This is a genomic window from Sphingobacterium sp. UDSM-2020, from assembly GCF_016132525.1.
GTDB lineage: Bacteria > Bacteroidota > Bacteroidia > Sphingobacteriales > Sphingobacteriaceae > Sphingobacterium > Sphingobacterium anhuiense.
Map to the genome: position 1 here is coordinate 5,194,854 of NZ_CP066166.1, position 57,671 is coordinate 5,252,524.

At 36.3% G+C, this 57,671-nt stretch carries 45 protein-coding genes (1 of these 45 only partly in view); 26 read left to right on the forward strand and 19 right to left on the reverse strand.

Going from position 1 to position 57,671, the window contains the following annotated elements; translation table 11 throughout:
* Window positions 1–169 precede the first annotated feature (169 nt).
* The 4 genes from JAZ75_RS21935 to JAZ75_RS21950 all read right to left on the reverse strand — a co-directional run bounded on the left by JAZ75_RS21935 (window position 170) and on the right by JAZ75_RS21950 (window position 5,000).
* Window positions 170–1,186: a hypothetical protein gene (locus JAZ75_RS21935; RefSeq protein ID WP_208698551.1), complete on the reverse strand. Its 1,017-nt coding sequence runs from the start codon at window positions 1,184–1,186 to the stop codon at window positions 170–172.
* A gap of 93 nt (window positions 1,187–1,279) precedes the next feature.
* A complete protein-coding gene (locus JAZ75_RS21940) occupies window positions 1,280–2,236 on the reverse strand; it encodes a hypothetical protein (protein WP_208698553.1) in 957 nt (318 codons plus the stop codon).
* 162 nt (window positions 2,237–2,398) lie between these two features.
* Window positions 2,399–3,031, reverse strand: a complete 633-nt coding sequence (locus JAZ75_RS21945) for a response regulator (RefSeq protein WP_132842343.1) — start codon at window positions 3,029–3,031, stop codon at window positions 2,399–2,401.
* Complete coding sequence (locus tag JAZ75_RS21950; RefSeq protein ID WP_208698555.1) at window positions 3,024–5,000, reverse strand: sensor histidine kinase; 1,977 nt, start codon at window positions 4,998–5,000, stop codon at window positions 3,024–3,026. The genes JAZ75_RS21945 and JAZ75_RS21950 overlap by 8 nt, the downstream gene beginning before the upstream one ends.
* A gap of 165 nt (window positions 5,001–5,165) precedes the next feature.
* On the opposite strand from JAZ75_RS21950, the gene JAZ75_RS21955 reads away from it, so the two are divergent.
* Window positions 5,166–5,642, forward strand: coding sequence for a hypothetical protein (locus tag JAZ75_RS21955; RefSeq protein ID WP_021189107.1), 477 nt, complete (start codon window positions 5,166–5,168; stop codon window positions 5,640–5,642).
* 69 nt (window positions 5,643–5,711) lie between these two features.
* Here the strand turns inward: JAZ75_RS21955 and JAZ75_RS21960 are convergent, their stop codons facing one another.
* The 3 genes from JAZ75_RS21960 to JAZ75_RS21970 all read right to left on the reverse strand — a co-directional run bounded on the left by JAZ75_RS21960 (window position 5,712) and on the right by JAZ75_RS21970 (window position 8,045).
* Complete coding sequence (locus tag JAZ75_RS21960) at window positions 5,712–6,593, reverse strand: DMT family transporter (RefSeq protein ID WP_208698557.1); 882 nt, start codon at window positions 6,591–6,593, stop codon at window positions 5,712–5,714.
* The gene (locus JAZ75_RS21965) at window positions 6,580–7,401 is read right to left on the reverse strand and encodes an alpha/beta hydrolase (protein ID WP_208698559.1); all 822 of its coding nucleotides are present in this window, start codon (window positions 7,399–7,401) and stop codon (window positions 6,580–6,582) included. Before JAZ75_RS21965 ends, JAZ75_RS21960 begins: the two co-directional genes overlap by 14 nt.
* 71 nt (window positions 7,402–7,472) lie before the next feature.
* Complete coding sequence (locus tag JAZ75_RS21970; protein ID WP_132772994.1) at window positions 7,473–8,045, reverse strand: Crp/Fnr family transcriptional regulator; 573 nt, start codon at window positions 8,043–8,045, stop codon at window positions 7,473–7,475.
* 207 nt (window positions 8,046–8,252) lie between these two features.
* Here JAZ75_RS21970 and JAZ75_RS21975 point away from each other — a divergent pair, with 207 nt between their 5' ends.
* From JAZ75_RS21975 to JAZ75_RS22005, 7 genes are all read left to right on the forward strand, one after another.
* The gene (locus JAZ75_RS21975; RefSeq protein ID WP_208698561.1) at window positions 8,253–8,651 is read left to right on the forward strand and encodes a DUF2809 domain-containing protein; all 399 of its coding nucleotides are present in this window, start codon (window positions 8,253–8,255) and stop codon (window positions 8,649–8,651) included.
* Window positions 8,652–9,065: 414 nt separating this feature from the next.
* Window positions 9,066–12,026 (forward strand): SusC/RagA family TonB-linked outer membrane protein, encoded by a 2,961-nt coding sequence (locus JAZ75_RS21980; RefSeq protein ID WP_208698563.1) that lies wholly within the window; start codon window positions 9,066–9,068, stop codon window positions 12,024–12,026.
* Window positions 12,027–12,036: 10 nt separating this feature from the next.
* Window positions 12,037–13,719, forward strand: a complete 1,683-nt coding sequence (locus JAZ75_RS21985) for a RagB/SusD family nutrient uptake outer membrane protein (RefSeq protein ID WP_208698565.1) — start codon at window positions 12,037–12,039, stop codon at window positions 13,717–13,719.
* Window positions 13,720–13,972: 253 nt separating this feature from the next.
* On the forward strand, window positions 13,973–14,464 hold the full coding sequence (locus JAZ75_RS21990; RefSeq protein ID WP_208698567.1) for a GNAT family N-acetyltransferase: 492 nt from the start codon (window positions 13,973–13,975) through the stop codon (window positions 14,462–14,464).
* A 98-nt stretch (window positions 14,465–14,562) separates the two neighbouring features.
* On the forward strand, window positions 14,563–14,898 hold the full coding sequence (locus tag JAZ75_RS21995) for a hypothetical protein (RefSeq protein ID WP_208698569.1): 336 nt from the start codon (window positions 14,563–14,565) through the stop codon (window positions 14,896–14,898).
* Between the two features lie 80 nt (window positions 14,899–14,978).
* Window positions 14,979–19,292 carry a CusA/CzcA family heavy metal efflux RND transporter gene (locus tag JAZ75_RS22000; protein ID WP_208698571.1) on the forward strand — a complete coding sequence of 1,438 codons (4,314 nt, stop codon included), beginning with the start codon at window positions 14,979–14,981 and terminating at the stop codon, window positions 19,290–19,292.
* A 5-nt stretch (window positions 19,293–19,297) separates the two neighbouring features.
* Window positions 19,298–20,461, forward strand: a complete 1,164-nt coding sequence (locus JAZ75_RS22005; protein WP_208698573.1) for an efflux RND transporter periplasmic adaptor subunit — start codon at window positions 19,298–19,300, stop codon at window positions 20,459–20,461.
* Window positions 20,462–20,628: 167 nt separating this feature from the next.
* Here the strand turns inward: JAZ75_RS22005 and JAZ75_RS22010 are convergent, their stop codons facing one another.
* From JAZ75_RS22010 to JAZ75_RS22025, 4 genes are read right to left on the reverse strand one after another with little or no spacing between them, the layout of a single operon-like run.
* Window positions 20,629–22,062, reverse strand: coding sequence for a c-type cytochrome domain-containing protein (locus tag JAZ75_RS22010; protein ID WP_232789296.1), 1,434 nt, complete (start codon window positions 22,060–22,062; stop codon window positions 20,629–20,631).
* Window positions 22,059–22,940: a sugar phosphate isomerase/epimerase family protein gene (locus JAZ75_RS22015; RefSeq protein WP_232789297.1), complete on the reverse strand. Its 882-nt coding sequence runs from the start codon at window positions 22,938–22,940 to the stop codon at window positions 22,059–22,061. The genes JAZ75_RS22010 and JAZ75_RS22015 overlap by 4 nt, the downstream gene beginning before the upstream one ends.
* A 12-nt stretch (window positions 22,941–22,952) precedes the next feature.
* On the reverse strand, window positions 22,953–24,446 hold the full coding sequence (locus JAZ75_RS22020) for a DUF1501 domain-containing protein (protein ID WP_132773005.1): 1,494 nt from the start codon (window positions 24,444–24,446) through the stop codon (window positions 22,953–22,955).
* A 5-nt stretch (window positions 24,447–24,451) separates the two neighbouring features.
* Window positions 24,452–27,208: a DUF1553 domain-containing protein gene (locus tag JAZ75_RS22025; protein WP_208698575.1), complete on the reverse strand. Its 2,757-nt coding sequence runs from the start codon at window positions 27,206–27,208 to the stop codon at window positions 24,452–24,454.
* 584 nt (window positions 27,209–27,792) lie between these two features.
* On the opposite strand from JAZ75_RS22025, the gene JAZ75_RS22030 reads away from it, so the two are divergent.
* Window positions 27,793–28,701 (forward strand): AraC family transcriptional regulator, encoded by a 909-nt coding sequence (locus JAZ75_RS22030; protein WP_183912150.1) that lies wholly within the window; start codon window positions 27,793–27,795, stop codon window positions 28,699–28,701.
* A 163-nt stretch (window positions 28,702–28,864) separates the two neighbouring features.
* On the forward strand, window positions 28,865–30,685 hold the full coding sequence (locus JAZ75_RS22035) for an alpha-L-fucosidase (protein ID WP_208698577.1): 1,821 nt from the start codon (window positions 28,865–28,867) through the stop codon (window positions 30,683–30,685).
* A gap of 121 nt (window positions 30,686–30,806) precedes the next feature.
* Here JAZ75_RS22035 and JAZ75_RS22040 read toward each other — a convergent pair whose 3' ends face one another.
* The 3 genes from JAZ75_RS22040 to JAZ75_RS22050 all read right to left on the reverse strand — a co-directional run bounded on the left by JAZ75_RS22040 (window position 30,807) and on the right by JAZ75_RS22050 (window position 36,652).
* Window positions 30,807–31,727, reverse strand: a complete 921-nt coding sequence (locus tag JAZ75_RS22040; RefSeq protein WP_132773011.1) for a dihydrodipicolinate synthase family protein — start codon at window positions 31,725–31,727, stop codon at window positions 30,807–30,809.
* A 62-nt stretch (window positions 31,728–31,789) separates the two neighbouring features.
* Window positions 31,790–33,355: a RagB/SusD family nutrient uptake outer membrane protein gene (locus tag JAZ75_RS22045; RefSeq protein ID WP_132842315.1), complete on the reverse strand. Its 1,566-nt coding sequence runs from the start codon at window positions 33,353–33,355 to the stop codon at window positions 31,790–31,792.
* Between the two features lie 9 nt (window positions 33,356–33,364).
* Entirely contained in the window at window positions 33,365–36,652 is a 3,288-nt protein-coding gene (locus JAZ75_RS22050; RefSeq protein WP_208698579.1) for a SusC/RagA family TonB-linked outer membrane protein, read from the reverse strand.
* A 138-nt stretch (window positions 36,653–36,790) separates the two neighbouring features.
* On the opposite strand from JAZ75_RS22050, the gene JAZ75_RS22055 reads away from it, so the two are divergent.
* Both JAZ75_RS22055 and JAZ75_RS22060 read left to right on the forward strand, forming a co-directional pair.
* Window positions 36,791–37,522 (forward strand): FadR/GntR family transcriptional regulator, encoded by a 732-nt coding sequence (locus JAZ75_RS22055; protein WP_021189128.1) that lies wholly within the window; start codon window positions 36,791–36,793, stop codon window positions 37,520–37,522.
* A gap of 197 nt (window positions 37,523–37,719) precedes the next feature.
* Window positions 37,720–38,613 (forward strand): DMT family transporter, encoded by an 894-nt coding sequence (locus JAZ75_RS22060; RefSeq protein ID WP_208698581.1) that lies wholly within the window; start codon window positions 37,720–37,722, stop codon window positions 38,611–38,613.
* Window positions 38,614–38,658: 45 nt separating this feature from the next.
* On the opposite strand, the gene JAZ75_RS22065 is transcribed toward JAZ75_RS22060, so the two are convergent.
* Entirely contained in the window at window positions 38,659–38,988 is a 330-nt protein-coding gene (locus JAZ75_RS22065) for a DUF3276 family protein (RefSeq protein ID WP_132773015.1), read from the reverse strand.
* Between the two features lie 284 nt (window positions 38,989–39,272).
* On the opposite strand from JAZ75_RS22065, the gene JAZ75_RS22070 reads away from it, so the two are divergent.
* The 5 genes from JAZ75_RS22070 (at window position 39,273) to JAZ75_RS22090 (ending at window position 44,584) form a co-directional block, all read left to right on the forward strand.
* Window positions 39,273–40,175, forward strand: a complete 903-nt coding sequence (locus JAZ75_RS22070) for a LiaF transmembrane domain-containing protein (protein WP_132773016.1) — start codon at window positions 39,273–39,275, stop codon at window positions 40,173–40,175.
* A gap of 2 nt (window positions 40,176–40,177) precedes the next feature.
* Window positions 40,178–41,221, forward strand: a complete 1,044-nt coding sequence (locus JAZ75_RS22075) for a sensor histidine kinase (protein ID WP_021189131.1) — start codon at window positions 40,178–40,180, stop codon at window positions 41,219–41,221.
* Window positions 41,214–41,954 (forward strand): LytR/AlgR family response regulator transcription factor, encoded by a 741-nt coding sequence (locus tag JAZ75_RS22080; RefSeq protein WP_132842306.1) that lies wholly within the window; start codon window positions 41,214–41,216, stop codon window positions 41,952–41,954. The genes JAZ75_RS22075 and JAZ75_RS22080 overlap by 8 nt, the downstream gene beginning before the upstream one ends.
* Window positions 41,955–41,990: 36 nt before the next feature.
* A complete protein-coding gene (locus JAZ75_RS22085) occupies window positions 41,991–43,421 on the forward strand; it encodes a serine hydrolase domain-containing protein (protein WP_208698583.1) in 1,431 nt (476 codons plus the stop codon).
* A 179-nt stretch (window positions 43,422–43,600) separates the two neighbouring features.
* Window positions 43,601–44,584 (forward strand): 2-hydroxyacid dehydrogenase, encoded by a 984-nt coding sequence (locus JAZ75_RS22090; RefSeq protein WP_208698585.1) that lies wholly within the window; start codon window positions 43,601–43,603, stop codon window positions 44,582–44,584.
* 123 nt (window positions 44,585–44,707) lie between these two features.
* Here JAZ75_RS22090 and JAZ75_RS22095 read toward each other — a convergent pair whose 3' ends face one another.
* The gene (locus JAZ75_RS22095; protein ID WP_208698587.1) at window positions 44,708–45,559 is read right to left on the reverse strand and encodes a mechanosensitive ion channel family protein; all 852 of its coding nucleotides are present in this window, start codon (window positions 45,557–45,559) and stop codon (window positions 44,708–44,710) included.
* Between the two features lie 136 nt (window positions 45,560–45,695).
* Between JAZ75_RS22095 and JAZ75_RS22100 the strand changes: the two genes are divergently transcribed.
* The 8 genes from JAZ75_RS22100 to JAZ75_RS22135 all read left to right on the forward strand — a co-directional run bounded on the left by JAZ75_RS22100 (window position 45,696) and on the right by JAZ75_RS22135 (window position 53,778).
* Complete coding sequence (locus tag JAZ75_RS22100) at window positions 45,696–46,565, forward strand: helix-turn-helix domain-containing protein (RefSeq protein ID WP_208698590.1); 870 nt, start codon at window positions 45,696–45,698, stop codon at window positions 46,563–46,565.
* Between the two features lie 2 nt (window positions 46,566–46,567).
* Complete coding sequence (locus JAZ75_RS22105; RefSeq protein ID WP_208698592.1) at window positions 46,568–47,002, forward strand: DUF983 domain-containing protein; 435 nt, start codon at window positions 46,568–46,570, stop codon at window positions 47,000–47,002.
* 25 nt (window positions 47,003–47,027) lie between these two features.
* Window positions 47,028–48,212, forward strand: coding sequence for a cysteine desulfurase family protein (locus tag JAZ75_RS22110; RefSeq protein WP_208698594.1), 1,185 nt, complete (start codon window positions 47,028–47,030; stop codon window positions 48,210–48,212).
* Between the two features lie 90 nt (window positions 48,213–48,302).
* The gene (locus tag JAZ75_RS22115) at window positions 48,303–48,629 is read left to right on the forward strand and encodes a HesB/IscA family protein (RefSeq protein ID WP_021189141.1); all 327 of its coding nucleotides are present in this window, start codon (window positions 48,303–48,305) and stop codon (window positions 48,627–48,629) included.
* Between the two features lie 284 nt (window positions 48,630–48,913).
* Window positions 48,914–49,921 carry an aspartate--ammonia ligase gene (asnA, locus tag JAZ75_RS22120; protein WP_021189142.1) on the forward strand — a complete coding sequence of 336 codons (1,008 nt, stop codon included), beginning with the start codon at window positions 48,914–48,916 and terminating at the stop codon, window positions 49,919–49,921.
* 76 nt (window positions 49,922–49,997) lie between these two features.
* Window positions 49,998–51,302, forward strand: coding sequence for a DEAD/DEAH box helicase (locus JAZ75_RS22125; protein ID WP_208698596.1), 1,305 nt, complete (start codon window positions 49,998–50,000; stop codon window positions 51,300–51,302).
* A 141-nt stretch (window positions 51,303–51,443) separates the two neighbouring features.
* Window positions 51,444–53,303, forward strand: coding sequence for a CocE/NonD family hydrolase (locus tag JAZ75_RS22130; RefSeq protein ID WP_208698598.1), 1,860 nt, complete (start codon window positions 51,444–51,446; stop codon window positions 53,301–53,303).
* Between the two features lie 7 nt (window positions 53,304–53,310).
* Complete coding sequence (locus tag JAZ75_RS22135; protein WP_132773033.1) at window positions 53,311–53,778, forward strand: hypothetical protein; 468 nt, start codon at window positions 53,311–53,313, stop codon at window positions 53,776–53,778.
* 6 nt (window positions 53,779–53,784) lie between these two features.
* Here the strand turns inward: JAZ75_RS22135 and JAZ75_RS22140 are convergent, their stop codons facing one another.
* Genes JAZ75_RS22140 through JAZ75_RS22150 form a run of 3 tightly spaced genes read right to left on the reverse strand, consistent with a single transcriptional unit; the run spans window position 53,785 to window position 56,566 of the window.
* Window positions 53,785–54,570 (reverse strand): enoyl-CoA hydratase/isomerase family protein, encoded by a 786-nt coding sequence (locus JAZ75_RS22140; RefSeq protein ID WP_168126959.1) that lies wholly within the window; start codon window positions 54,568–54,570, stop codon window positions 53,785–53,787.
* A 12-nt stretch (window positions 54,571–54,582) separates the two neighbouring features.
* Window positions 54,583–55,428 carry a hydroxymethylglutaryl-CoA lyase gene (locus JAZ75_RS22145; protein ID WP_208698600.1) on the reverse strand — a complete coding sequence of 282 codons (846 nt, stop codon included), beginning with the start codon at window positions 55,426–55,428 and terminating at the stop codon, window positions 54,583–54,585.
* The gene (locus JAZ75_RS22150) at window positions 55,421–56,566 is read right to left on the reverse strand and encodes an acyl-CoA dehydrogenase family protein (protein ID WP_021189893.1); all 1,146 of its coding nucleotides are present in this window, start codon (window positions 56,564–56,566) and stop codon (window positions 55,421–55,423) included. The genes JAZ75_RS22145 and JAZ75_RS22150 overlap by 8 nt, the downstream gene beginning before the upstream one ends.
* A gap of 151 nt (window positions 56,567–56,717) precedes the next feature.
* Here JAZ75_RS22150 and JAZ75_RS22155 point away from each other — a divergent pair, with 151 nt between their 5' ends.
* On the forward strand, window positions 56,718–57,671 hold the 5' portion of the coding sequence (locus JAZ75_RS22155; RefSeq protein ID WP_208698602.1) for an acyl-CoA carboxylase subunit beta. The gene runs 654 nt beyond the window's last position; only the first 954 of its 1,608 coding nucleotides appear in the window; its start codon is at window positions 56,718–56,720; the stop codon falls past the right edge of the window.

Genomic DNA, 57,671 nt, shown 5'->3' on the forward strand with positions numbered 1-57,671 from the left:
GCACAAAAATTAGCTATTTGGTTTCCCGGAAGAATGGTGTTAGATTTGCAATAAGCAAAATGGTTCAATTACCACCCAGCGGGGTGGTAATTGAACCATTGACACAGTTTATTTTACACTCCCACCAGAATATTCAGTGGCCTTATAGACATTACTATTTACTGATTATTTACCACTTCACCAACTTACCGATCCGATAAGTCAATACTCCAGTTGTTGGATTATAGCTATCTGTCGACAGAACCGGCATTGGCATTGCAATCTGATCCTGATCCGGATGATGTGTTCTGTTATGATGAGTTTTTATTTCCTTTGGAATAAACTCTTTATCATTTATCCTCAAATTACTTAAAGTCATATCAATGACTGGGATATCCTTATATCGGAGATACCCCTCTCCTAGTTTACGATCCTTACTGGCAAAATCAAACGCTTTATGATACTGCTCTGTAAAGTATATGATACTTTTGCCCATCACTAACTTCTTGCCAGGAAAAGCCATGGAACCTATGGTATCAATTTTCTTAGTTTCCAAATTTTCAACCGTGTAGGTCACCCACGTATGTTCCATATCGCCCCAGGCGAAATATAGATCTTTAGGATTATAGTGTTCTGGAATTGCTTTTCCAGAAACATAATCTGCTTTTGAAAGTTTTAGGCGATATTTTCCCTTATTCCAATTAAGTTTATTTCGAACACTGATGAAATCACCTTCGCCATCACTACTATTGTAATATCCTTTGGAGCGAGTAGCTTCCTTACTTCGTTCATACCAACGCGAAAAAATCCCACCTCTGCCGATCTGCTGATAGGAATTATCTTTCACACTAAAACCATCAGAATGGGTTTGGATGCCCCCATATATAGGCATACCATTTAAGCTGATGTTGAAAGGTGAAATATAAAACGCATAATCATCAGGAATGTCATTCAATATTTCTACATCGATACTGAAAGATTGAAAGTCACTAACAGCGCTATCTAAAGTAACGAAAGAGTTTGTAAAATGAAGAGGTGCTAGAATCACACTATCGGGATAGACTCTAGAATTTCTCATCTTTTTCTCCGTTTCCTTATGAAGATCGCTGTTTTCATATTTTTTCTTAAGCTCTTCTTTAGTCTGCGCCAATAGACATGTACTTGAAAGAGAAAGAAGCAATAAAATAGAATGTATTGAATATCGCATTGGGTTATAATTTTAAGACCTAAATTACACTTATTTTTAAATATTCAAATTTAATCACAGCAAATCTTAAAAGAAAAAAAAGTAAGGTTAAAATTATGATGTAGGCAGATTAACACGAACACCATTTTTCCAATAACATGGCTTATAATTTACAGGAACGTCTCCAGTTGAACCTGTTACATAAACATCTTCACCGTTAATAAAAATTCCTGAAGCTTGAGCATTATCTTCTAATTCGTGAAGAACACCGTTTTTCCAATAACAAGCAGTATGACCAGTACTGTTTGATTGATGTTTATTAATTAATCCAACAGCATAGATATCATTGTTCGATTGTGTAATCTGCAGAACTTCACCATAACGTTCATCCAATACAACAAGTTCTTTATTTTTCCAATAGACCGGAAAACCACAATTACCACCTATATAAACTGTATTTGCACTACCTTGAAAAATTGTTGTTACTTCTTTAAATATTCCTTTGCTCGGCAACGGTAATTCTTCTGGCGCAGATACACCATTCCAATAAAAAGGTTTACTTATAGCTAATGAGCTTCCTCCGAAATTTCCAGAAACCTTTCCATACATACCTGCAAACAATGGTTTATCATTATACATAGTCATAGTACGTAGGACCCCCACACTATCACTATTCATTTTTACCTTCACATTGTTCTTATAATAATACATAACGGTATCTAACAGGAAGCTACCTTGGTCCATCTGATAGGATTCCTTTGCTCCTGACTTATTTTTATATTCAAAATTTATTCTTGATTTATCATCAATAGCTTTACGATAAAAAGTTCCATTCGGAATATTTTTAATAAATGTAGTCGCATCTATCTTTAGACCATCTAACCAATAGACTGTACTAACTTCACCAACAAAGGATCGATAGCCACTAATTGCAACGTGGCCATCAGTCGCGATAATGGATAGACCATTACTTAAGAGCTCCTGTTTGACATCCGATTTTTTACAAGAAAAAAATAGAAATATAATTGAAAATATAGCTAAAAGGCGACTAGGATATATGCGACTCATCATCAATGGAATTTATGTTTACTAAAATTGATTAGTTGTATTGTCAAAGTTAAAAAAAATATAAAGATCAAGCATATATTAATAGTACTTTTTACAGGCTAAATATAGTTGTCGTTTGGTTAGATGAAATGAGTTAAGGATAAGAAATTGTTGAAATAATATAGATTAGATCAATTTATTCTCTGTTGCAACCCTTACTAATTCGATCATATTTTTTGCCTGAAATTTTTTTAGGAGATTTCTGCGGTGAGTTTCTACCGTAATGATGGAAATGAATAACTTCTCAGCTATTTCTGCTGATGTTAGTCCGTCAGCTACAGATTTTAGAATCTGCTGTTCTCTCTTTGTCAGTCGTGGTATTTCGAAAGTATTGAGGGAAGGCCTTAACATAATCTGCTGTACTTCTTTACTTAAAGCAATCTCACCGCCCAATGCTTTTTCGATGCACGCAACGATTTCTTCTGAATCAGCATTTTTTAAGATATAACCATTACCACCATTTTCTAAAAACCGGAAAATAATACTGCGCTCAGCCTGATTGCTTATACCAAGTACAATGGAATGTGGTGATTTTTGTTTAATATTTTTACAAAAATCCAATCCATTACCATCACTTAAAATAATATCCAATAATACAATATCGACTGTATTTTCCTGAATAAAATCCAATATAGCGGCACCTTTTGTAAATGAAAACACTTGAAATTTATGTTCATTTTGAAGTAAAGATCTTAGTCCCTCCACAATCATCGGGTGATCATCAACTATTGCCAGATTTAACGTATTTTTACTAGACATAACATTCGACATTTATTGTAGTCCCTTCCCCTTTTGCAGAAGTAATATCTACCGTTCCATTAATCAATTGTACACGGTTTTCAATGTTCTTTAATCCTAATCCTTTTGTAATTTGATTTTTATCAAATCCAACGCCATCGTCTTCAATGGTAAGATTCAAAAGATTGTCATTCTGACTGATCTGAACAATTACATTATTTGCCTGTGCATACTTGATGACATTGCTTATACTTTCTTGGGTAATGCGATAAAGAGCAAGCTGAGTTTCAAAAGGAATATTTTCCGATAAATCAAAAGCTTCGAATTGAATGCGTAATTTTTTATAACTCATGGATTCACAAAGCTCTGATAATGCAGTTTCAAGACCTAGATTTTTTAAGGTCTCAGGCATCAAATTTCTAGAAATACGACGCATTTCCGAAATAGACCTATCTAGCTTTTGGACGATATCATTTGTTTCATTAATATTTCCTATCCAATCCTTTGAAATGGACATTCTGATGTTGGCCAGCATTCCTCCCATACTATCATGTAGATCCTGGGCAATACGCTGACGTTCCTGCTCTTCTCCTTGTAAAAGAGCGTGTGTTGCATCATATTTCCTTTTGTTCTCAATACGTAACAACTGTTGCTGATGACTCAAGCTGATTTGTTCATTCAATTTCCTCTGTTTCGAATAATTGAGATAGGCTAAGAATGCAATAACCAAACTCAAACCAAGCGCAATGCCCAATAATATAGTACGCAGATTCTTATTTCTAGCTAAGAGTTCATTTTCCTTTTTTTCCTGTTCTAAACGATTTATGGTTTGTTGCTTTACTGAAGTTTGATGTGAGATTTCCAACGCGTTCATTTTCTCCAGTAATTTTTTTTGTTGCAGGCTATCGCTTAATGCGCTTGACTTTTTTAACCATTGATAAGCTTGTTTATAGTCGCCCATTAATTCATTAACCGTAGCCAATTGGGTTATTATTATCTTACGATTGATACCTTCTTTTGTCAAGATATCCTCATCTAAAATCCCCTCCATTAAGGCTTTAGCTTTCGTATAATCTTTTTGCATCAGATAAACATTATACATCCTAAATTTTAACATCTGCAACATCTTTCCTTGCTTTTTTATTTTTGCCAATGCAATACCCTTACTTAGATTTTCCAAAGCTGGAGTAAATTCCAGTTTTGTTGTATGATACATGGCTACCTGATAATAATAATTAGCCGCATGCTGTGTATTGGGATATTTTTTAATAAGTGCTGTTGCCTTGTCCAGATAGATTTTTGCAGTTTTGCTGTCAGGTTTATAACAGTAATTACTAACAAGATTGAGATAAGTAATAAGATGAGCTGTATTTTGTTCAGGTATACTAAGGAGTTGCTCCAATGCCTTTTTTTGATATTCTTCAGCAGTATTAAGCTGTCCAACAGACATAAAAGTTAAGCCTAATTGGGTATAGCAATAAGCTAAAAGTTCTGTATTTCCACTTTTTTCACTCAAGGGTATACATTTCTCAGTCAAAGTCTTGACCAAAAAATCATAACCTTTGTCCTCCATTTGCATGTATGCGTAGTTATACCAAGATTTGATCAAGGTACCTTTATTCTTTGATTCTTTTTCAAGTATAGATATCGCATCATTGTACAATTGTTTAGCCTTAGTTTTATCACCTTGACTTGTTTCATACACTGCCTGGTAATAATTTAAAAGTCCGGAGCTTAAAATATTTTTATTCTTAGCGTGTAATACTGCATCCAATGCCTGCTTGCTTTTTAAAGCGTCTGTTGGCGCCCAATATTCTGAAAGCAGTAAATAATTGTAGAGGCGTGTACTATCGCTATTACCACGATTGATCTGATCATTAATTTGCCTTACATAAGCCTCTTCATCCAACGGGATAAGCTGTTGTGCTTTCGCATAATATGCAAAAATAAAAATCGAAAATATGATTGATAAAAAGTATCGCTTTAACATGGGTTTAGTAATTAAATGACAAATATCTGCATAAAAAGAGTTGATCTTTTATTTGCAAAAAAAATCATGGTAAACCATTAGAAATTAAATCATGGTTTAAGGTTATTGTTCAAATAACCCAATCTATGGAAATTTGCTATCACAAAATAAATAAAATTAGTAATTATGAAAAAAGTAAATGTAAAAATAGCACTTTTAGGGATTTTGTCAGCGCTGACATTTAGCATGTTGACGATAGGCTGTAGTAAAGATGATGATAATACAATACCAGAACAAAAGGGAAGTCACTATAAAATCACAGTAACCCTTAACAATGTAAATGCTGACCAGGATTTTGTTTCGATTGCTGTGGCAGGAGGAAATCCAGGCGGAAAAACAGATGTCTGGAAAGTTAATGGTGTCGTGAAAACAGGTGAATCGGCTATTGGATTAGGCGATACTGATTTCACTGGTGCTACTAAAACATACGTTATTGAAACGACAGAACCGATTCGCGCATTTTCAGGCGGTGTACAAATAATCAATTATGGCGCACCTTTATCTGTGGACTATAAAATAGAAGTAGATGGTAAAGTTAAAGTTACTGAAAATCCTACACTAACGGGAGATGGTGCAAACTTAACGAAACAATATTCGTTCTAAGATTCTTACCTATTTATATTATTTATAATAGATTTTATTTAAAATCTCGTGATATAACAAGAAAAGCCTCTATCGAGGCTTTTCTTGTTTATTGATTAATACAATAGCAAACAGAATGAATATAATTCCACCCCACTGTATTGTATGAACTGACTCATTTAATATGATTACTGCCGATAATATCGATACAGGAATCTCCAAGCTGGCAAAGATATTACCAAGTGAAATTCCAACTTGCGGAATACCTTTGGTGAAAAGAAGTGGTGGCAGAATAGTTCCAAAAATCGCAATCATAATTCCCCAATATAAACTGACCGCACTCATTTGTTCGACAATATGAATATTCCAGAATAAAACAACTAAGATTAATCCACCAAGGACAAGATACTTACTTCGTAAATGACTGGGTACATCTAAAGCTACGGAACTTGAAGCAAAGAGTGACAAAGTGTATGAGGCTCCGGCTCCTAATCCCAATAGAAGACCTTTTACGCTGATATTAAGTTCAGTTTCAAAAATATTTGTCGCAAGCACTGTACCAATTAAAACAATGATTACACCGATTATTTTAGCTGTAGTGGGTCGTTTTTTGTGGACGACAATCTCCACAATGAGACTAATCCAGATAGACTGCATGAGAAGAATAATTCCTACGGATACAGGAATATACTGGATCGAAAGATAGTATAATGTGGTTGTGAGTCCAAGTGATGTTCCCCAAAATACCAATCTTGACTTTGATCTGAACGATACAATAACCTTCTTCTCCCCTCTTCTTTTTTTCCAGATCAGGTCGAGGAATAATAGAAATATAAATCCAATAAAAAATTGCCAAAATGTTAGGGCACTTGTCCCTATACCTAAACCATTCGCATATTTAACGATAGTCGCCAATAATCCGTAGCTAATGGCGCCTGCAAGTACATAAATAACTGCTTTAAAGTTTTTCATAGTAAAAGTAGTTATTAAATAAAGCCAATTGATTGGAAAGCGATCTGCTCCAGTAAGCGGTATCGTGACGACCATTTGATTCCTGGTAAATATGATCTACATTAGCCTTTATCAGCTGATTATGAAAGTCACGATTCATTCCGATCATCTGCTCGTCTTGAATACCGCAGTCCAAAATGTAAAACTGATCTGCAGTTTGCATTTTTGCGACCTTACTGGATGTCAGAAATGCTGGATCTAACTGTTCGTATTGACCTAATGCTTGATCAACTTGGTATCCATGATAAGCTTCTCCAAATCGAGTAAAATCCAATGCTCCACATGAACTGCCTACTAATGAGAATGATTTTGAATAAGTAACACCAATATTTATAGCGCCATACCCTCCCATACTCCAACCGAGAATCCCTCTACTTTCTCTATGAGCAAAGACTGGATAATGTGCATCTACATAGTTTACTAATTCATCTCCTATAAAAGTTTGATATTGTGATCCTATGTCGATGGGACTATCGACATACCAGCTGTTAAAATTAGCATCAGGTAAAACATAAATAGTTTGGTAAAGTTCCGACTTTGCGAAAAGATCTGGAATATCTTGCTGATGAGTTCTTTCGGAATTGCCACTATAACCGTGCAAAATATAAACAGATTTATAGCTTTTCCCCGCTATTATATGAGGTGTGATAATGACCACTGGAATTTTCTTGTTCATTTTCGCACTATAAACATGTTCATGGACTATGTGTTGTCCAAAAACAGGAAGTATTAATGTAAAAATAAAGCACATCATTGCAATTTTTTTCATCTTCTTATTGTTTTAATTCAAGACAAAAGTCAAGTTTCAAAAGATGAAAAACGTTTACATATGTTGAAGGATTAAAAATTTAATTCTTTTCGTATTCGACTGAGTTGTGTTGGCGTAATGCCAAGATAGGAGGCAATATGATGTTGCTTAAGTCTTTTAAACAATTTCTGATTTTCATAAAGCTTGATATAACGTATTTTTGCTGTATCCCATTTCAGGTCGATTTCCAAAGGCTCTTTTTTTACAACCCAATTTTTCTCTAAATAATGAATATGAAACAATGCAAGATCGTGATATTTGATCAGCAATTCACGAAAAACTTGAGCAGGATACATAATTACTTCACAATCTTCAAGCGCTATGATGTGGAATAAACTTGGCTTATGTTCAATAATTGCGGCTGTGGAAGCCACAAAGCTATTCTCTTCAAAGAAAAGTTTGAAAATTGTATTACCACTCTCATTAATAGTATAGTAACCCAGCAATCCTTTACGAACATAATAATAATAACGTGCCATATCTCCCGCTCTTAAAATTAAATCATTCTTTTTAAAAGAGTGTATTTTGCAGATTGCCTTCAGAGCATCTGCTGTTTCTTCAGATAGTGAATAATAGGCATTTATCTGTTTCAAAAAATCATCCATGTCGAGTTGAATTACTATCCGCTAAATTAGGTAATGAAAAATTAATATTAGACTATATTCTGTATGCATTAATAATCACTTGGCATAAATTACCACCAGCTTCCCGAAATATTTAGTTATTTTCGCTAGATCGCTATTTATAAAACATCAGCTTTAAAAGAATATATTTTAAAAGTGTTTTATGAAATTTTGAAATGTTGCTAATACATGATAAAAAACAGTAAAAATAAAAGAACAACCTACGTTGGTTTAGTAGCTATCACAATAATACTTGGTTTGGTTTCTAGAAGAATTGATTTTGTTCCTGCAATAACAGGCGACGTGTTATACGCTATAATGGTATATTGGATCTTTCGTTTTCTATTTTTTACGCGTCCACTCCCATTTTCAATTATACTCACTCTAGTTTTCTGCTTTTCGATAGAATGCATGCAATTAATACAAACTCCCTTCTTTATTTATATCAGAAACAACCCAGTTCTTCGTCTTGTTTTTGGGCAAGGTTTTCTCTGGTCAGATCTATTCGGTTATATCGCGGGTACCGGTATTGCCTATCTATTGGATAAAAATAGATTTTTCAAAATGGATACCTCAAGGAAAATTTAATCAAAGAATTGCACAATCACAGTTGCCTAACACCTCAACTATTAATATCATCTGTTAAAAAACGGTTTTTGAAAAAAAACTTCAACAGTAAACATTCGATTTTAGCTACTTGTTCTCCAATACTTCAACTGCTAATGATGAACGCTCCACTCCTTTCCAATATCACTAATTAATTTTCATAAAAAGAAAATTAATCATCAAATTGTCTCAGAATAATATCAAAATGTCTCAACATAAGGTTTAAGGTTTAAAAATTTCTCAATTTAATGTCTATAACCAAACCAAGTATGATAATTATTATGTGCTTAATAAGCTATTATTATTGCGATGCCGCATTACATCAACTTCTGATCGATCCAACATATTATAATCACTAATAATAACCCTAAATATCTCTTACAAACCTTTTAGCTTATGAAATTTAAAATTAACAATTTTAAAGTAGCTACCAAATTATTACTGTTTAGTACCAATTTCTACGCGATTACATCTCATGCATCGCCCATGACCAACTACAGTAATGAAGTACAGGCAGTACTTAACGGTAGTATCACTGATGAATCAGGCAATCCTTTGGCAGGAGCCACTGTTCATGTAAAAGGTACTTCTAACAGTACCGCCTCGGACCAGAATGGATCTTTCAAATTGAATAATGTCAAAAAAAATGACGTGATCTCAATCAAGATGATTGGATTTACAACACAAGAAGTTCGGTACAATGGCGAAAGCAACCTAAAGATTCAGCTGATATCGGTAGCACAAAGCTTAGAGGAAGCTGTTGTAGTCGGTTATGGAACGATCGATAAAAAAGAGCTCACAAGTGCTGTATCTACTATCAAACAAAAAGACATGATCGCAGGTGCAGTCTCGCCCTTACTTTCGATACAGGGAAAAGTTCCAGGACTAAGTATTATCTCGACCAATGGGACTGATCCCAATGCCGGAATTTCCTTACAACTTCGAGGCGTTAATTCAGTAAATGCATCACAAGGTCCTTTAGTTGTGATTGATGGTGTACCGGGAGGTGATATCAACTCGGTTGCTAAAGAAGACATTGAATCAATTAACGTACTTCGAGACGCTTCAGCCGCTGCAATATATGGAACCAGAGCTTCCGGAGGAGTTATTCTAATTACAACAAAAAGACCACAAATCGGAAAAGCACAAGTTAATTTTACGTCAGAATATTTCCTCGAAACAGTCCGAAAAAAACCAGAAGTCCTTTCTGCTGATAAATTTATCGAATATGGCCTTGGTAATGACCTTGGACACAAAACAGATTGGTATGATGAAGTGACAAATAACAATCCATTTAGCCATAGACAAGTGGTCAACATCAGTGGTGGATCTGAAAACGCCAATGTATACACTACTTTTACAAAACGAGATGCTACCGGTATGGCCATTACCTCTAAAAGGGAAGAAATCGGTGGACGTATCAATTCTTCCTTTAAATTTTTTGACGGGTTTGCTGAATTAAACACCAATGTTAGCTACAATGAAGCAAAAGCTTTTGGAAGCAATAATGATATTTTCAATATGGCAATGGTACTCAATCCAACAGAAACTCCTTATGATGTAAATGATGTTAGCGGATTTAATGTACTTGTGGGTGGATATGATTATTGGAATCCTGTTGCTGAAGTCAAACTTCGGTCAGATTTAAAACAATTTAAATATCTCTTAGCCAATAGTACATTAAAACTTAATTTAACAGAACATTTAACCACTAGCGCAACAATTGGAGTAAAAAACAATTCAGAGCATGGTTCATATTATCGATCTGCCCAACATCGATTATCAAGACAGGATGGTGTAGATGGAAACGCCTCACAATATTATAATAAATATAATGACAGAGTATTTGAATGGACATTTAATTACAACAATCGATGGGATAACCATACTGTCAACGCAGTAGCAGGTTACAGTTATCAAGATTTTAATGGGCAAGGATTTTCAGCCAATAACTCAGATTTCCCTGTAGATGGCATTAAAGAAAATGATATGGGAACAGGAAGTTATTTAGTCGAAGGAAGAGCTGGTATGGGTTCATGGCGCAATCCTTGGGTAAAATTAGCAGCTTTTTTTGGACGTGTCAATTATTCTTATTTGGATCGGTATATTCTTACTGCGACAGCACGTTATGAAGGCTCAAGTAAGTTTGCTCCAAAGAATAGATGGGGTTTCTTTCCTGGTCTGTCTGCAGGATGGCGCGTATCTCAAGAGCCATTTTTAAGAGATGTTACTTTAATCAACGATTTAAAATTACGGGCAGGATATGGTGAAACCGGAAATGAAGGTTTTGATGCTAAAGTAGCAAGTCGCATGTACAGTGCTGATACCTGGTTCTTACAAGATGGAAATTGGTTCAGGACATATGGAGTCATGCACAATCAAAACCCTGACATCAAGTGGGAAGTAAAAAAAGAGTATAATCTGGGTTTAGATTTTTCAATTCTAGAAAATAAACTGAACGGAAGAATTGACTTCTATAAACGTAAAATAGATGATCTTATTTATGATATCAGCGTCTCCCAGCCACCGGCAATTCATGACAAAACAACGATGAATGTTGGAAGCATGCAAAATACAGGTTACGAATTTGAATTAAATTTCAAAGCAGTCTCTAATGAGAACTTTACTTATAGCACTGGTATTATTGCTTCTCATAATAAAAGCACGCTCAATACACTTTGGGGCAGCCAAACATTTACAGATCGAAAAGATTTTCCGGCACCAGGTTCTCCAGGATCTGCAGTAAGACTATTCCCCGGAGAAGAAATCGGTCGGTTTTATCTATGGAAATTTGCAGGCTTTACAGATGATGGTTATTGGCAATTATACGATAAAGATGGAAATACATTTGATGTTCGGGAACGTAGTAAAACGGTTGGTGATAAAGCCTTCGTTGGAAATGCCATCCCTAAGCTGCAATTATCATGGAACAACCAGTTCACTTATAAAAACTGGGATGCAAGTATCTATATGCGCAGCTGGATTGGCCATGATGTCTTTAACATGATCAATATGTACTATAGCTTACCAAATGTGAAAGGCCAGAATGTCCTGGCAGAAGCCTACGATAAACACAAAAATATCAAAGGTGAAAAAGAATTGAGTGATTACTGGCTTGAAAAAGGAACATTCTTAAAAGTCGACGCACTTAATATCGGTTACTCTTTCAATGCAAATCTGATCAAACCTATAAAATCACTCCGTATTTATGCTACCGCTAGAGATCTATTTGTATTCACAAATTATACCGGGTTAGATCCCGAAGTAAACATCAATGGACTTGAACCTGGTTTTGAAGAAAGAAATGTCTATCCAAAAACACGAACTTTTATGATGGGTTTACAAGTAAATTTTTAAAAATAAGATTATGAAAAAATACATATCGATACTAACACTATCTGCAGGGCTACTCTTTCAGGCTTGTACCAAATTAGATCAGGAATTTTATAGCTCTGTAACTCCTGAAACATTTTACAAAAGTGAGAAAGATATCAAAGCGGCCCTTTTTAGACCTTTTACCCATGCTAAGTGGTACATCGGAGAAGATCGCTGGAGATTACAGGAATATACTGCAGACAACTTTGCGATCACAACTAAGGGCAGGCATTGGTATAATGGCGGAGAAAATGAACGCTATCATTATCACAAATGGACTGCAGACGACGGTTGGATTTGGGGAACATGGCGTGGAACCCTGATGGGGGTTGCCCTTGCTCTGGATACCAAAAATGATCTTTCTAAATTGGATTATACAAAATTTGCTTTAAGTGCGGACCAGCAACAAGCTGATATGGCTCAGCTCGATGCTTTAATCTCATATTTCTATTTGAGAGGACTGGACTATTTTGGCGGAATGCCCATTTTTGAATCACTAGAGCAAGAATCACTTCCTCGAAATACCGACCAAGAGCTGTTTTTACATATTGAAAAATTATTGAAAGCAGCACTTAATAATTTACCTGCAAAAAAACCTGGTGACAAAGAAGAAGGGGCAATTCGAAAAGCGGCTGTTGCGGCAATGCTTGCTCAATTGTATTTTAATGCAGAAGCCTATATTGGTAAGCCGATGTATGAGGAAAGTAGACAATTAAGTCAAGCGCTAATCAATAAAGAATATGGTGATTATCAACTGGATCCAACATGGAATGGTGTTCATGGGTTTAAAAACAACAATTCTCCTGAAATTATATGGTCTATGCCTTCTGAATTTAAAATGCTAGAGTACAATTGGTTTTATGCAGATTTCTACCATTACAATACAAGAGAGTATTTTAGCCAAGATATGGGCGGGAATAATGGTGCTCACCTCACTCCTTCTAGAAAACCAGATGGTACACTTTATAGTAGTGATTTTAAACTAGGATCGCCATTTGAAACTTTTAGCGCAGGGGACTTTCGAAAGAGCCCTTATCGTTATTTAGGCACTGAAAACTATGAAGGTATGTTCATCGTGGGGCCACATCTATCTCCAGATGGAAAAGCCATTCTTGGCGGTGAAGAATATAATAAACAGCCTTTAAATTTTGTAGATCAGGTGGCACGATTCTCAGAAGTAGGTCAGGGAAAGAAATATAGCTCTGTCGCGCAACTCCCGTCAAAAATGTCGGAGGGTGAGGAAAACACCGGAATTCGTTTGGTAAAAGTTCCCATTCCAAATTTAGCCAATAATACATTAAGATGGGGTGCTGATATGCCTGTAATCCGATTGGCCGAAATCTATTATATGTTAGCCGAATGTGAGTTCCGTGTCGGAGATAAAACTAAAGCTGTTTCCCTAATCAATGATGTTAGAAAAAGAAATTTTACAGAAAACATCGATTTAAATCCGGTCACCACCGCTAATATAGATAAATATCGTTTTTTAGATGAATGGAGTATTGAATTTATAGGAGAAGGGCGAAGAAGAACCGATCTCATCAGATGGAAAGCCTTCACAACAGAAAATTGGTGGGATCACTCGCCTTCTAATAGCAGTCATCTGAATCGTTTTCCTATTCCAAATCAAGCCATTGCAGGAAATAACATGCTGGAACAAAACCCCGGATATTAATTTAATTAACTTTAAGTCATTGATTTCGGATTTGCCCCAAAAAGTTTCTAACTTTTTGGGGCAATTTTAATAAGTAAAATACATGAAAATGCATTATCAATTTAGTATTTTTTTATTAAATAACATAACTTAAATCTTGTATAGAGCAACTTAAAGAAAGTAAAAAATCATTGTTCTGGGGTAGATCTTATAATGGAGTTAAAACTTCCAGCTAATAGCACTAATTTTAAAAACCTTTATATTTTCACATCTTATGACCACCCAGCTAACTTTTAAAAAATATACCGAAGAAGACTTTTCAGACTATCTTAATCTTGTTAAAGAAGATGACCTGATGCAATACATCACCGGAAAAGGTCTATCTGAAACAGATGCTAAGAGAAGGTTTGCATTTATCTTAGATTTAGGCAAACAGCATGATTCTCTTGGTTATTACCAAGTATTGAATACAGCTACTGGTCAAATCATTGGTGATTGCAAACTAGTCTTCTACAAAAGAAATATCCATATTTTTGAAATTGGTTATTTACTGCGAAAAGAGCATTGGAAAAAAGGTCTAGGAACTAAAATTTGTGAATATTTGTTATCCCAAGCGTCAACCATCAATAGAAAAAATGATGTAATTGCTGTCATTCACCCAGAAAATATCGCTTCAAGAAAACTACTCGAAAAATTTAATTTTAAAAGCTATTTTAAAGGAAATGAAGATGGTACTACAATCGAAAAGCTGATGCTAAAGAGATAAGCGAGATTAAACTGATTTATATGACAATCTGCTTTTATTAATAAAGTTTTCTATTTACTTTTGAAACACATATGAAAAAAAGTATAGGTATAATATTTATGACCATCTACATGTTTGCTACTACGCAACTTGTGGAAGTAATTAAAATGCCTATTCTTATCGAACACTTTGCTTCTTATAAAGGTAGTTTTGTCGATTTCATAGTTCGTCATTATGGAGGACATGAAAAAGATGCAGATTGGGAAACAGATATGAAATTGCCTTTTATGCAATCTTCAGATATTATGTTTGCCGTTACCGTCATTCCTGACTTAATTGCCTCTGAAAATATTCTTTTCACATCGGAGTATACTATCACTCCTATTCGCAGATTTACGCCCCATCTCTGCTCTAACTACTTATCCGAAATATTCCAGCCTCCACGTTTTTGTTAATAGATTAATATATCATGTTTCGCTGTTCACAACTGTTGAACGGTGATTTTCTATATGCCAAATCTTTTTAACAATTTATCATGCTTAATAAAATCATTGAGTTTTCCGTACGGAATAAACTCATCATTGCCCTATTTACATTGGGGCTACTGGTTTTGGGGATCTTTGAATTGCGTAAGCTACCGATCGATGCTCAACCCGATATAACAAACAATCAAGTACAAGTAATTACTGTTGCCCCTTCTTATGGAGCGGCGGATATCGAACGACTGGTAACTTTCCCTATCGAACAATCAACCAGTAACATCAGTGGAATAACGGAAATAAGAAGTTTTTCTAGGTTCGGACTTTCACTTGTAACTATCGTCTTTAACGATGATACCGATGTATATTGGGCTAGACAACAAGTTTCTGAACGACTCAACTCTGTTAAGGAAATGATTCCTGATGGTATTGGAACGCCAGAACTTGGTCCTATCTCAACTGGACTAGGAGAAATATTTCAATATGTAGTCAAACCAAAACCAGGTTACGAAAATAAATATACAGCAACTGAATTGCGGACCTTACAAGATTGGACTATTCGCAGGCAACTATTGGGAACCAAAGGCGTTGCGGAAGTGAGTAGTTTTGGAGGTAAACTGAAACAATATGAAATTGCTTTAGATCCTAGCCGCTTAAGATCCTTAAAACTTTCTATTCAGGATGTTTTTGATGCCTTGGATAAGAATAATCAAAACACCGGTGGAGCTTATATTGAGAAGAAAGAAACCGTATTATTTATCCGTAGCGAAGGTCTCATTGAAGACGAAAAGGATATTGAAAGAATAGCAGTTTCAAAAACAAAAGACAACACTCCTATCCTATTAAAAGATGTTGCTACAATTCGTATCGGTCATGCAATACGTTATGGTGCCATGACGTTCAACGATCAAGGAGAAGTTTCCGGAGCGATTATTTTAATGCTAAAAGGTGAAAATGCCAATGAAGTCGTTAAAAATATTAAAACAAGATTATCTGAAATTGAAAAATCACTGCCCGAAGGAGTTGAAATAGAGCCTTTTTTGGATCGAGCCAAAATGGTTACCAATACCATCAGTACGGTCAAAACAAATCTGGTTGAAGGCGCACTAATAGTTGTTTTTATCTTAGTTATATTTTTGGGTAATCTACGAGCAGGATTATTGGTGGCATCTGTCATCCCCCTTTCTATGCTATTTGCCATTATCATGATGAATCTATTTGGTGTTGGTGGTAACTTAATGAGCTTGGGAGCGCTAGATTTTGGCCTTATTGTCGATGGCGCAGTTATTATTGTGGAAGCTGTATTGCATCAATTAATACATAATAAGCGTTTGCCAGGTTCTATGTTACGCCAAAATGAAATGGATCTACAAGTAACAAGCTCGGCGTCTAAAATGGTAAATAGTGCTGTTTTCGGTCAGATAATCATATTAATAGTTTATCTCCCTATATTTTCACTAGAGGGTATCGAAGGTAAAATGTTCAAACCAATGGCACAAACAGTAGCTTTTGCTTTGGTTGGAGCTTTTATTCTATCGTTAACTTATATCCCTATGATGACTTCACTCGTAATCAGTAAAAAGAAGCCGACAAAGAAAAACTTCTCGGATAGAGCAATGGAAAAACTAGAGTTAGGTCATCAAAGATTACTGATTAAAGCATTAAAATGGAATAAACTTATCATTGCGGTTGTACTGATATTATTCACATCGGCAGTTATTCTTTTAACACGTATGGGTGGCGAATTTGTACCTTCTTTAGAAGAAGGAGATTTTGCAGTTGAAATGCGCATTCTTCAAGGAAGCAGTATAGATAAAACGGTAGAAGTAACAACAAAAGCAGCGCATATTCTTAAAAATAAATTTCCTGAAATAGAAAAAATAGTAACAAAAATCGGTAGTGCTGAAATCCCGACAGAACCTATGCCGATGGATGCTGGCGATATGATCATTGTTTTAAAACCCAAAAAGTTGTGGACATCTGCTACTTCATTTCCGGAATTATCAGCGAAAATGAGTGCCGAGTTACAACAAATACCTGGCCTAACAACTGGATTTCAATTTCCTGTCCAAATGCGTTTTAACGAATTAATGACTGGAGCAAGGCAGGATGTTGTTTGTAAAATATTTGGGGAAGACCTCGATTCACTAGCTCAATATGCGAATACACTTGGAACTATCATAAATAAAGTGAAAGGTGCGCAGGATCTATATATTGAACCAGTAGTTGGCGCTCCTCAGGTGGTTGTCGAGTATAACCGCGACGCACTGGCTCGCTACGGAATTCAAATCGAAACTGCCAACCGTATTTTAAATGCCTCTTTTGCAGGTCAGCATGCTGGCTTGATCTATGAAGGAGAGAAACGTTTTGATATGGTGGTAAAACTTAGGGATGACAAACGCCAAAATTTAGAAGATATTCGAAATTTATTAATTCCAACAGAAACGGAGCAACAAATCCCGTTACATCAATTGGCAAATGTCGAACTGAAAAGTAGTCCAAATCAGATACAAAGAGAAGACACAAAGCGACGTATTATCGTGGGATTCAACATCAGAGGAAGAGATGTACAGACGATAGTGGAAGAACTTCAGACCAAGGTTGGGCAAGAAATGAAAATGGAGACTGGCTATACCATCGCATATGGTGGAACATTTGAAAATCTCAATAAAGCCAAGGCCAAACTAGGGGTAGCAGTTCCAGTTTCTTTACTTTTGATCTTCCTTTTATTATACTTCGCATTTCGATCATTTAAACAAAGTTTATTGATCTACACGGCGATACCACTATCTGCCATTGGTGGTATTTATTTCTTAGTACTACGTGGAATGCCGTTCAGTATCAGTGCGGGAGTTGGATTTATTGCACTTTTCGGTGTGGCTGTTTTGAACGGAATCGTTTTGATTGCCGAGTTTAATCGTCTAAAACAGCATGGTATACGCAACAATACACGTATCGTCATGATGGGTTCACGTGTAAGACTCCGCCCAGTACTAATGACAGCTTTTGTCGCTTCGCTGGGATTTCTACCAATGGCCCTTAGTAGCGGTGCTGGGGCAGAAGTTCAGCGGCCTTTAGCAACAGTCGTGATTGGAGGTTTATTATTAGCAACAGCCCTAACACTCTTTGTTTTACCAATTTTATATGTACTTATCGACCGAATAAAAATCCCAAAAATGAAACGGAAATATACCATCATCTTAATTCTGCTATTGTCATGTGGATATGCTGATGCACAAAATCACATCAACTTGGAGGATGCTATTAAAATGGCGACGAACAATAATCTAGAAATAAAGCAACAGGCATTAGAACTCGATTATCGATCTAAAATGAAAAATAGTGCTATAGATATTCCACAAATGGAGATCTCGACCGAGTGGGGTCAGCTTCAAAGTTCAAAAATGGACAATAAAGTTGGATTTATACAACGATTTGACTTTCCTACAGTATATAGCCGTAAAAAACAAGTGTTAGATGCATCCTATAAGCAACAAGAAATTTATCAAAATTGGACCACAGCCCTAGTGACTAAATCTGTTAAAGAACTTTACTATTCCATATTACTCTTACAAGAGAAAGATGCCATTTTAGCATATTCGGACAGTTTGTATGTAAGCTTCGCAGATAAGGCAAATTTAAAATTTCAATTAGGTGATGCCAATATTATGGAGACCACTGTTGCAGATCTACAACGCGAGCAGATCATATTACAGCGCAAAGAATTAAAGATGGAATTAGAGCAGGCAATTCTGCAATTTCAGTTTATTCTGCAAACAAAAGAGCCTATTCTTCCTCAAAGAGAATCCATAAAATTTCAACTGCGACATGAAAAACAATCCATTCTGGAGGAGCACCCTGAATTAAAAGCATTTGCACTACAGACTAAAACAAAGCGGGCAGAAACAAAATTAGAGTCTAGTAAATTACTCCCTACTCTCAATGCTGGCTGGTACAACCAGTCTATGAAGGAAATAAGTGGAAATCGATTTAATGTAGTTCAATTGGGCATTGGGCTACCTATATTCACAAAAGGTCAGAGAAACTTAGTAAAAGCTGCTAAAGTCCAAGAGATCGTAGCTCAAGGAAATTATGACTTAAAACTAAAAGAAAATAGCAATAAGAAAAAACTATGGCAACAACAGTTTGCCAACAGACAAGAGATTGTGCAACGTTTTGAACAAAATCAATTAAATAAAGCGACAGCATTATTGAATACAGCGATGCAACAATATAATGCTGGAGGAATCAACTATTTAGATTGGGTGATCCTTATTAATCAATCTTTAGAAATTAAAAGTCAATACTTAAATGCTATAGAAAAGTTGAATGAAAGCACTATCGAATTGGATTACCTATCTATTAATTAAACAAAATGACGAACATTAAAAATTATATTAAAACGGGCTTCATACTCATATCGATTGGCTCAGTTTCATTCTCCTGCTCAAACGGAGAAGCGAAAGAAGAAAATAAAATCTCTAAACCAGTAAAAAATATTAGTACAGAAATAGTAAAGCTAACGCCAGATCAAGAGCAACACTTATCCATTTCCCTCTCTTCTATATCAGAGCAGATAATGGATAAAACTATAAAATTAAATGGAAAAATGATGGTATCGCCCAATTTTATTCATAGCATCTCCAGCTTATATGGTGGTCATATCAAAAACATCCAAGCTATGCCTGGTATGTCATTTAAAAAAGGACAAATATTAGCAACATTAGAAGATCCGCAATTTATACAGTTGCAAGAGGATTATTTGAGTAATTTAGCTTTATTAAAGACTGCAACACTTAACTATGAAAGACAATTGGAACTAAATAAGAACAAAGTTGCCAGTGACAAAATTTTTGAAGAAGCAACGTTAGAATACAAAAAACTAACTATATCCAATAAGTCCCTAGCAGAAAAAATAAAACTTATCGGCATCAATCCCAACACGCTACAAGTCGACCAAATAAAAAGTCAAATAAATATCGTGGCTCCTTTCAATGGACGAGTTAGTGAAGTTCTAGTTAATAAAGGCCAATATGTCTCACCCACAGATAAATTATTTGAATTACTAGATCCAAATGGTTTACTAGCAAATTTTAAAGTATTTGAAAGTGATCTTGCTCATATCCAGGCAGGACAAGAAATAAGAATAAGCACAAATGCTTCACAGGATAAAAAATATGAGGCAAAAGTAATTACGATAAACCCACAAGTATCTGAGGATGGGTCTACCGACATTTTCGCACGCATCCAAAATTTGGATTCCGGGCTTATTTCTGGCTTATTCATTAACGGAATGATCAGCATTCAAAAACAGCCTACTCAAGTACTACCTACTGCCTGTATCGTTTCTTTTGAAAATAAAGAATACGTTTGGGAACAATTAGTAAAAGGACAATTTAGACTGATCCCTGTAAAAACAGGAACACAGTATAACAATTTCGCAGAAGTTAGTTCTTTAGAGGATCTCCGAGGAAAGTCGTTTGTCGAAAAAGGAGCATACGATCTATTGATGGCACTAAAGAATAAAGCAGAAGAATAGTTAAAGAAAATAATAGTTGAAATCATAAATGCAATTAAAAAAGGAGTAGAAATCTATTTTTTCTACTCCTTTTTTAAGTTTTTTTATTTATACATTTCTAATACAAAACATTTACCATTATAAGCAGCTGTTTATTTTTTAAGATGCTCATAATTGAATTATTGTTATTAGTATCGAACGGTATCAGAAGCTAGAAATGGTAACTGATAAGATCCTGTGTCGATCAGAACTTGTTTTGATATCTTCCTTAAATTTTCAACACTTGCCAACGTCGCTTTTGTCTGATAGGCATAGATTTGTTTCAATTTTGGCATTTTATTGAGCTTTTCTAACCCTTTATCAGTAACTGGCACTGCAAATAAATTTAGATAGGATAAAGCTGGATGTCCATTCAGATGTTCAAGTCCTAAATCTGTAATTTTTGTATTTTCTAAATGTAACTTCATTAAGTTTGGGAATTCGGCCATCATCTTGAGGCTTTGATCAGTTATAGCGGTATTTCCTAATTTCAACTGCACAATGTTATCCTTGATCTTTAAAAGATCTTTTAAGTCTTGATCCTTAAATTCAGGATAGTTAATTGCGTTGATGGTTACATATTCACTATTACCTGCAATAGGCAAAACTTTAATTCCTTTTGCTTGTAACTGCTGTACAAAATCAGCCGGTAGCTTTTTTGCCTCCGGTAATTCTTCAAATGGAGAAGTCGGTTCACTTCCCTTTTCTAATTTCCCTAAAATTTCTTTTATTTCTGCTGTCTGCGCCAAGTCACTTGATTTTTTAGCAAAATCAGCACCTTCTTTCACCCACCATCCGATCAACTTAATTTGTTCTGCAGTAATTGGCTTACGGCCTTTTGGAGGCATTCTTTTCTTATGACCCTCTGGCAATATCAATCGCGCATATAATTCACTTTTTTCTAAATCATTTGCGACAAGTACTGTCCCGCCATCACCACCTTTCAATAAATGAGCTTGATCGTGAAGAGCAAAACCACCTTCTTGCTTTTTCTCCCCATGACAACTTTGACATCGCTGTTTAAGAATGGGCTGAATAATTCCGGAATATACCTGCGCTTGTTGCACATTAGTCAGTAAAACAGATTCTTCAGATGCATCCTCTATCCCGACAACAGTTTTAATCGCTGTAGGAAGCGCATCTTTAAAATACCCTTTCCCATGTGTTAAAGTACCTCCAAAGTGACCAGTAATGCCAATAAGAATAAACATCAAAAATAATAATGTAACACGCTTAGATTTAAACTTTTCAATGAATGAATTACGAACACCTTCCTTATATAAAAAATATAAAAAAAGACTAATAGCAGCAACTGCAAGTCCTAACCACTGATGGAAATTCAAAGTATCTTGCTCATAACCGCCTTGTAAAGACAACAGATACCCTGTAAAACAAGCGAATATAGCCGCCACACTACCAAACAATAAGGATAATGATATTGCTGGGCCTATATTCTTATAATTTTCCTTTCTTGAGAAAAGTGCCAATACACAGGCAATAACTAACATTCCAATAGGAAGATGTACCATAACTGGGTGCCATCTTCCTGTAAAATTCATTAACTCTTCAAAAAACAACATCATGATTTATAGCGTGTCTTTAAAAGATTTAACATAAAGACATTGATACTCCATTGATCAGCTACAGGCTGTTGTGTATAAGGTAAAGTCGGTAAATATCCAGAGGGACCAAATTCAGTTGTTATGGTTAGGACTTTTGCTTTACTTTCTTTGTGAATACGTACAATTTCATCCCACCATGCCAAATGCTGATCCAAAATAGATTTCCATTCTGGAGCTGCGGGATCATTAACCTGTGGTCCTTGCGGATGACCAACACGGGCGTGTATATGTCCAGTTTTTAAAAGCGCCAATTGAACGGCTTCTTTCTGATCTGATAACATAGACTCATGAACATTACACCAATGTGATATATCTAATGTTAAACGCAAATGCGGAATCTCTTCTAAATATTTTTTTGTAATATGTGCGGCAAAGCTAAATCGGCCGCGGTGTGTTTCATGTCTAACTGGGATACCCGTTTTTTTAGAAATGGCTTCTGCTGCATCAATCAAAGCTTTATTTTGTTCAAACGTGTAATACTCTTTTCCAGTATGACAATTAATATAATCTGGTTTTTTTTGCGCGGCATCCTCAACATTTTTTATAAAAGAAGCAAGATACTGATCAAAATTGGCACCGCCACCTCCACTTAATAAACCCAAAGAAAGGTTATGTTTTTTTAAAGCATTAAACATGGCTGTACGCTCTTCCCCTGCCGCTGGAAGCCAGGTCTCTAAACCATCAAATCCAGCCTGACTTACTCGAGCACAGTAGCTGTCCCATGACTCTGACATACCCCAATTGGTACAATAGAACTTTATTTTTAAATTATTATTCACTTGAGCTTGATTTGGTAGAGCCCATAAAATAAAAAGCATAATGCTGTATATATATTTCATTCCAATTATTTATTAAACAACTGCACTAATCAGGTTACCTTCAACATCCGTTAAACGGAATGGTCTGCCCTGAAATTCATAAGTAAATTTTTCATGATCGAAACCGAGCAAATGAAGCATTGTCGCATGTACATCATGAACGGACGATCTTCCGCTTACACCCGTAAACCCGATTTCATCAGTCTCTCCATAGGTCACCCCTTTCTTGACACCGCCTCCTGCCATCCAGATCGTATAGGCATCAGTATGATGATCACGTCCTAAAAAGGGCATATCGCTGTTATCTCTATTTTCCTGCATTGGAGTTCGTCCAAATTCTCCTCCCCACACTACAAGCGTTTCGTCCAGCAATCCACGTTGCTTAAGATCCATAATCAATGCGGTCATAGGTCTGTCAATTTCCCTACATTTATTACGGAAACCATAATCGATAGAATCGGAGGCATTAGTTCCATGGCTATCCCATCCCCAATCAAACAACTGTACATAACGGACTCCTTGTTCAACCAGTTTTCGTGCTAATAAACAATTATTCGCAAAAGACTCTTTACCCGGTTCTGTACCATATAATTCATGAATATGCGCCGGTTCTTGACTGATGTCCATAACCTCTGGAACCGCGACCTGCATTTTGTAAGCCATCTCATATTGGGCTATTCGAGATAATGTTTCAGGATCCTTATAGGTATTATATTCGTCCTTGTTGACTTCATTAATCGCATCGATAGCATGTCTCTTTAAGTCTCTGCTCATGCCTTCCGGATCGGCAAGATATAGAACAGGATCACCTTTCGAACGGCATTGCACACCCTGATATACTGAAGGTAAAAATCCTGATCCCCAAACACTTTTTCCGGCATCGGGAGTCTTTCCACCTGAAGTCAATACTACGAAACCTGGCAAGTTGCTATTTTCTGATCCTAAACCATAAGTTACCCAAGATCCGATACTAGGCCTACCCAATCTTGCACTACCAGTTTGCATAAACATCTGTGCAGGACCATGATTAAACTGGTCTGTATGTACAGCCTTTAAAAAGCTGACATCGTCCACAACTTTACTAAAATGCGGTAGATGATCGGAAACCCAAGCTCCACTTTGCCCATACTGTTTGAAAGTCGCTTGAGGACCTAGCATTTTAGGAGTACCTCTGATAAATGCAAAAGTTTTACCTGCTAATAGTGACTCAGGACAGGGTTGATTATGTAATGTCTGCAACACTGGCTTATAGTCAAAAAGTTCCAATTGTGAAGGAGCTCCTGCCATATGCAAGTAAATGACACTTTTTGCTTTTCCAGGAAAATGAGGTGATTTTGGTACAAGTGGATTTAATGCATTTAAATCTATAGCTCCAGATCCACTGGAGTTCCCTCCACAACTTGCCAAAAAACTTGCTAATGCTATGCTTCCAACACCTGCCACACAATCTTTCAAAAAATGTCTACGCGTTACCGCCTGCAATTTCTGCTGTTGCAATTCACGAAATAATTTATCGAGATCTTTCATGTCGTTTAAGATTTTGTAAGAAATTCATCCAGATTTAATAAAGCATTGGCTACCACCATGTAGGCAGCCTTTGATGTTAAAGATGGATCTTTTAAATCACTCGCATTAACAGCCATGAATTTAGCTGCCTCTGCCGGTTTTTTATTAAAATTTTGTAATGCTTCTTTATATAATTTTTCCAGTGCAACCACTTTTTCTGCACTCGGATTTTTTAACATCAGTTTCTTATAACCATAAGAAATTATTTTTTTAGAATCTCCTGCTCCTTCTTTCTGCATGAGTGTCGATAGATGTTTAGCTGCCTCCAGATAAACGGGATCATTTAATGTGGTTAGTGCTTGTAATGGAGTATTTGTTCTGATCCGATCAACCAAACAGACCTCTCGACTCGATGCATCAAAAGAAATAAATGAAGGATAAGGACTTGTCCGTTTTAAAAATGTATATAACCCCCTTCTAAATTGGTCTTCACCTGTACTTGTTGCCCACGACTCACCACTATATACCGTCATCCATACACCATCCGGCTGATAGGGCATCACCGAAGGTCCATACATTTTAGAACTTAGAAGACCACTTACGGCTAATGTCTGATCCCGAATCTGCTCTGCCGAAAGTCTGAATCGTGGTCCTCTCGCTAGAAATATATTAGCCGGATCTTTCTCCGCATCTCCTTGATTTAAACTCGATGATTGCTTATAGGTGGAAGACATAACAATATCCTTAATAAGCGCTTTCATACTCCACTTTTTATTTTGCATGAGATCTAGCGCTAAGTAATCCAATAAATCAATATGCATAGATGGTGTACTCTGCGTCCCCATATCTCCTAGTGGTTCCATCAACCCGCGTCCAAATAATTGCGCCCAAATTCGATTTACCAAAGTACGTGCTGTCAAAGGATTATCTTTACTTACAATCCATTTAGCAAAGCCCAATCTATTGTTAGGAGCTCCCTTTGGAAAAGGATTTAATGTTTCAGGAACTGCAGGTTGCACCTCTTTACCTAGCGCTAATCTATTTCCTCGCTCAAAAACATGTGTTTTACGATGCATTTCTGCAGGATTTTCAATCATCACAGGTACACTTTCAGGATTTGTATTAATCAGTTGCATAAAGTTATTTTGCATTCGCTGGGACTCCGGGTCTGCAGATACTGGAAACCCTTCGCGCAATGCGAACCACTCAATCATACAAATCGGCTGATCTTTTGCTGCTGTTGCATTCTTAAATATTAAATAAAGGTCATGAACTCCGGTATCTTCCTTCAGATCTGCTTGAATAACTTGTCTTCCAGAAGTACTAGGCAATTGGACTGTCGTCAGTAACGGGCCTGTTTTACTACCCTTTCTGACTTCTATGGCACCTCCATTTAATGATGTCCAATAATTAATATAAAATTGCTTTTTACCCTGCAAGGTGATGTGTTTCAATCGAGCACTTCCTCCTGAACGTATTCCGAGCCATTTAGTATCATACAAAGCGCCATTTTCAACCTGATCACTATAATGTGCATGAATTTTTGGTTCCAATGTATGCAAGAATAAGTCTGTAGAACGAATCAGCTTTTGATTCCCTTTCTGGGTCAACCAAGATTTGATACTATCCACTCTGCTTTCATCTTCGGCCTTATAGAACCGCAACCTTGGATGATCACCTTGGGTATCTTCATCTCGTGTATTATTAAAAAAAGCAACAGATTTATAATACTCTTCAAATTTAAATGGATCGTAAGTATGGCTGTGACACTGTACACACTCAAAAGTTGTACTTAGCCAAACCTGGTAAGTTGTATTGACCCGATCTAGAACAGAGGCCACACGAAACTCTTCACTGTCGGTCCCCCCTTCATCATTATTCATTGTATTTCTGTGAAAAGCTGTTGCAATAAGCTGATCTTTAGTTGGATCAGGCAATAAGTCACCCGCTAATTGCTGTACCGTAAATTCGTCGAAAGGCATATCCTTATTAAAAGCTTTAATGAGCCAATCGCGATAAGGCCATATTTGTCTTGACCCATCCTTTTCATAACCTTTAGTATCCGCATATCGGGCTAAGTCCAGCCACCAACTAGCCCATTTTTCACCATACTGTTGTGAAGCTAGTAAACTATCAACTCTTAACTCGTAAGCATTTCCCCTCGTATCATTTACAAATGATTGCAATTCGGTTAAACTTGGTGGAATACCGACCACATCTAGATACAGTCGTCTCAATAAGGTCTCCTTATCTGCCTCCTTTGAAAAAGACAGGTCTTTCTCTTTCATTTTATCCTGAACGAAATAATCGATATTATTGGATATACCCGATGGATTCATTCCAAATAAACCAGCAAAAGAAAATGGTTTAGGTACTTCCACTTTTTCAGGTAACGTATAAGCCCAGTGCTTGCCCCATTTCGCCCCCTCGTTGATCCATCTTTTCAAGATGTCGATTTCATCATCACTCAATCGTGGTGCATTGTATGGCATTCTTAACTCGGGATCATCAATGGTCAACCGTTTAATAAATTCACTATGATCTGCATCGCCTGCGATTATAGCCGGCTTACCAGACTCTGCCTTAGCAAATGCCTCATTTTCGAAAAGCAAACTAAAACCTCCATTTTTCTTTACGCCACCATGGCAAGTAATGCAATGCTTATTAAGGATAGGTTTCACTTCAGCACTAAAATCAACAGGATCTTCCTTCTTAAAGGTAAACAATCCGACGACCACAATGGCACTCAATAAGAGGGATACGACGACGACTTTCTTTTTCATGTTTAATACGATTTATAACTTCTAAGCTTTTATTTTAAATCGCAGTACAGCGATTTTAAACAAAGCAAATTAGTTGTATTCGCTTATTAGGTTTATAAAATAATACAAAGGTTTTATAATGTATCTTGCTAACAGCAGTTCTTCTTCATTTATAAAAAATAAAATTAAGGATCTTCAACCTCATAAAATACAACCTCATTAACAAATAATGACAGTATATTGACGTTAATACCTTTTTTGTGTAATTTATTTGTTTCTTTCAGCGTCATAGTAAACCTATGTTTAATTTATGATGCTCTTTATAACTTGAAATGCTATGGCTATCATGGAGACTTTTTCCCTTTAAAACTAGCGACCATTTACAATATCAAAAATTTTACTATTCAAGATTTGATCACCTCGCTTATGGGGAGTCGCTCATAGATCACATTGTTCTAATGCTTATTAGTATAAATCAACATCAGCAGTTCATCTTTTACAACTATATATCCCTAAAAAGCGATCGATGATCACAAAAGATCAAAAATTGTTTTATTATACCGAAATTTATATATTCGTAGGTTACAAGCCAATTATCTAGACGAATGAAAGCTAAATTAATAGAAATCAGTCCACTTCCGAAGAAAACAATACATATCAAACATGTGGACGAAGCTTTTTTTAGTAATCCTTTGCACTTTCATGAACTATGCGAACTAGTCCTTATCGAAGAAAGTTACGGCAAACGTATTGTTGGTAATCATATTGACTCATTTAGTGCAGGAGATATGGTATTAATCGGGCCTAACATTCCACATATTTGGCATAATGATGATGCTTTTTTAAAGCCAGACTACCATGAGCGTGCTAAAGCTCTTGTTATTTACTTTCCAGCTGACTTTCTTATTCAATTGACCGATGATCAATCGACAATTCAAGCCATGCAAAAATTTATTGATAAGACTAAAGATGGTTTACGTTTTTATGGGAATACATTAAAAAATGCAATGACACTCATGCGGGATCTAGTCCATAAAGATTCTTTTTCAAAAATAACCGGTTTCCTAAATCTTATAGCATTATTGCATCAAAGTACCGAATATGATCATTTATCATCAGGGACATATAAACCTGTTTACAGCGAAAAGGATAATAAACGGATAAACATCATTTATGTTTACGTAATGCAAAACTTTAGAGAAACCGTTTCATTGCAGGAAGCGGCTAGCCTCTTAAATATGAACTCAAATGCTTTCTGCAGGTTCTTCAAAAAACACACCCAAAAATCGTTTTCTAAATTCGTAAATGAAACACGCATAGGACATGCCTGCAAATTGCTGGAAGATAAGAATCTGAATATTTCAGAAGTATGCTATGCTAGCGGTTATCAAAATTTAACAAACTTCAATAAGTTTTTTAAAGAAATTATGAATAAAAATCCGAGAACCTATCGAAAAGAAATGGAGGTTGGTAGATTCAGCACACCAATAAAACCTATTTCTTCCAATGATTAGTATTATTCACAACGAATAAAATGTCCTAAATAATTATGGTAACATTCATATTCCAAAGTTTTCAAATAAAAAATAATTCGCTTTCTTTGGAACTGATAAAGAATAAAAGTTAAAGGGTATTCTATAGTAGATATATAATATCAACATAAACCATAAAAACTAAATGAAAATAATTAAGAAAATTGCTCTTTTAGGATTATTATCGACAGCAGTATTATCGAGTAATGCGCAATCTATTCCATACGAAGGAGTATCCGGATGGGAGGAAACAAAAGACAGTCGGATGACGTGGTTCAGAGAAGCCCGATTTGGACTTTTCATCCATTGGGGACTTTACAGTGCCGCTGGAGGTAGCTGGGAAGGAAAACAATATCCACAACATTATGCCGAATGGATTCAAGCATGGGCAAAAGTACCGAGCAAGCCATATGCCGAAGTTTTAAAACCAAAATTCACAGCTTCAAAATTTGATGCCTCTGCTTGGGCATCCCTTGCAGAAGAAGCAGGCATGAAGTATGTTATTATAACCTCACGTCACCACGAAGGATTCTCAATTTTTAATAGTCAACAACCTTATTCATTAAAAAATGACATCACAGGAGGTACTAATATTTCACCTAAAGGACGTGATCTTTACGGAGAAGTCGTTAAAGCTTTTCGTGCTAAAGGTCTAAAAGCGGGTGCTTACTATTCATTATTAGATTGGCAACATCCGGACTCATATGAAGGTCTTTCCTATTTAAACCCCAACCCTACTGGCTATAAGCCCAATCATGAAGTCTATAAAGATTATTTATATGGGCAGGTGAAAGAGCTTGCGAATAATTATGGAGGTCTGGATGTCCTATGGCTTGACTTTAGTAGTAAAAATCATCAGGGTGAGAGCTGGGGTACAAAACGTATTCTTACAGATTTAATTAAATGGCAACCTCGGGTTATTGTCAATAACCGTTTCTGGGATGGTCTTGAAAATAAAAATGGGGATATTGGAACTCCCGAAAAATATATACCACCAACAGGTCTTCCGGGTATGGACTGGGAAGTGAGCCACACGATGAATGAAAGCTATGGCTATAGTGCACATGACCAGAACTGGAAATCATTTGATAAAACAATGCGTCTATTTATCGAAACAGTAAGTAAAGGTGGAAATTTCCTACTCAATGTTGGTCCGGATGGTGAAGGTGCTATTCCAGAGAAAGCCGTCAAGCTACTTAAGGACATCGGTCAATGGATGAAAGTAAATAATGAATCCATATATGGAACCACTGCAAGTCCGTTTCAAGGATTAGATTGGGGCTACTGTACTCAAAAAGATGGTAAACTATATTTCCATGTATTCGATATTCCATCAAATGGCAGTATAGAAGTACCATTGGCGAGTACTATTCATAAAGCCTATTTATTAGGAAGTTCTAAAAAATCATTAAAGATATCAAAATCTGCTGCGGGAAAAACAATCCAATTACCTGCGGACTTTAAAGGACAGATGCCAATGGTTATTGTTGCAGAAATCAAAGGAACTCCTCAAGTAATACAGCAACAGATATTAACTCAAAAAGATGGTAGAATAATCTTAACGGCTAACAATGCTAAATTAATCGGTACTGGAGGAATTAAACTTATTGGCGCAACGACTCATGATCCGAATCGTCCAAATGCAATTGGCGACTGGTCTAAAAAATCCGATCAAGTGGCGTGGGATGTAAAAATCCAGCGTCCTGGCATCTATAAGATAGTCGTTAATTATCTTCCGCACGAGCAAAAATCAGGAACTATTTCGCTAAGTCTCGGAACGAATAACTTATCTTATCAACTCAAGGCAACCAAAGGTAGCCAATTTGTAGATGTTGAAACAGGAACATTTGAAATTTCACAACAGGCACTTGGAGACACCGCTTTAAAAGCGGAACTAAAAGCGCTTGAAATTACGGGAAATTCACTACCTGAGATTAGTTCAATCAGTCTCGTTCCTGTCAAATAAACTGAAATAAATAGACAGCTAAGAGCCTGTTTCCAAATGGAAACGGGCTCTTTTCATTTAAATTTGATGAGTTTCACAAAAAATGAAAAATATTTTTTGTTTTCAATTAATTGCCGTTAAACTATTTTGAACAGAAAGAATTAAAATTCAATTTTTTAACATCAGATTCGAATGATTTATATTGCTCTGCAGTCATATTTTTGACTGGTAGTCGAAATTCTCCACAGTCTAGTCCAACCTGTTTCATATATGCCTTACCTACTGAAATACCGCCATATTTTCCAAGAAGGGTAATCATATCAATAGATTGTTGCTGAAGATCATTTGCCCTGTCGAAATCACCATCATCAAATGCTTTGATCAGGTCATAATATAATGGTGCGGCATAATTGTAAGTACTCCCAACCGCTCCCCTTGCTCCTAATACTAGAGCAGATAGCATATTCTCATCTCTGCCCCACAGCATATCATACTTTCGATCCGCATAGTTCATACACGATAGAAAATCCATAAAGTCTTCATGTGTATACTTAATTCCTGCAAAATTCGGAATTTTGCCATCTACTGCTTTCAGTAAATCAATCATTGGAAAATTACCACCTGTCAACACCGGAATATGATAATAATAGAATGCCGTATTGGGAGCTGCTTCAGCAACAGCGGCACAACATTTAGCAAGCTGATCCACATTTGAAGGCTTGAAATAAAATGGTGATGTAAATGAAATAGCGTCTACGCCTTCTGCTTCAGCAATTGTGGCCAACTCTCGGCATTCTTTAATGTTTGTACCTCCTAAGAGAATCATTAAACTAAAATCAGGATCGCTTTTTGTTAACTTGGTCCATGCTTTTAAGACATCGACTTTTTCTTGAAAAGTTAATGAAACTCCTTCACCTGTTGACCCACAGATAAAGCCTCCCGTAACCTTATTATTTTTTAAAGACTGGTAGTAATTTGGTATTTGTGCTAAATTTAATGCTCCATTCTCGTCAAATGGCGTGAAAGGGGCGGCAATTAAGCCATCTATTTTTTTTGTGATCATATATAATAATTAGATTTTTCTAAAATGAAATTCTACTCCGTTATGGAGTAGAATTTTTGTGGTTAGGTTCCGGAATAACCAGGATTTTGTTGTCCAGTTAATTTCGGATCTGCTGACAACGTCCCTAAATCTATAGGCCATAAAAGTTTATGTTTCTGACTTTCAGTATTATCCAAAACACCAACTAAAGGCAAATCACGGCGAAACACAAGAGGCTTGCCACTAGCATCTTGCATGCGACGCAAATCAAACCATTGATGTCCTTCCGAAACAAATTCTTTAGTACGCTCGTAATAAATGGCAAGTTCATTACTTTCAAAAGTTCCATTTACAAATAATGGCGCTTTTCCATTATATGCACGATTTCTTACTTTCATAATTTCATCAGTTGGATCTTGACCTAATTTATTTTTTATTTCAGCTAAAAGTAAATAAGCGTCCGCAAGTCTATAAATAGGATAATCATCTGAATAATTACGTACCCCGTCAATTAAGGTCCCTAAAAATTTTCGCAAGAATGTTGCAGAGGTATTACCTTTATTAAAATTTATAAACGTAGCATTTGCCCTAGTATCATTTTTCTCAAATAATTTATACAAATCAATTTTATATTGATAACGGATGATACCAGTAGAGCCTGCCTGTAGTGGATCTTTCGGTATAGCCATGCCATTTTCGTCAACATATCCTGAAATGTCATCAGAAGCTGCATATATAAAATTATTAAAGAAATTGGTAGCTTCCTGATTCATGTAACGTAGCGTAAAAATAATTTCAGAATTACCTTTCATAGCCGGAATACTAGCAGATTGAAATACGTTTGAAAAATTATTCTGTAAAGAATATCGCGGTATTACATCTTCAACTGCACTTTTAGCAATATCGAGGTCGGCTTTAACATTCTGAGGAGCCTTACCATCTAAATCAACTTTAGCTGTCCATAAGTACACCTCTGTTTTCAACATTTTAGTGGCAGCTAAAGACCACTGTGCTTTTTGATTTTTTGTATCATAAACAATTCCAAATGATTTTTCAGATTTATCAATTTCTGATTTAATAAAAGCCATTGTTTCTAGCTCTGTTTCTGTTCGAGCTTTGTACGCTTCTTCCGCTGAACTAGGTGTATTAACTGCTGCTTGAGGTTCAGTAACAAGTGGCACACGTCCGTAAGTTCTGAATAAGTAAAAATAATAGAAAGCTCTAAGTCCATATGCCTGTCCCAAATAGTAGCCTTTTTGTGCTTCAGTAAGATAATCGGCTTTTTCTACCTGGTAAATGAAATTATTAACTTGAAATAAAGGTCCATAAAGACCAGCCCAAGCACTAAATCCAGGTGAACTTTCACGAATGTCCTGAATTATTATATTAGCAGAATTTAATGAAGAGGTACCAATATCTGCAGTACCATTTCTCAAAGTTCCACCACGAAGTTCACCTAAACTCCATAGCGTTTGTTGTTGTCCCCTCAACTGTCCATGAAGGCCCAGCATTGCCCCAGCAACTTGATCGTTATTTTTCCAAAATGATCCACTAGCAAAATAATCTTCTGGGGCCAGATCTAATTCCATTTCTTTACAAGAGGAAAGAAATGAGGATGCTATTAGTAAGTAAATAAATATATTTTTCATCGCTTTGCATTAAAATGTTAATTGTAAACCTAATATAAATGTTCGGGGTAATGGATATCCTCCGCCTCCCTGTCCGACACTACCGCTTTCTGCTGAAAATAAAGTGTTTTTTGTCCAGTAATGAAGGTTTTGTCCTGTTAAAGAAACATTTAAATCTTCCATTTTTATCTTATTTGCTAAGGTTTTAGGTAATCTATATCCAAGGGTTAATTCGCGAAATGCCAGATAGTTTCCCTTATTGTAAAACATGCTACTTTCCCGACTTGTATTATTTTTAAATAATTGATCTGCCCAGTAATAAGAAGGGTACTGAGCATTGGGATTTTCCGGAGTCCAAGTATTAAATACGTCTGTTGTCGTATTAAATGTTCCTTGCATCATTCCTAGAAACCAAGCCCTTGGTCCATCATAGGCAACATAACCTAAGGCATAATCAAAACGGCTATTTAAACTAAGATCTTTCCAGCGTACAGAAAGCCCGAAACCTCCAGTCCATTTAGGAACTGTATTTCCCATATAAACACGATCATAAGAATTAATAATACCATCACCATTTACATCTTTCCACATAACATCACCTAGAGCTAATGGGTAATATAGTCCTTTCTGATCGGCTGGTAGCGCATTAAATACATCTGGATGAACAAGTGTTCTTGCTCCGATCAAATCCTTTAGTTGTAAAGCATAATTATCTAGATCCTGCTGGGTACGAATAATACCTGTAGCTTCATAAGCATATGCGACATTTGGATCTTGTCCTTCTTGAAAACCACCAACCCAGATCAATTCCTTAGTTTTTGAATCATACACCTGCAAACCGCCCTGTCTATTATTTTCAACACCATTATATGGTAATTTTAATATTTTGTTTTTATTATAAGCGGTGTTCCAACTAACATTTACATCCCAATTAGACTTTCGGAGTAATTGATAATTTAAATCAACTTCCACTCCTTGGTTTTGCATATCACCATTGTTGGTTGTAATAGTTGTGAATCCAGCAGAAGCAGGTAATGTTAGGTTAGCTATTTTATCTTTTGTCGTACGATGATAATAAGCGACCGTAAGATCTAATTTATTGAATAGTCTAGTTTCTAAACCAACTTCTTTAGTCATTAAACTTTCCCATTTCAAGTTAGGGATAGATAAAGTTGACATCGTGTATCCTACCTGACCATCATATTTACTAGTTCCATAAGAACCTTGTAAGGTATATGAACCTATTCCACTAACATTTCCGTTTGCACCATAACTTGCACGCAGTTTTAATGAATTCACAGTATGATCAGCACCTAAATAATCCTTTAAAAAATCTTCTTTATGTAAAGCCCAGCCTAGTGATATTCCAGGAAAAGTTCCCCATCGATTATTAAGGAGAGTAGAATAACCGTCGCGTCTTGCTGTCAAAGTCATCAGATATTTTTCCTTATAATCATAATTGACACGTCCAAAATAGGAAGTTATACGTTGGCGATCATGATACGAGTCAATCGCTCTCTTATTTGCTTCTGGGCTTGTTAAACCCAAATCCATAAAATCATCTGTTGGCGCTCCTGTTCCTGAAGCGGAAAAACCATTATTATATGCATCAAAAAATTCCCAACCGATCATCGCATCAATATGATGATCCTCACGAATGTTCGTATTGTAGTTTAATACGGCATTATAAGTTTGGTTATAGATCTTATCATAGGAAGCAGATGAATTACGTGTGCGTACATAATTTCCCGGACTTGCTAAATAATCCTTATTAAATGATTCTGCTGTTGACTGATTAAAAAACCAATTACCACTAACTCTTAAGCTTAAATTTTCTAAAAAATTGACGGTAAAAGCCTGTGATAATGTAAGCTTTTGATTAATATTTTTCCGAATAAACTTATCATCATTTACAACTGGATTACCATCTTGCCAATCTTTTCCAACAAGCAATTCTCCATTGGCATTAACACCGCGCATAGTTGGAGGCGCTCCTAATGCACGGGTCATGTAATTACCTTCACCATTAATAGCATCACGCCATTTTGTATAAGCAAAATTGACTCCTGAAAAGGACTGTAACCACGGCTTAATTTTATAATCACCATTTAATACAAAGGTTGTCCGATCATAAAAACTACTGATTGGCATTCCCTTTTCATTATATTTGCCAACACTTCCATAATACTTCCCCTTATCATTCCCACCTTGAACGGCAATATTATAGTCTTGAGTTAAGCTGAAATCACGTAATGCATAATCCGCGTAATCGAAATCTTTAAAAATTAATTCTTTACCCGTAACTGGATCAATCATTGTCTGCCAGCCTTGCTGCAATAGCTCTCTATTTGTATCATCTAAGAACATTGTGCTCCAAACTGCATTACTTGTTACATTTCCATCTAAAATGTTTCCATTTGCATCTTTATACAAATTACCAGTACCAAATGGGAGAACTTTCGTTAATTGATCTAATTGGCTAGGTTGATACTGCCCTGACAATTGAACTCCTTTTCGACTCCAATTTATATAATCTCGTGCATTTAAAAACTTAAATGGAGAGTTTAAAGTATTAATACCAACTTTAGATTGAAGTGTAACATTAGATACGCCTTCTTTTCCTTTTTTAGTAGTGATTAATACCACCCCATTTGCCGCTCTTGCTCCGTAAATAGCTGTAGCCGATGCATCTTTTAGAACATCAATAGATTCTATATCATTTTGATTAATATCATTAAATCCGCTTCGAATTAAACCATCAACAATTACTAATGGATTCCCACCGCCAGCATATGTAGTCCCCCCTCTTAGCGTTACTGATGGCACCGCACCAGGCCTACCTGAAGTTTGCTGTACTCTAATACCTGGAATTGTTCCCGCTAATGCAGAAGCTGGATTGGATCGAACACCCGTTTCTAAAACTTTCTTATCCAATCGACTTACGGAGCCCGTCAAATTGGATTTTTTCATCTTTCCATAGCCCACAACAACAACCTCATCAATTTGCTGATTGGAAGATTCTAATTTAATTTCCAAGGATTCTGCCTGTCCAACTTTTACTTCCTGAGGTTTGTATCCTGTAGAAGTAATGACCAGGATCGCATTCGGATTTGTCGGTAAAATAAAGGAACCATCAGCTTTTGTTTGTAAAGATTGCTTACTTCCCTTCACGTTAATAGTTACATTTCCCAAAACTTCTCCTGTAACGGCATCTCTGACTTTACCTTGAATGTTTCGATCCTGCGCATGGATTACAGCTAGATTTCCTGCTAGCATAGACCAGAGTAATAAATGTTTTAATTTTCGGTTTGAATACATATTGGTTATTATTAAGTATTACATAAAGCAAATTTATATAATTTAATTTGTAAAAAACAATATTAAATTAACATTATGTACAACATACTTGTAAAAATTTATATGTATATTTGTTTTTAGGCGTATAAATGCACTTTTATGAGTACAAATCCAACATTGATCAATTTTGTTAACACCATTGATACCTCTTCACTCGTTGATAAAGTGGAGAAAGAAATCATCAATTTATTCATTAGTCAGGGATTAAAAATAGGCGATGCACTTCCCAAGGAATTAGAATTAGCGGAAACTTTAGGAGTAAGCCGCACGGTGATCCGAGAAGCAATGTTACGTTTAAGACTAGTAGGCTTAGTAGAATCTAAAAAACATAGAGGTGCTGTATTAACCAGTCCGGATCTGATCAGTCCGATGAAAAAATCGCTTTACCCAACGATCATGGATGATAAGACACTGCGTGATTTATTTGAAATGAGATTGATATTGGAACTTGGAATGGCAGATTTACTTTATCAAAGAATTACTCCTGCAGATATTCAAGAATTAGAAGTAATTGTTGCTAAAGAATCAAATGATAATGACAACAGCATATTTGATATCGAAACAGAAGTTGCATTCCATGGTAAATTATATGAGATCAGTGGGAATATCATGCTTAAAGATTTTCAAAATCTTCTTTTACCAGTCTTTAAATTTGTACATTCGAGTGGCATGCTGATTGAAAAGTCAAACTCAAAGAATTTTATATCTCACCGTGGCTTGGTGGACATATTAAAGGTAGGAACTCCTGAAGTTTTCAGAAATGCGATGCGCCAGCACTTAGATAATCACTTTCAGCGTATACAACAATACGATAACAAACCTATTGATTAAAGATTCAATATTTCATCATAACTTATTACTATACAGCAACTGCTTTCATACCAGAAGTATGAAAGCAGTGTATCTCATACCTATCAACTTGCTACTTAAATGTTAAGTATAATGAATATGTAGCGCTCCCGTAGCCGACTTCATTCGAACAACATCTATATTTATTCTAATTTTATAGCTCACTTCTATTTACCTTTATGCCCACAAAAAAAAGTACGATTTATAAAGGCTTTTCTTTAGCAATTGCAGCAGCTATCCTATGGGGAGTATCTGGGACATTAGCACAATTTCTATTTCAAAAAAGGGAAATAAATGTTGAATGGTTGATTACAGTTCGTATGTTACTATCTGGCATCTGCTTACTAAGCTTTGCAAAAACTAGCGAAAGAGCGCCTATATTTGAAATTTGGAAAACTAAAAATGACCGTTTACAACTACTTGCCTTTAGCATGTTTGGTATGCTGGCTGTACAATATACTTATTTTGCGGCCATTAAGCATTCGAATGCCGCTACCGCTACTGTGCTACAATATGCTGGTCCAATCATAATCGCCATCTATTTAGCGTTTAAGCATAAAAGATTACCCAGCCTTTTAGAATTATTTGCTATTATTCTGGCAATAATTGGAACTTTTCTATTAGTCACAAATGGTAACATCAATACCCTCGCCATATCCAATACCGCGCTGTTTTTTGGCTTAGCCTCTGCGGTCTCATTAGCGATCTACACTTTAATGCCGATAACATTACTATCAAAACACAAATCCTCTGTAGTGATTGGCTGGTCTCTCCTTTGTGGTGGTATTGCCTTCAGTTTCATGAAAGCACCTTGGGATATTCAGGGCGTTTGGGATACTAAAACTTATTTATTTACGGCACTCATTATTCTTTTCGGAACTGTTTTTCCATTTTACTTCTATCTGACTTCCGTAAAATTAATCGGTGGACAGAAAGCGAGTCTGTTAGCATCAGCTGAGCCTCTTTCTGCCACACTTTTGGCCGTATCTTGGCTTCATGTTCCCTTTTCCTTGTGGGATTGGATAGGAACTTTCTGCATTATCGCTACCGTCTTCATATTAAGTAAAAAATAAAAAAGGCTGTAAGATTATTACAGCCTTTAAATAATTTATAAAATCTTAGAAAGAAAAATCATCTTTAGATGATTCACTTACATATGCTGGATCATCAAAATTAGGCTCGTAGCGTTTTTCAAGAACTTCCTGATTCGATTTAATGTATTCAACAACATCTGTCAAACCCTCTGCAAATTTCTCAAAGTCTTCTTTATACAAGAATATTTTGTGTTTAATAAACTGGCCGTCTTCAAAACGTTTCTTGCTTTCAGTGATGGTAATGTAGTAATCGTTAGACCGTGTAGCCTTTACATCAAAAAAATAGGTACGCTTACCCGCTCTCACTTTTTTTGAAAAAACCTCTTCTCGCTCTTTGTTTTCAAAATCTCCCATTGGTTATTATTTAAGTTTAAGTTATCTTAATCTTTGATAAATATATAATATTTAGCATGTAACTTCCAAATATTATTCAAAAAAAATAAATTTTGAATCTATGATAAGCTCTTTTAACGAACTTGATTTTTATATTTAGCCGATAAATGTCACCTATCGCTCCTCAACGATATTTTTTCACCGAGGATTTTATTACATTTACCGAATATTATTGATCGATTACCTATTTCAATTACTTCGGGTTATATAACAACTATACCTTTGAAGTATAAATTTTAAAAGTCATGGAAAAAGAGCCATTCGTACCAAAAAGCAACAACAGTAAAAATATCATAGGTGGTATCATCATACTCATCGGTATTCTATTACTATTAAAAAATTTAGATTTAGACTTCTTCTTCCCTTCATGGATATTTGGCTGGTATATGATTTTGATTATTATCGGTCTTGTAATAGGTGTCAATTCTAATTTTCAAAAAAAATCTTCTATCATCTTAATTGCGGTTGGTCTAGCATTTCTAGCTAGAAGAATCATGCACACCGATTTTGGAGGAATTATATTCCCGATCTTGATTATTGGATTAGGAGCATATTTTATCATGGGAAGAAAAAAAGGTTTACCTCCTATGCCTCCCATGCCTATCAACCCGAGTGGTCCTCCAAAGCCTCCCGTAGACTTTGACTGGGATAAGCGTGTTATCGATCCGGCAACTGAAAATGATCAACAAACAGTAGCTGAAAATGACGAGACAAGCGGAAACGCCAACAGCAATACAAATAGCAATCAAGGTCTGCCTAATGAGCAGGCCTTTGCCACTCCATATTATGCACAGACAGAAAATAGCTTTGAAGATGTTTTAAATGTCAATTCCATCTTTGCAAGCCTCAAAAAATTTATTCTATCTAAAAATTTTAGAGGTGGTAACATAGCTTGTATGTTCGGTAGCGTATCCATTGATCTGACACAAGCGGATATAACCGACATAGCCGTAATTGATGCTTTCCAAATGTTCGGAAGTGCTAAAATTATTGTTCCTGCGAATTGGACCGTCTATTCTAACGTTTCATCTGTGTTCGGTGATGTTGATGACCGACGTTTCAATGTAGGTCTAACAAGAGATCCAGCTAAAAAATTATATATCACAGGTACTTGTCTTTTTGGAAATTTAACCATTAGAAATGCCTAGACATGAAGGATAAACTTTTATTGCAGAATAAAAATAAACTGATTTTAATCATTTGTTTAAGCATATTGCTTGGCTACTTTGTCATGCAATATGCTTTAATGTATAGGTCCGGGTTTCCAAGCGAAATAACAATAAAGGACTCCATCATCAACAGTTTAATGATGATGCTCTGTTGCTATGCAATTTCCACCACGCTCAATTACTATATACCTAAACCTAACCAAATCTGGAAGGTGCTTATTATAGGCTTCATTATGAGCGGCATAAGCATTCTTGGAAGCCGACTGGTCGTTCAATATTATCTTCCGAAGGAGCATTTAAAAATCTATGACCTCATTATTCCTTATCGCTATATTGTTAATTTTTTAATCTTAACATCAGTAGCTATTTTCATTATTGTATGGAATATACAGGAAGAATATATTTCTAACATCAAAAGAAAGCAAGATTCGGAGAATCAACTGCGTGAAGCAGAACTGTACAACCTAAGACAGCAATTACAGCCTCATTTCCTCTTTAACAGTCTCAATTCCATTATTGCTTTAATAGGTAGTAAGCCAGATCAGGCCCGCAATATGACCTTTCAATTGTCCGATTTTTTAAGGGGTACACTCCGAAAGGAAAATAACCAGTTGATCGTACTTCAAGAGGAATTAAACCATCTCGAACTATACTTAGATATTGAAAAAGTAAGATTCGGTCACCGGCTTAATATCCACATTGATCATGACCAAGATGTTTTATCGACCAAAATACCGGCGATGATTTTGCAACCGCTAGTTGAAAACGCTATTAAACATGGCCTATACAATGTAACAGAAAATGTAACCATCAGCATTAAATGTTTCTTAGATAATAAAACATTACATGTTTCAATAGAAAATCCCTTTGAGCCAGGTGAATCCGTGCAATCTAAAGGAACAGGCTTTGGGCTTACCAGTATCCAAAGGCGCTTATTTCTTCTTTTTGGAAGAAATGACCTACTAACGACACAAACCGAACAAAATATATTTACAAGCAGTATCAAAATCCCGCAATATGATTAAAGTTATCCTTATAGATGATGAACCTCTAGCGCGTTCTATCTTAGTAGAGTACCTGAGCAAAGATCCGTTAGTTTCTATTGTTGCAGAGTGTGGAGATGGATTTGAAGGAGTAAAAGCAATACAGCAACACCAACCAGACCTACTCTTTCTAGATGTTCAAATGCCTAAATTAACAGGCTTCGAAATGTTGGAATTAGTCGAAAACCCACCCGCAGTAATCTTTACAACAGCATTTGATGACTATGCACTCAAAGCTTTTGAAAAAAATGCGATTGACTATCTGATGAAACCAATTTCACCGAACAGATTTAAGCAAGCATTCGAGAAGTTTAAATTAAGTTTTTCAAAACCAAATGCAGAACCGGCACCTAATTATGAAGCTGTCATTCATCAAGAGGAATCAAAACTAGACCGCATCGTTGTAAAAACAGGAACACAGATTAAAATAATACCCGTTCCACAGATTAAATATCTGGAAGCTTATGATGATTATGTGAAAATTCATACAGCAGATGGTCTCTATCTGAAAAATAAAACAATGGCTTTCTTTGAAAAGCATCTCGATGAACAGACATTCGTTAGAATACACCGTTCTTATATCATCAAGATCGATCAGCTGGCACGCATTGAACCTTGGGAAAAAGATAGCTTTGTCGCTATTTTAATAACCGGTGAAAAGCTTAACATCAGTAAATCTGGATATGCCAGATTAAAACAAATGATTGGCATATAAATAAAGTTTATGTAAATTTGTAGCAGTATAATCATTATGAAAAATTTTATTGCTGCACTTTTACTCAGTAGCTCATTGACTGCTGTTGCTCAAAATTCTAATCAAGAACAAATTAATCACACGTTCTATAATAAAATAGAATTTTTTATCAATTCACAACAGACAGATTACATTTATAAACTGGCGAATGAAAATTTTAAGAGAGCAGTACCATATTCTTCTTTAAAAAACTTACTGGAAAATGAGATCTATCCGTTAGGTAGGATCAAACATGCTGAAAAAATAAACTTCAGTAATGGAGTAAGTCAATATCGTGTAGATTTCACCGATAAATCCTTTCAGGTTCCTTTCGGTGTGGATAGCACGTTGCATTACCACACTTTAGGTTTTCAACCCGTTACAAAACCTGTTGCAGAGAAACAGACAGCCGTATTAACAAATACCGTTGTCGAAAATAAAGTTGATTTTTTCATTGATTCTGCGGCCAATATTTATACCAAAAAGGGGAATACACAATCTTTAGCAATTGGTATCATAAAAAATGGTCAGTTAAACACCTACTTTTATGGTGAGACTGAAAAAGGAAATAAAATTCTACCCACAATTAGTACCCTTTATGAAATAGGTTCACTGTCAAAAATCTTCACGGCTACATTATTAGCGGATTTCGTTCAAAGTGGAACATTAAGTTTAGAACAGCATATCGTTGATTTTTTACCTGATTCATTAAAAATAAATCCTAGCTTACAAAAGATAACGTTTAAAACCTTAGCAAATCATACTTCCGGTTTGCCCCGATTACCAGATAATCTTGAGAAAACAAAAGGTTTTGACCCCAACAACCCGTACAAAAATTATGATAGGAAATATTTACACCAATATCTGGCAACTTTCAAAGCCGAAAATGAAAGCGGAGAAAAATATGAATATAGTAATCTTGGGTATGCATTATTAGGAGATATATTAACATCACTCCATAAAAAAAGTTACAACACGGAAATTCAGGAAATTATCGCAAAACCTTTAGGCTTAACATCGACTACTGATGTTCTAAATCCTAAAACACAATATCTGCCAAAAGTCTATAATATAAAAGGAGAAGAAACGAAAGCATGGGATTTTCAAATTTTTAGTGCGGCTGGAGGTTTAAAATCGACTGTTACCGATTTAATGACCTTTGCGCAGACACAGTTCAAAATGCCGGAAACGCAATTGGAGAATGCTATGGCACTGACACGTCAGTTCACATATTTCCTTCCTCCTAGCACAGACATTGGTCTGGCTTGGCACATGGATTTATTGGATGATATTACTTACTGTTACCACACAGGAGGTACAGGTGGAAGCAGTTCATTCATAGCTATTGCACCAGATAAAAAAACAGCAGTAGTTTTACTTTCCAATGCTGCCGAATCTATCGAGACAACTGGATTATCGATTTTCCATTTTCTACTTTCTCAAAAATAAGATAAAGCAGCCATTCAAATAGTTAGGGGACATATTATGCAATATGTCCCCTATTTTTTTAATCGTCTCCATAAAATAATGATGAACCAATGAGATATCGATTTGTTTTACATATATAATTACATCATAAATAAAACAAATTTAGCTAAGTTTGGTAATAGAAAATTGATTTTAAGCGTATGAAAGTTTTTATCTGCAGAACAATTCCTCAAAAAGCGATTGATAGTTTACAACAAGCTGGTTTTGATATCTCTTATCGCACAGAACCCGGGAATATACTTCAATCAGATTTAATTAATGCCTGTAAACAGGTAGATTATTTATTTGCCGCCGGACATAATCTGCTAGATGAAAAATTTTTCGAACAATGTAGTCATCTTAAGGGAATAGCATTGATGAGTGCCGGATATGACAGTGTTGACCTTGAAGCCGCAACCAAACATGGTATTCCTGTAAGCAATACACCTGATGTATTATCCAACGCAACTGCTGATATCGCTTTTCTATTAATGCTCGCAGTGTCGCGAAAAGCGTTTTTCATGAACCGAAAAATCATGAATAACGAATGGAAAGATTTTGAATTAACGGAACACCTCGGAGTGGAGCTTGATGGAAAAACTTTAGGAATTTTTGGATTAGGCCGTATTGGTTTTGAACTAGCAAGGAAAGCCAAAGTGGCTTATAATATGGATATCATTTATTACAATAGACATCCAAACAGTAATGCAAAACGACTTTTGGATGCTACTTACGTAAATTATGATGAATTATTAACCCGAAGTGATGTGCTATCGGTTCATGCGAATCTTACAGCAGAGACGAAAGGGAAATTTAATAAAGAAGCCTTCAAAAGAATGAAAAACACAGCTATATTCATCAATACAGCACGTGGGGGATTACATCAAGAAGAAGATTTGTACACGGCATTAACAAGCGGAGAACTGTGGGGAGCTGGTCTAGATGTCACTAACCCTGAGCCTATGGCATTTGACAATCCACTGCTTAGCTTACCCAACGTGGCTGTATTGCCCCATATCGGATCTGCTACAACAGAAGCCAGGGATAATATGGCGTTAATGGCAGCTCATAATTTGATTGCCGCTAATAAGCACATCAAAATGCCTCAAATTATAAACAAAGAGATTTATGAAAATAATATATAAATTCATCAATAAAATCAATAAACTGATTTTACCGCGGTATGCAAAGAAAGATCCTTCAAAACTAAAAAAGTACCAACAAGCTATATTAGCTTATCGGTACTTTATTTTGATCCGATCACTCGATTAAGATTTCATAATGCGGTCCTGTCCTCCCTTTAGATCCGAAATAATACGCATCTCAGTCTGTGGATAAGGAATGCTGATATTATGTTTATCCAAAGCATTTTTAATAGCTTCTTGATTTTCATTGTTCGCTGGCCAAAAATCTTCCTTTTTTGTCCATGCACGAATGGTCAGATTAACGGAACTATCTCCCAACCCTTTCACAAAAACCTCAACAGAAGGAGTTTTCAGAATACGTGAATCATTATGGAGTACGTCCATAATAATTTCACGCGCTTCCTTAATATTGGCATCATATGAAATACCGACCGTATACTCAAAACGGCGATTGGTAATTTTGGTAAAATTTTGAATAACAGAATTTGCTAAGGGACCATTTGGACTAAATACACGAACGCCATCTCCAGCAATTAACGTCGTATATAAAATATCAATCCTTTCCACAGTGCCCGATGTACCGTTACTGCTGCTTACATAGTCTCCAACTTCGAAAGGTCTAAATAAAAGAATCAATACCCCGCCGGCAAAATTACTTAAACTGCCCTGCAATGCTAAACCTGCTGCCAGACCAAAAGCTGATAAGGCGGCAATAAAGGAAGTTGTTTCAATTCCCATGGTACTCGCGACTGTTAGGAATAATAGGGCGTAAAATACAACACGCAAGATACTCATCGCAAATCCTCGTATTGATAAGTCTACATTACGCTTTTCAAATCTCCTACTGATCAGGCCAAGTAAAAACTTGACAATATAGTTTCCAACGATTAATATAATAATCCCTGTAATAATACTTGGTGTCTTTAAAAGTACAACTTCTAGTAACGTATCCAGACTGCTTTCTAATCTATTCATTTGTTATCTGTTTTTGTTTCTCATAAATATAACAATTGAGTCACGAATTGGCAATAAAATTATCAATCATTGAAAAACACCATAAAATCGATAATTAAATCTGTTACAAATGTGATTTTTGAAGTAAATTTGTAATGTGATAAAGAAAAGTACCATACCCGTATTAGATAACTGCTCCATCAATAACGATTCGAGCAGCCTCTTATTTGTCGATCATCTTGCAGATTACATCGCGATGCATCACAATATGGTATTTCCGCATAAACACAATTTCTACCATTTTGTGCTCTTTACAAAAGGTTCCGGCAATCACCTGATCGATTTTGAGAAACACGAAATAGAAGCATATCAAATCTACTTTATGGCCCCGGGGCAAGTTCACACTTGGAATTTCAACGGTGATGAAGAAGGTTTTGTTGTAAACTTTGATCCGGAATATTTTCAATCTTTCTTATTACGAACGGATTATTTAAACCGTTTCTCGTTTTTAAGCGGTCAGAATGATCAGATTGTATTTACAATTCCCGAGTCGAATAGACAAGACGCTGTAAAAATATTTGAGGCATTTTACCAGACAAGTAAAAATCCGACTGCTAGCGATTTAATACGGGTGAGCTTACTTCAGCTATTGCTCTGGATTGAATCTTGGCATGGTACAAAAACAGAAAAGACGAGTAATCCCTATAATTATACCATATTCCACAATTATCAGCGTTTAGTGGAAAAGAATTTTAAAGAGATTAGATTACCTAAAGCATATGCGGAACAGTTATTTATTACTCCCAATCATTTAAATGCCATCTGTAAATCCTATATCGGAAGTGCAGCAGGAGAAATAATACGAGAACGCGTATTACTTGAAGCAAAGCGATTATTAGTCAATAAAAATCTCAATATTAATGAGATCGCTATCGAGTTGAATTTTAATGACAACTCTTATTTTACTAAATTTTTTAAAAAAGCTACTGGATTAACACCCGATGAATTCAGAAAAAACAACAGTTAGATATGAAAGAGAAGGAAACTACTTACGAATTATCAGAATTTAAAGCAGCCAGCAAGGCACTATGTCCACGCTGTCGTAAAGGAAAAATATTCACAGGGAATACTTATGGCTTTAAAACACAAAAAATGAACACACATTGTGATTATTGTGGTTTACGCTACGAACGTGAACCCGGTTATTTCTACGTGTCAATGTTTGTGAGTTATGCATTCACCGTTGCTGAGATGATAACAGCCTGTGTAGCAACTTATATACTAACGGGAAATGACAGTTCTTTTTGGCTTTACTCCATTGTGGCACTTGTAACCGTTTTTGTATTGAGCCCTTTCAATTACCGTTATTCCAGAGTGGTACTGATGTACTGGTTGAGTCCAGGATTGAATTACAATCCGAATATCAAACAAAAAGAAATCGACCCCACATCAAGGACTTTATAAACAAGATAATATTTACCTTTATACAATGAAGGAGTTAATTTATCTCGACAATAATGCAACAACTAAAATCATGGATGAAGTATGGGATACCATGGTACCCTATTTCATCCATAATTATGCAAATGCATCCAGTGTATATCATAGCATGGGGCGTGAAGCCAACGGAGCAATAGAAAAAGCCCGTCTACAGGTTGCCCGATCTCTTAACTGTCAACCTAAAGAGATCTTTTTCAATTCAGGTGCAACCGAATCCATTAACACAGTACTAAAAGGAATTTATAAAAATTATAAATCCAAAGGCAATCACATCATTACAGTCAAAACAGAGCACAAAGCTGTTTTAGAAACCCTGCTACAATTAGAAAAAGAGGGAGCTTTAGTTACCTATCTTGATGTTGATCACACTGGAAAAATAGATTTAAGTGTTCTAGAAGAGCATATTACGGCACAGACCATATTAGTCTGTATAATGGCCGCAAATAATGAAACCGGTTATATCCACCCTATTCAGGAAATTGCGGCGTTATGCAAAGATAAAGACTGTTTATATTTTTGTGATGCTACACAATACATTGGCAAAATCCCACTTAACCTTGCTCAGCTCCCCATTGACATACTATGTTTAAGTGCTCACAAACTCCATGGACCAAAAGGCATCGGCGCATTATTCATCCGTCGCAAGTCCAAACCCATCCAAATCAGTGCACTGATTACAGGAGGAGGGCAAGAAAATGGTTTTCGGGCAGGTACATACAATGTCCCCAATATTGTTGGTCTCGGATCAGCAATAACCCACATACAGCATCATGAAAGAGATTTTGAGCATACGATTCAATTGAGGGAATATTTAGAAAATGTATTAAGTAAAATCCCTGCAACTTATATTCATGCAAAGACTGCTTCACGTTTACCTAACACCACGTCGATCTGTTTCAAGCATTTACTTGCGAGCGAGCTCATGACCAATTGTCCACAATTAGCATTATCATCCGGTTCTGCATGTGTTAGTGGTACCAGAGACCCGTCTCACGTACTACTTGCAATGGGGGTTTCAAAAGAAGATGCGTTAGCAACAGTACGATTCAGTATAAGCAGATTGACAACAAAAGAAGAAGTAGACACCACCACTAGGCTCATTACAGAAGCCGTGACAAAAATTAGACAAAACTCTCCTATCTGGCAACTCTTCCAAGCCGGTCTTATTACTTAATTATTACATTTAGGGTCAGATTTGTATTGGAAATAAAAAAGAAGTTAGCGTAATTTGTACTATTCAATATTAATATAATTATTCAGCGATATGGTAACCGTTACAGACAAAGCAAAATCTCGAATTGAAGAGATAATGAGTACTGAAAAATATGACAGCAGTTATTTTGTGCGTGTTGCTGTTGAAAGCGGAGGATGTTCAGGCCTAAGCTATAAACTGCATTTCGATAACGAAGAAAAAAAAGGTGATCAGTTTTGTGAAGATAAAGGTGTTAAAGTATGTTTAGATATCAAGTCATTCTTATATCTAGCTGGAACAGAGCTTGACTATTCTGATGGATTAGATGGTAAAGGATTTGAATTCCATAATCCAAATGCCACAAGAACTTGTGCTTGCGGTGAAAGTTTCTCCGTTTAAAAAAACTAACATATAAAAAATATTGGAGGTCGCCATATCAAAATGTCGACCTCCTTATTTTTTAAGATCTCATCAATTCAGGCAATTTCTTGCCATCACATCAAAAATATATCAATCTGGAAATAAATTTACCAACAATACCTTGTTATGTCTGAAATATTGCTATTTTTGAGGAAAATTGAGGGAATCAGAATTTGTTTTGAGTATTACTCTATACAGATTCTTAACAGATACAAATAAAAAATAGATAACTAAGAGGCTATTTTTTGATATATATACATTTCATGGATAAAAGAAAGTTATTAAAAACTGAAGTTGCTATTAGTTTTGTAAAGGATACTTTTGCACAACAACTTAGAAATAATTTAGGATTGATTCCTATCTCATCACCTTTGGTTGTACTTGATGGTACAGGTATAAATGATGATTTAAATGGCATCGAAAGACCAGTAGCCTTCCCTATCAAAGCGCTACAAGAACGTAAGGCTGTTGTTGTTCACTCACTAGCAAAATGGAAGCGCTTAAGATTAAAAGAGCTTGAACTTGAGGTTGGAGAGGGCATATTGACAGATATGCGCGCATTACGTCCTGATGAGGACTATACGCCGATTCACTCTATCTATGTAGATCAATGGGATTGGGAAAAAACAATCTCCGCAGAACAGAGAACATTTTCTTTTCTACAAGATACCGTTCTAAAAATATATGATGCTTTACGTTTCACTGAAAAGCAAGTAGAACGTCAATACCCAGATATTAAATCTGTTTTACCTGAAGAGATTACCTTTATTTCTTCAGAAGAATTGTTGCAAAAATATCCAACATTCACACCTAAAGAGCGTGAAAATGCCATTGCAAAAGAGCATGGCGCTGTATTTATCTATGGTATAGGTGGAATTTTATCGAATGGCGAAGCTCATGATGGACGTGCAGCAGATTACGATGACTGGAGTACTGAAAATGGAAGTGGAACAAATGGATTAAATGGGGATATCTTAGTTTGGAATCCTATTTTAAACACTGCATTTGAACTATCTTCTATGGGCGTACGTGTAGACAAAACTGCGTTAGAGCGACAGCTTAAAATTAGAAATAATGCTGAACGTGCAGCATTATCATTCCACAAAATGTTGTTAAATGATGAGTTGCCAGAAGCCATCGGTGGTGGAATCGGACAATCACGTGTATGCATGTTTATGCTTAAAAAAGCACATATTGGTGAAGTTCAGGTCAGTATATGGGATGAACAGGAAAAACAATCACTACAAGATAAAGGAATTCATTTATTATAATTGAATCCATAAACATAAAAAAAGGTCTGCTTACGGCAGACCTTTTTTTATGTAATACTTTGTGTACTTTTGCAACATGCAAATAGACGCCATATTACAAAAACTCCATATCTCTTCGCTGAATGACATGCAGAATGAGGTCATGGATAAATTCAAAGAAAAAGAAAATCTCATCTTACTTTCACCAACCGGTTCAGGTAAAACATTAGCTTTTGCACTTGCTTTGATGAAAACATTAAACAAAGATGTAGCTGACGTCCAATCTTTGATCCTTGTACCCACCCGCGAATTGGCTTTGCAGATTGAATCCGTATTAAAAAGAGTTGCTACCGGTTTTAAAATCACCTGTTGCTATGGCGGTCATGATACCAAGACTGAAAGAAACAATTTAAAGAATCCTCCTGCTATCCTCATTGGTACACCAGGTCGTATTGTTTATCATCTTGAAGGAAACCACTTTGATCCGACACAAATCAAGACGCTGGTTTTGGATGAATTTGATAAATCATTGGAATTAGGTTTTCAGGATCAGATGTCTTTTATAATTGACTACTTAACTAACTTAAAAACACGCATCTTAACGTCGGCTACCGCAATGAAAGAAATACCTGATTTCACAGGCATTTCTGCTGCAACGGAGGTTAATTTTCTAAGTCACATACAAAGTGCACCAGCGTTAACGATAAAAAAGATTGTTGCTCCAATCCATAAAAAATTAGAAGCGCTATTTCAATTGCTATGCAAAATAGGTAATCAAAAAGTACTTATCTTTTGTAATCATCGTGATGCTGTTGACCACATCAGCGAATTGCTACAAAACCGTGATATCATACATGATGTATTCCACGGCGGACTGGAACAAAGTGATCGCGAGCTGGCACTATTGAAATTTAGAAACAATAGCAATCATATCTTGATTACGACCGACCTTGCTGCCCGAGGACTTGATATCCCTGAAATCGATGCCATTATCCATTATCAGTTACCTTACCGTGAAGATGATTTCACACATAGAAATGGTAGAACTGCACGTATGCAAGCAAAAGGAAAAGTCTTTATCATCTTAAAACCTGACGAAGATTATCCATATGTGGCGGATGATATCGAAATCGAAGAAATCGATGGTGAATATAAGCTACCTGAAAACTCTGATTTCGCTACCCTATACTTTTCTGCAGGTAAAAAAGATAAAGTCAACAAAATTGATCTCGTTGGCTTCTTACTTAACCTCGAGGGAATAGAAAAAAGCGATGTCGGTATTATTGAAGTTAAAGACAGGGAATCTTTCGTTGCTGTCAAACGCTCTTTAGTTAGCACCATACTTAAACATTCTAACCTCGGTAAGATTAAAGGCAAAAAGATTAGAATATTGAGAAGCTAGGCTATTCCTATCCTCTCCCAAAAACAGATAACTGTTATTAAAAAAGGCCAAATTAAATCATGATATTTAATCTGGCTTTTTTTTAATCCAGTCTTTATTCATTTTTCTTATCTTGTCCTATCGTAAAATTAATCTAATACCATGAACAAAGTATTTTTAGCTTTTTCAGTGCTTGCAACAACCTTTTCATTTCAAGTAAAGGCTCAGTCAATCCTCGAAACAGACTATGTTAAAAAGAATTATGATAAAAAGGAAATTTCAGTTCCGATGCGTGATGGGGTCAAATTATTTACCACCATCTACACACCAAAAGACAAAAGTCAGCAATATCCTGTTTTATTAAACCGCACCCCTTATACCGTAGGCCCTTATGGTGAAGATAAATACAAAGAGACATTAGGGAATTTCCCGGCAATGACTTTAGAAGGTTACATCTTTGTTTACCAAGATGTACGTGGCAAATGGATGAGCGAAGGAACCTTTGAAGATATAAGACCGACAAACTTAAAAAAAGGAAAAAAAGATATTGATGAAAGTACGGATACCTATGACTTACTAGAATGGCTCAGCAAAAACCTAAAGAACTACAATGGTAAAGCAGGCATGTACGGCATTTCTTATCCAGGATTTTACTCCACAGTAAGTCTTACGAAAACACATCCATCATTAAAAGCAGTATCACCTCAAGCTCCCGTAACAAACTGGTACCTGGGCGATGACTTTCATCATAATGGCGTACTTTTCACAGGAGATGCATTTAAATTCATGTCCAGCTTCGGTATTCCTAGACCTAAACCCATTACGCCAGATCAGGCACCCAAGACTTTTCAATATCCTTCAAAAGATGTTTATCAGTTCTACATGAATGCCGGGACAGCGAAAGACCTGAAAGACAACTACTTTGCCGATTCTATCAAATTTTGGAATGATGTCTTTGACCACCCACATTATGATCAGTTTTGGAAAGATAGAGAGATATTACCACACTTAACCGATGTTAAACCAGCCGTTATGGTAGTTGGAGGCTTTTTTGATGCCGAAGATGCCTACGGAACATTTGAAACTTACAAAGCAATCGAAAAACAAAACCCAAAGAATAATTCGATTCTTGTGGCTGGCCCCTGGTTTCACGGAGGCTGGGTACGTGGTGACGGTAGCTCTTTTGGTGATATTCAATTTGACCAGAAAACAAGTGTGACTTATCAGGAAAAATTTGAACTACCCTTTTTCAATTATTATCTGAAAGGGAAGGGTGATTTTAAGGGGTCAGAAGCGAATATCTTTGTAACAGGAAGCAACCAATGGAAATCATTTGATAAATGGCCTCCAAAAGATGTAGAGGACAAAAAACTGTACCTACAACCTCAAGGCAAACTAGGGTTTGAAAAAGTAGGACGTACAGATTCTTGGGATGAATATGTTAGTGATCCTAACAAACCTGTACCTTATCAAGGTGGTGTTATGGAGAGCAGGACACGTGAGTACATGATCGACGACCAGCGTTTCGCCTCATCTAGACCCGATGTTATGGTTTATCAAACAGAACCTTTAAACGAAGATATCACAATAGTTGGCCCCATTAAAAACTTCCTAAAAGTATCAACCTCTGGAACAGACGCAGATTATGTCGTAAAACTTATTGATGTCTACCCTGCAAACATCCCATCCTCCAACAATAAAGTAATGGATGGCTACCAAATGCTGGTTCGCGGTGAAATTATGGCTGGAAAATATCGGAATGGATTTGAGAAGGCAGAACCTATGCAACCGGATTTTGTTACTGCGGTTAACTACAGCATGCCTGATGTAGCGCATACGTTCAAAAAAGGACACCGCATCATGATTCAGGTACAAAATACCTGGTTTCCAATTGCAGAACGTAATCCACAGCAGTTTTTTGAAGGTTATGAAGCCAAAGCGAGTGACTACAGGAAAGCAACACATCGTATTTTTCATGATCACAACAATTCGTCATATATTGAATTTTCGATCTTAAAATAGAAAAAGCATGCTTTACCATTTCTTTCTTGCCCTACATTCGGCTAGCAGATGGATGATCGTCGTTTGTCTTATCGCATTATTAGTACGTGCCTATATGGGCTGGAAAAAAAAGTATCACATGAAACCGTATGATTATATACTACAGATAGTAACGTTAATCTTACTTTACATACAGTTTATAGTAGGATTAACACTCTATTTTGAAAGTCCGATCGTACATTATTTTATCAAAAATTTTAATGAAGCCATCAAACTGCGTCAGGTACGTTTTTTTGGAATGGAACACATCACCATGATGACTATTGGCATTTTAGTGTTTACCATTGGATATATAAAGGCCCGTAAAAAACAAAGCAGTGTAGCTAAATTCAAAACGATATTTATCTACACTGCTTGGGCTATATGCATTATCTTCACCTCTATCCCGTGGGAATTTTCACCTTTAACGAGTAGACCTAGCTTCAGAATGTTTTAATAACAATTACTCTCCTTTCCAATTTGGAGGTCTTTTTTCCATACGCGCGGCCATTCCTTCTTTAAAATCATGGCTTGTTCTCAGCCTTTGCAACTGCTCAAGAAGAAAAGCATACTGATCAGCCTTTCTAAGCCCTTCTAATTGTTTCGCTGACTCAAAGCCCATCTTAACCGCTAATGGCGCAATAGACGTCAGCTTATTGATCAAATCTGGCAACATATCGGGTTTCTGATCCATCAGTTCAAAAACTAAACCCATATTTTTCATTTCTTGAGCTGAAATCACCTCTGGACGAATGCATAGATCCATTGCTTTGTTATGGGGCAAATGCTTCAGCAGACCCGCCAAAACCTGAAAAGGAAACAATCCTAACTGCACCTCTGGTAAAGAGAACTGAACTGTCGACTTCGCAATAACATAGGTGCATTCCAGAATCATTAAAAAACCTCCCGCAATCACATTTCCTTCGAGCACTGCGATCGAAGGTTTATTCAATTGTGATATGACTTCTCCCAAAGACAAATCAACATGTGGAACCGTCTTTGCCAGCTCGGAAACATCTGGATTTTCAAAAGCTTTCAAATCCATACCAGCACAAAATACAGGACCTTCCGCGTCGAGAATAAGCACCCTAACATCCGGATCTGAATCTGCGATTTGTATGGCATGATAGATCTCATCGATCATCAACGGTGTAAAAGCATTTCGTTTTTCAGGACGGGCCAAGGTCAAATAAAAAACATGATCGGCCTGTTTCACCTTAATAAACTTATAATTCAAATGACCACTCATAAACTTCTGACTTTATGCTATTAAATTAATAAATTCACCACCAAAGGTCAATATTTTATCCTGCCCTTTTCGCTCAAAATAATATATCAAATCTTCCGTTGGAATATTCCCTACCAACTCATCTTCGGCAAACGGACAGCCTCCGTATCCTAAAATAGCACCATCAAATTTTCGACATCCAGCAAGGTAAGCGGCATTGATTTTATCTAGACTACTTGACTTAGGAGAATGAAAATGTGCACCGATATTTAAGGTTGGAAACCGTTGTAATGCCTGTTCAAAAAGTTGTGTTATCTGTGGCAATGTTGCCTCAGAAGTTGTGTCTGCCAAAGAAAATTCCACCACCCCTAAGGCAGCGATCTTGGCCATCCAATCAAGCACGAGCTCATTACTCCAAAAATCACCAAATGGATTTCCAAAAGCCATGGATATATACACCACCATTTCTTTTTTGTGTTGATGTGCAATTTCCACAATACCTTTGAGACGTTCAAATGAATCAACGATAGAAGCATTTGTATTTCGTTGCTGAAAAACCTCAGAGATGGAAAAAGGATAGCCCAAATAAGTGAGATTATCCGATTTCACAGCACGTAGAGCACCTTGTTCATTAGCAATGATCCCCAGCAGCTTCGTTTTACCGGACGTATCCAGCTGACGAAGCACTTCTTCAGTATCCGCCAATTGCGGAACAGCTTTTGGAGAAACAAACGATCCACAGTCAAGCCAGTCAAACAATTCGCTTTCAAGCAACATGTTCAAATACTTAACTTTTTTTTCCGTTGGAATCACATGCGATATCCCTTGAATGGCATCCCTGGGACATTCTACCAAAATTATATCTTCTTTTTTAGGCATCTTTTTGAATTTCCCGAGAAATAACCATCTTCTGTATACTGGACGTACCTTCCCCGATTGTACATAATTTTGCGTCTCTAAAGAACTTTTCAGCAGGATAATCTTTTGTAAAGCCATATCCTCCAAAAATCTGAACAGATTCATTAGAAACCGAAACTGCCGTTTCTGAAGCGTATAGCTTTGCCATTGCTCCTATTTTAGAAATGCGTTCACCACGATCTTTCATATATCCCGCTTGACGGGTCAGCAGCTCTGCTGCCTGAATTTCTGTAGCCATCTCTGCAAGCTTAAATCCAACCGCCTGAAATTCAAAAATCTTCTGATTGAACTGTTCTCTTTCGTTTGCATACTTTAACGCACATTCATAAGCACCACGAGCAATACCCAATGATAAAGCAGCGATAGAAATACGGCCACCATCCAATAGTTTCAATGCCTGAACAAAACCCTGCCCCTCTTCACCGACCATCTGATCCTGATGAATACGACAATTATCGAAAAACAAACATGCGGTCTCTGAAGCACGCATCCCTAATTTATTTTCCTTTTTACCTGCAGAAAAACCTTCCGTCCCCTTCTCGACAATAAAAGCAGTAACACCCTTTTTGTCACCTTTCTCACCGGTACGGGCAAGTACAACAGCTACGTCCGAGCTTATGGCATGTGTGATGAAGTTTTTAGAACCATTCAGCACAAAATAATCACCGTCGCGAACTGCAACAGTCGCTAATCCTCCAGCATCAGACCCCGAACCCGTTTCTGTTAAACCCCAAGCTCCCAACCATTCCCCTGTTGCCAATTTTGGTAGATATTTCTGCTTCTGACTTTCATTTGCGAAACTCAATATATGATTTGTACACAATGAATTATGTGCCGCTACCGAAAGTCCTATGGAACCACAAACTTTGGAAATCTCGTCCAAAACGGTTATATACTCCTGGTATCCAAAGCCAGATCCACCATAAGCTTCCGGGACAATAATGCCCATAAAGCCATGCTCGCCGAGCTTCTTAAATAAAGGTGCAGGAAATGTTTGTGCTTCATCCCACTCCATGATGTAGGGACGAATATGAGTTTCAGCAAAGTCTCTAGCACTTTGGCGAATCATCATCATTTGTTGTTCATTTTCAATAAACATAAATGTAATCTTTAATTTATAATTGGAATTCTGTTATTTACAATAATAACAAAATTATAACATCTTTTTTTAGAGAAACTCAAAATATAATGTTAAATTTATCTCATATTATCAAATTCTGAATTTGACATGCTTAAAATCCAATTATAACATGAATGAACTAATTGTAGAGTTAGAACTAAAAAGAGCAGCACTTCGCTTGGGAGGTGGCGAAGATAAAATCAAAAAATTAAAAGCCAAAGGAAAGCTCACTGCATGGGAGCGTGTCGAATACCTCCTTGATGATCACAAAGCTTATATTGAAATTGCCCAGTTTGCCGGAGACAATATGTACCCTGAAGAAGGCGGTTGTCCAAATGCAGGTGTTGTCTGTGTTTTAGGGTATGTTAAAGACGAATTATGCGTCATTGTCTCTAATGATGCAACTGTAAAGGCTGGTGCCTGGTTCCCCATTAGCTGCAAAAAAAATCTACGTGCGCAAGAAATTGCTATGGAGAACAAAATTCCCATCATATACCTTGTCGATTCTGCAGGTGTCTTTTTACCGATGCAGGATCAAATATTCCCTGATAAAGAGCATTTTGGACGCATTTTTAGAAATAATGCTAAAATGTCCTCTATGGGTATACCACAAATAGCCGCTATAATGGGCAGTTGTGTTGCGGGAGGTGCCTATTTACCGATCATGTCCGACTACGCATTTATCGTTGAAGGAACCGGCTCTGTATTTTTAGCTGGCCCCTATCTGGTCAAATCTGCTATCGGTGAGACTGTTGATGCCGAAACATTAGGAGGCGCAAGCACACATTCTGTTATTTCTGGCGTTACAGACAATAAATTTCCAGATGAAGCAAGCTGTCTTGATGCTATAAAAGGTGTTATGGATAAACTTGGTGCGCATCCAAAAGCAGGATTTAATCGTAAAGAAGCCAAGGCGCCTATACGTCAAAGCTCCGAAATCGCAGAAATATTGCCTTTAGATCGCACAAAACCGTATTCCATGCACAAGCTTTTAGAAGCTTTAGTTGACGAAGGTACTTTTGAAGAATATAAACAGGATTATGGCAAAACGATTGTCTGTGGTCTTGCCCGTATTGACGGATGG

Bases quoted from the DNA above. Each gene is read 5' to 3' on its own strand.
- JAZ75_RS21935 (WP_208698551.1), bottom strand. From the start codon at position 1,186: ATGCGATATTCAATACATTCTATTTTATTGCTTCTTTCTCTTTCAAGT.
- JAZ75_RS21940 (WP_208698553.1), bottom strand. From the start codon at position 2,236: ATGATGAGTCGCATATATCCTAGTCGCCTTTTAGCTATATTTTCAATT.
- JAZ75_RS21945 (WP_132842343.1), bottom strand. From the start codon at position 3,031: ATGTCTAGTAAAAATACGTTAAATCTGGCAATAGTTGATGATCACCCG.
- JAZ75_RS21950 (WP_208698555.1), bottom strand. From the start codon at position 5,000: ATGTTAAAGCGATACTTTTTATCAATCATATTTTCGATTTTTATTTTT.
- JAZ75_RS21955 (WP_021189107.1), top strand. From the start codon at position 5,166: ATGAAAAAAGTAAATGTAAAAATAGCACTTTTAGGGATTTTGTCAGCG.
- JAZ75_RS21960 (WP_208698557.1), bottom strand. From the start codon at position 6,593: ATGAAAAACTTTAAAGCAGTTATTTATGTACTTGCAGGCGCCATTAGC.
- JAZ75_RS21965 (WP_208698559.1), bottom strand. From the start codon at position 7,401: ATGAAAAAAATTGCAATGATGTGCTTTATTTTTACATTAATACTTCCT.
- JAZ75_RS21970 (WP_132772994.1), bottom strand. From the start codon at position 8,045: ATGGATGATTTTTTGAAACAGATAAATGCCTATTATTCACTATCTGAA.
- JAZ75_RS21975 (WP_208698561.1), top strand. From the start codon at position 8,253: ATGATAAAAAACAGTAAAAATAAAAGAACAACCTACGTTGGTTTAGTA.
- JAZ75_RS21980 (WP_208698563.1), top strand. From the start codon at position 9,066: ATGAAATTTAAAATTAACAATTTTAAAGTAGCTACCAAATTATTACTG.
- JAZ75_RS21985 (WP_208698565.1), top strand. From the start codon at position 12,037: ATGAAAAAATACATATCGATACTAACACTATCTGCAGGGCTACTCTTT.
- JAZ75_RS21990 (WP_208698567.1), top strand. From the start codon at position 13,973: ATGACCACCCAGCTAACTTTTAAAAAATATACCGAAGAAGACTTTTCA.
- JAZ75_RS21995 (WP_208698569.1), top strand. From the start codon at position 14,563: ATGACCATCTACATGTTTGCTACTACGCAACTTGTGGAAGTAATTAAA.
- JAZ75_RS22000 (WP_208698571.1), top strand. From the start codon at position 14,979: ATGCTTAATAAAATCATTGAGTTTTCCGTACGGAATAAACTCATCATT.
- JAZ75_RS22005 (WP_208698573.1), top strand. From the start codon at position 19,298: ATGACGAACATTAAAAATTATATTAAAACGGGCTTCATACTCATATCG.
- JAZ75_RS22010 (WP_232789296.1), bottom strand. From the start codon at position 22,062: ATGATGTTGTTTTTTGAAGAGTTAATGAATTTTACAGGAAGATGGCAC.
- JAZ75_RS22015 (WP_232789297.1), bottom strand. From the start codon at position 22,940: ATGAAATATATATACAGCATTATGCTTTTTATTTTATGGGCTCTACCA.
- JAZ75_RS22020 (WP_132773005.1), bottom strand. From the start codon at position 24,446: ATGAAAGATCTCGATAAATTATTTCGTGAATTGCAACAGCAGAAATTG.
- JAZ75_RS22025 (WP_208698575.1), bottom strand. From the start codon at position 27,208: ATGAAAAAGAAAGTCGTCGTCGTATCCCTCTTATTGAGTGCCATTGTG.
- JAZ75_RS22030 (WP_183912150.1), top strand. From the start codon at position 27,793: ATGAAAGCTAAATTAATAGAAATCAGTCCACTTCCGAAGAAAACAATA.
- JAZ75_RS22035 (WP_208698577.1), top strand. From the start codon at position 28,865: ATGAAAATAATTAAGAAAATTGCTCTTTTAGGATTATTATCGACAGCA.
- JAZ75_RS22040 (WP_132773011.1), bottom strand. From the start codon at position 31,727: ATGATCACAAAAAAAATAGATGGCTTAATTGCCGCCCCTTTCACGCCA.
- JAZ75_RS22045 (WP_132842315.1), bottom strand. From the start codon at position 33,355: ATGAAAAATATATTTATTTACTTACTAATAGCATCCTCATTTCTTTCC.
- JAZ75_RS22050 (WP_208698579.1), bottom strand. From the start codon at position 36,652: ATGTATTCAAACCGAAAATTAAAACATTTATTACTCTGGTCTATGCTA.
- JAZ75_RS22055 (WP_021189128.1), top strand. From the start codon at position 36,791: ATGAGTACAAATCCAACATTGATCAATTTTGTTAACACCATTGATACC.
- JAZ75_RS22060 (WP_208698581.1), top strand. From the start codon at position 37,720: ATGCCCACAAAAAAAAGTACGATTTATAAAGGCTTTTCTTTAGCAATT.
- JAZ75_RS22065 (WP_132773015.1), bottom strand. From the start codon at position 38,988: ATGGGAGATTTTGAAAACAAAGAGCGAGAAGAGGTTTTTTCAAAAAAA.
- JAZ75_RS22070 (WP_132773016.1), top strand. From the start codon at position 39,273: ATGGAAAAAGAGCCATTCGTACCAAAAAGCAACAACAGTAAAAATATC.
- JAZ75_RS22075 (WP_021189131.1), top strand. From the start codon at position 40,178: ATGAAGGATAAACTTTTATTGCAGAATAAAAATAAACTGATTTTAATC.
- JAZ75_RS22080 (WP_132842306.1), top strand. From the start codon at position 41,214: ATGATTAAAGTTATCCTTATAGATGATGAACCTCTAGCGCGTTCTATC.
- JAZ75_RS22085 (WP_208698583.1), top strand. From the start codon at position 41,991: ATGAAAAATTTTATTGCTGCACTTTTACTCAGTAGCTCATTGACTGCT.
- JAZ75_RS22090 (WP_208698585.1), top strand. From the start codon at position 43,601: ATGAAAGTTTTTATCTGCAGAACAATTCCTCAAAAAGCGATTGATAGT.
- JAZ75_RS22095 (WP_208698587.1), bottom strand. From the start codon at position 45,559: ATGAATAGATTAGAAAGCAGTCTGGATACGTTACTAGAAGTTGTACTT.
- JAZ75_RS22105 (WP_208698592.1), top strand. From the start codon at position 46,568: ATGAAAGAGAAGGAAACTACTTACGAATTATCAGAATTTAAAGCAGCC.
- JAZ75_RS22110 (WP_208698594.1), top strand. From the start codon at position 47,028: ATGAAGGAGTTAATTTATCTCGACAATAATGCAACAACTAAAATCATG.
- JAZ75_RS22115 (WP_021189141.1), top strand. From the start codon at position 48,303: ATGGTAACCGTTACAGACAAAGCAAAATCTCGAATTGAAGAGATAATG.
- asnA (WP_021189142.1), top strand. From the start codon at position 48,914: ATGGATAAAAGAAAGTTATTAAAAACTGAAGTTGCTATTAGTTTTGTA.
- JAZ75_RS22125 (WP_208698596.1), top strand. From the start codon at position 49,998: ATGCAAATAGACGCCATATTACAAAAACTCCATATCTCTTCGCTGAAT.
- JAZ75_RS22130 (WP_208698598.1), top strand. From the start codon at position 51,444: ATGAACAAAGTATTTTTAGCTTTTTCAGTGCTTGCAACAACCTTTTCA.
- JAZ75_RS22135 (WP_132773033.1), top strand. From the start codon at position 53,311: ATGCTTTACCATTTCTTTCTTGCCCTACATTCGGCTAGCAGATGGATG.
- JAZ75_RS22140 (WP_168126959.1), bottom strand. From the start codon at position 54,570: ATGAGTGGTCATTTGAATTATAAGTTTATTAAGGTGAAACAGGCCGAT.
- JAZ75_RS22145 (WP_208698600.1), bottom strand. From the start codon at position 55,428: ATGCCTAAAAAAGAAGATATAATTTTGGTAGAATGTCCCAGGGATGCC.
- JAZ75_RS22150 (WP_021189893.1), bottom strand. From the start codon at position 56,566: ATGTTTATTGAAAATGAACAACAAATGATGATGATTCGCCAAAGTGCT.